The 57,671-nt window shown below is 47.8% G+C and carries 49 protein-coding genes, 9 tRNA genes, 1 rRNA gene and 1 other RNA gene (2 of these 60 cut by a window edge); 50 read left to right on the plus strand and 10 right to left on the minus strand.

Going from position 1 to position 57,671, the window contains the following annotated elements:
- From ACE3MZ_RS00540 to hisJ, 25 genes are all read left to right on the plus strand, one after another.
- Positions 1 to 1,721, plus strand: a 23S ribosomal RNA gene (locus ACE3MZ_RS00540) (it extends 1,211 nt beyond the left edge of the window).
- A gap of 67 nt (positions 1,722 to 1,788) precedes the next feature.
- Positions 1,789 to 1,880, plus strand: a tRNA-Ser gene (locus ACE3MZ_RS00545).
- 56 nt (positions 1,881 to 1,936) lie between these two features.
- Positions 1,937 to 2,013: transfer RNA gene (locus ACE3MZ_RS00550), tRNA-Met, on the plus strand.
- Positions 2,014 to 2,023: 10 nt separating this feature from the next.
- A tRNA-Val gene (locus ACE3MZ_RS00555) sits at positions 2,024 to 2,099 on the plus strand.
- A 6-nt stretch (positions 2,100 to 2,105) separates the two neighbouring features.
- Positions 2,106 to 2,181, plus strand: a tRNA-Thr gene (locus ACE3MZ_RS00560).
- An 11-nt stretch (positions 2,182 to 2,192) separates the two neighbouring features.
- A tRNA-Asp gene (locus ACE3MZ_RS00565) sits at positions 2,193 to 2,268 on the plus strand.
- Positions 2,269 to 2,324: 56 nt separating this feature from the next.
- A tRNA-Phe gene (locus tag ACE3MZ_RS00570) sits at positions 2,325 to 2,397 on the plus strand.
- 11 nt (positions 2,398 to 2,408) lie between these two features.
- Positions 2,409 to 2,493: transfer RNA gene (locus ACE3MZ_RS00575), tRNA-Tyr, on the plus strand.
- A gap of 12 nt (positions 2,494 to 2,505) precedes the next feature.
- Positions 2,506 to 2,578: transfer RNA gene (locus ACE3MZ_RS00580), tRNA-Lys, on the plus strand.
- Between the two features lie 513 nt (positions 2,579 to 3,091).
- A complete protein-coding gene (locus tag ACE3MZ_RS00585; RefSeq protein ID WP_411344630.1) occupies positions 3,092 to 4,273 on the plus strand; it encodes a PucR family transcriptional regulator in 1,182 nt (393 codons plus the stop codon).
- 368 nt (positions 4,274 to 4,641) lie between these two features.
- Positions 4,642 to 5,778: an ABC transporter ATP-binding protein gene (locus ACE3MZ_RS00590; RefSeq protein WP_411344631.1), complete on the plus strand. Its 1,137-nt coding sequence runs from the start codon at positions 4,642 to 4,644 to the stop codon at positions 5,776 to 5,778.
- A 607-nt stretch (positions 5,779 to 6,385) separates the two neighbouring features.
- Positions 6,386 to 7,324 carry an HPr(Ser) kinase/phosphatase gene (hprK, locus tag ACE3MZ_RS00595; protein ID WP_411344632.1) on the plus strand — a complete coding sequence of 313 codons (939 nt, stop codon included), beginning with the start codon at positions 6,386 to 6,388 and terminating at the stop codon, positions 7,322 to 7,324.
- 14 nt (positions 7,325 to 7,338) lie between these two features.
- Entirely contained in the window at positions 7,339 to 8,385 is a 1,047-nt protein-coding gene (lgt, locus tag ACE3MZ_RS00600; protein WP_411344633.1) for a prolipoprotein diacylglyceryl transferase, read from the plus strand.
- 6 nt (positions 8,386 to 8,391) lie between these two features.
- A complete protein-coding gene (ppaX, locus tag ACE3MZ_RS00605; protein WP_411344634.1) occupies positions 8,392 to 9,045 on the plus strand; it encodes a pyrophosphatase PpaX in 654 nt (217 codons plus the stop codon).
- Complete coding sequence (locus tag ACE3MZ_RS00610) at positions 9,042 to 9,575, plus strand: acyltransferase (protein ID WP_411344635.1); 534 nt, start codon at positions 9,042 to 9,044, stop codon at positions 9,573 to 9,575. The genes ppaX and ACE3MZ_RS00610 overlap by 4 nt, the downstream gene beginning before the upstream one ends.
- 211 nt (positions 9,576 to 9,786) lie before the next feature.
- A complete protein-coding gene (locus ACE3MZ_RS00615) occupies positions 9,787 to 10,998 on the plus strand; it encodes an acyltransferase (protein ID WP_411344636.1) in 1,212 nt (403 codons plus the stop codon).
- A gap of 487 nt (positions 10,999 to 11,485) precedes the next feature.
- Entirely contained in the window at positions 11,486 to 12,676 is a 1,191-nt protein-coding gene (locus ACE3MZ_RS00620; protein WP_411344637.1) for an ATP phosphoribosyltransferase regulatory subunit, read from the plus strand.
- Between the two features lie 42 nt (positions 12,677 to 12,718).
- A complete protein-coding gene (hisG, locus tag ACE3MZ_RS00625; RefSeq protein ID WP_411344638.1) occupies positions 12,719 to 13,357 on the plus strand; it encodes an ATP phosphoribosyltransferase in 639 nt (212 codons plus the stop codon).
- 70 nt (positions 13,358 to 13,427) lie between these two features.
- Positions 13,428 to 14,711: a histidinol dehydrogenase gene (gene hisD, locus ACE3MZ_RS00630; protein WP_411344639.1), complete on the plus strand. Its 1,284-nt coding sequence runs from the start codon at positions 13,428 to 13,430 to the stop codon at positions 14,709 to 14,711.
- A 165-nt stretch (positions 14,712 to 14,876) separates the two neighbouring features.
- Positions 14,877 to 15,482, plus strand: a complete 606-nt coding sequence (gene hisB / locus ACE3MZ_RS00635) for an imidazoleglycerol-phosphate dehydratase HisB (protein ID WP_411344640.1) — start codon at positions 14,877 to 14,879, stop codon at positions 15,480 to 15,482.
- 1 nt (position 15,483) lies between these two features.
- Positions 15,484 to 16,110 carry an imidazole glycerol phosphate synthase subunit HisH gene (gene hisH, locus ACE3MZ_RS00640; protein ID WP_411344641.1) on the plus strand — a complete coding sequence of 209 codons (627 nt, stop codon included), beginning with the start codon at positions 15,484 to 15,486 and terminating at the stop codon, positions 16,108 to 16,110.
- A 161-nt stretch (positions 16,111 to 16,271) separates the two neighbouring features.
- Positions 16,272 to 17,003, plus strand: coding sequence for a 1-(5-phosphoribosyl)-5-[(5-phosphoribosylamino)methylideneamino]imidazole-4-carboxamide isomerase (hisA, locus tag ACE3MZ_RS00645; protein ID WP_411344642.1), 732 nt, complete (start codon positions 16,272 to 16,274; stop codon positions 17,001 to 17,003).
- A gap of 27 nt (positions 17,004 to 17,030) precedes the next feature.
- Positions 17,031 to 17,789 (plus strand): imidazole glycerol phosphate synthase subunit HisF, encoded by a 759-nt coding sequence (gene hisF / locus ACE3MZ_RS00650; protein ID WP_411344643.1) that lies wholly within the window; start codon positions 17,031 to 17,033, stop codon positions 17,787 to 17,789.
- The gene (gene hisIE, locus ACE3MZ_RS00655) at positions 17,789 to 18,538 is read left to right on the plus strand and encodes a bifunctional phosphoribosyl-AMP cyclohydrolase/phosphoribosyl-ATP diphosphatase HisIE (RefSeq protein ID WP_411344644.1); all 750 of its coding nucleotides are present in this window, start codon (positions 17,789 to 17,791) and stop codon (positions 18,536 to 18,538) included. The genes hisF and hisIE overlap by 1 nt, the downstream gene beginning before the upstream one ends.
- Positions 18,539 to 18,584: 46 nt before the next feature.
- The gene (gene hisJ, locus ACE3MZ_RS00660; protein ID WP_411344645.1) at positions 18,585 to 19,409 is read left to right on the plus strand and encodes a histidinol-phosphatase HisJ; all 825 of its coding nucleotides are present in this window, start codon (positions 18,585 to 18,587) and stop codon (positions 19,407 to 19,409) included.
- A 177-nt stretch (positions 19,410 to 19,586) separates the two neighbouring features.
- Here the strand turns inward: hisJ and ACE3MZ_RS00665 are convergent, their stop codons facing one another.
- Positions 19,587 to 20,438 carry an aldo/keto reductase gene (locus ACE3MZ_RS00665; protein WP_411346653.1) on the minus strand — a complete coding sequence of 284 codons (852 nt, stop codon included), beginning with the start codon at positions 20,436 to 20,438 and terminating at the stop codon, positions 19,587 to 19,589.
- Positions 20,439 to 20,621: 183 nt separating this feature from the next.
- Here ACE3MZ_RS00665 and ACE3MZ_RS00670 point away from each other — a divergent pair, with 183 nt between their 5' ends.
- Entirely contained in the window at positions 20,622 to 21,035 is a 414-nt protein-coding gene (locus ACE3MZ_RS00670; protein WP_411344646.1) for a MerR family transcriptional regulator, read from the plus strand.
- Positions 21,036 to 21,266: 231 nt separating this feature from the next.
- On the opposite strand, the gene ACE3MZ_RS00675 is transcribed toward ACE3MZ_RS00670, so the two are convergent.
- From ACE3MZ_RS00675 to ACE3MZ_RS00685, 3 genes are all read right to left on the minus strand, one after another.
- Entirely contained in the window at positions 21,267 to 22,538 is a 1,272-nt protein-coding gene (locus tag ACE3MZ_RS00675; RefSeq protein WP_411344647.1) for an ABC transporter permease, read from the minus strand.
- On the minus strand, positions 22,522 to 23,832 hold the full coding sequence (locus ACE3MZ_RS00680) for an HlyD family secretion protein (protein ID WP_411344648.1): 1,311 nt from the start codon (positions 23,830 to 23,832) through the stop codon (positions 22,522 to 22,524). The genes ACE3MZ_RS00675 and ACE3MZ_RS00680 overlap by 17 nt, the downstream gene beginning before the upstream one ends.
- A 96-nt stretch (positions 23,833 to 23,928) precedes the next feature.
- Positions 23,929 to 24,441, minus strand: a complete 513-nt coding sequence (locus ACE3MZ_RS00685) for a MarR family winged helix-turn-helix transcriptional regulator (RefSeq protein ID WP_411344649.1) — start codon at positions 24,439 to 24,441, stop codon at positions 23,929 to 23,931.
- A 228-nt stretch (positions 24,442 to 24,669) separates the two neighbouring features.
- On the opposite strand from ACE3MZ_RS00685, the gene ACE3MZ_RS00690 reads away from it, so the two are divergent.
- The 8 genes from ACE3MZ_RS00690 to ACE3MZ_RS00725 all read left to right on the plus strand — a co-directional run bounded on the left by ACE3MZ_RS00690 (position 24,670) and on the right by ACE3MZ_RS00725 (position 32,802).
- Entirely contained in the window at positions 24,670 to 25,617 is a 948-nt protein-coding gene (locus ACE3MZ_RS00690) for a ribose-phosphate diphosphokinase (protein ID WP_411344650.1), read from the plus strand.
- Between the two features lie 157 nt (positions 25,618 to 25,774).
- A complete protein-coding gene (locus tag ACE3MZ_RS00695; RefSeq protein ID WP_411344651.1) occupies positions 25,775 to 27,259 on the plus strand; it encodes a tetratricopeptide repeat protein in 1,485 nt (494 codons plus the stop codon).
- A 70-nt stretch (positions 27,260 to 27,329) separates the two neighbouring features.
- A complete protein-coding gene (trxB, locus tag ACE3MZ_RS00700) occupies positions 27,330 to 28,283 on the plus strand; it encodes a thioredoxin-disulfide reductase (protein WP_411344652.1) in 954 nt (317 codons plus the stop codon).
- A 206-nt stretch (positions 28,284 to 28,489) separates the two neighbouring features.
- Positions 28,490 to 29,437, plus strand: coding sequence for an ROK family glucokinase (locus tag ACE3MZ_RS00705; RefSeq protein ID WP_411344653.1), 948 nt, complete (start codon positions 28,490 to 28,492; stop codon positions 29,435 to 29,437).
- A gap of 101 nt (positions 29,438 to 29,538) precedes the next feature.
- A complete protein-coding gene (gene rapZ / locus ACE3MZ_RS00710; protein ID WP_411344654.1) occupies positions 29,539 to 30,432 on the plus strand; it encodes an RNase adapter RapZ in 894 nt (297 codons plus the stop codon).
- A 12-nt stretch (positions 30,433 to 30,444) separates the two neighbouring features.
- The gene (locus ACE3MZ_RS00715; RefSeq protein ID WP_411344655.1) at positions 30,445 to 31,437 is read left to right on the plus strand and encodes a gluconeogenesis factor YvcK family protein; all 993 of its coding nucleotides are present in this window, start codon (positions 30,445 to 30,447) and stop codon (positions 31,435 to 31,437) included.
- Positions 31,438 to 31,442: 5 nt separating this feature from the next.
- On the plus strand, positions 31,443 to 32,381 hold the full coding sequence (gene whiA / locus ACE3MZ_RS00720; RefSeq protein ID WP_411344656.1) for a DNA-binding protein WhiA: 939 nt from the start codon (positions 31,443 to 31,445) through the stop codon (positions 32,379 to 32,381).
- 151 nt (positions 32,382 to 32,532) lie between these two features.
- On the plus strand, positions 32,533 to 32,802 hold the full coding sequence (locus ACE3MZ_RS00725) for an HPr family phosphocarrier protein (RefSeq protein ID WP_188778021.1): 270 nt from the start codon (positions 32,533 to 32,535) through the stop codon (positions 32,800 to 32,802).
- 103 nt (positions 32,803 to 32,905) lie between these two features.
- Here ACE3MZ_RS00725 and ACE3MZ_RS00730 read toward each other — a convergent pair whose 3' ends face one another.
- Complete coding sequence (locus ACE3MZ_RS00730; protein WP_411344657.1) at positions 32,906 to 33,433, minus strand: stalk domain-containing protein; 528 nt, start codon at positions 33,431 to 33,433, stop codon at positions 32,906 to 32,908.
- 292 nt (positions 33,434 to 33,725) lie between these two features.
- Between ACE3MZ_RS00730 and ACE3MZ_RS00735 the strand changes: the two genes are divergently transcribed.
- The 4 genes from ACE3MZ_RS00735 to ACE3MZ_RS00750 all read left to right on the plus strand — a co-directional run bounded on the left by ACE3MZ_RS00735 (position 33,726) and on the right by ACE3MZ_RS00750 (position 38,437).
- Entirely contained in the window at positions 33,726 to 34,481 is a 756-nt protein-coding gene (locus tag ACE3MZ_RS00735; RefSeq protein WP_411344658.1) for an SIMPL domain-containing protein, read from the plus strand.
- 407 nt (positions 34,482 to 34,888) lie between these two features.
- Positions 34,889 to 36,064 carry a PdaC/SigV domain-containing protein gene (locus tag ACE3MZ_RS00740; RefSeq protein ID WP_411344659.1) on the plus strand — a complete coding sequence of 392 codons (1,176 nt, stop codon included), beginning with the start codon at positions 34,889 to 34,891 and terminating at the stop codon, positions 36,062 to 36,064.
- 187 nt (positions 36,065 to 36,251) lie between these two features.
- On the plus strand, positions 36,252 to 36,392 hold the full coding sequence (locus ACE3MZ_RS00745) for a hypothetical protein (protein ID WP_411344660.1): 141 nt from the start codon (positions 36,252 to 36,254) through the stop codon (positions 36,390 to 36,392).
- Positions 36,393 to 36,655: 263 nt separating this feature from the next.
- Positions 36,656 to 38,437, plus strand: a complete 1,782-nt coding sequence (locus ACE3MZ_RS00750) for a beta-galactosidase (protein WP_411344661.1) — start codon at positions 36,656 to 36,658, stop codon at positions 38,435 to 38,437.
- Positions 38,438 to 38,600: 163 nt separating this feature from the next.
- Here ACE3MZ_RS00750 and clpP read toward each other — a convergent pair whose 3' ends face one another.
- Together clpP and ACE3MZ_RS00760 are read right to left on the minus strand one after the other, a co-directional pair.
- Positions 38,601 to 39,197, minus strand: a complete 597-nt coding sequence (gene clpP, locus ACE3MZ_RS00755; RefSeq protein WP_411344662.1) for an ATP-dependent Clp endopeptidase proteolytic subunit ClpP — start codon at positions 39,195 to 39,197, stop codon at positions 38,601 to 38,603.
- 382 nt (positions 39,198 to 39,579) lie between these two features.
- A tRNA-Arg gene (locus ACE3MZ_RS00760) sits at positions 39,580 to 39,654 on the minus strand.
- Between the two features lie 245 nt (positions 39,655 to 39,899).
- Here ACE3MZ_RS00760 and ACE3MZ_RS00765 point away from each other — a divergent pair.
- The 10 genes from ACE3MZ_RS00765 (at position 39,900) to ssrA (ending at position 53,079) form a co-directional block, all read left to right on the plus strand.
- On the plus strand, positions 39,900 to 40,928 hold the full coding sequence (locus ACE3MZ_RS00765; protein ID WP_411344663.1) for a sugar-binding transcriptional regulator: 1,029 nt from the start codon (positions 39,900 to 39,902) through the stop codon (positions 40,926 to 40,928).
- Between the two features lie 207 nt (positions 40,929 to 41,135).
- Complete coding sequence (gap, locus tag ACE3MZ_RS00770) at positions 41,136 to 42,140, plus strand: type I glyceraldehyde-3-phosphate dehydrogenase (RefSeq protein ID WP_411344664.1); 1,005 nt, start codon at positions 41,136 to 41,138, stop codon at positions 42,138 to 42,140.
- A 147-nt stretch (positions 42,141 to 42,287) separates the two neighbouring features.
- Positions 42,288 to 43,469 (plus strand): phosphoglycerate kinase, encoded by a 1,182-nt coding sequence (locus tag ACE3MZ_RS00775; RefSeq protein WP_411344665.1) that lies wholly within the window; start codon positions 42,288 to 42,290, stop codon positions 43,467 to 43,469.
- A 43-nt stretch (positions 43,470 to 43,512) separates the two neighbouring features.
- Positions 43,513 to 44,265, plus strand: a complete 753-nt coding sequence (gene tpiA, locus ACE3MZ_RS00780) for a triose-phosphate isomerase (RefSeq protein WP_411344666.1) — start codon at positions 43,513 to 43,515, stop codon at positions 44,263 to 44,265.
- The gene (gene gpmI, locus ACE3MZ_RS00785; protein WP_411344667.1) at positions 44,266 to 45,807 is read left to right on the plus strand and encodes a 2,3-bisphosphoglycerate-independent phosphoglycerate mutase; all 1,542 of its coding nucleotides are present in this window, start codon (positions 44,266 to 44,268) and stop codon (positions 45,805 to 45,807) included.
- Positions 45,808 to 45,979: 172 nt separating this feature from the next.
- Complete coding sequence (gene eno, locus ACE3MZ_RS00790) at positions 45,980 to 47,284, plus strand: phosphopyruvate hydratase (protein ID WP_411344668.1); 1,305 nt, start codon at positions 45,980 to 45,982, stop codon at positions 47,282 to 47,284.
- A gap of 511 nt (positions 47,285 to 47,795) precedes the next feature.
- Positions 47,796 to 48,026 (plus strand): preprotein translocase subunit SecG, encoded by a 231-nt coding sequence (secG, locus tag ACE3MZ_RS00795; RefSeq protein WP_367061615.1) that lies wholly within the window; start codon positions 47,796 to 47,798, stop codon positions 48,024 to 48,026.
- 915 nt (positions 48,027 to 48,941) lie between these two features.
- Entirely contained in the window at positions 48,942 to 51,692 is a 2,751-nt protein-coding gene (gene rnr, locus ACE3MZ_RS00800) for a ribonuclease R (RefSeq protein WP_411346654.1), read from the plus strand.
- Between the two features lie 132 nt (positions 51,693 to 51,824).
- The gene (gene smpB / locus ACE3MZ_RS00805) at positions 51,825 to 52,301 is read left to right on the plus strand and encodes an SsrA-binding protein SmpB (RefSeq protein WP_411344669.1); all 477 of its coding nucleotides are present in this window, start codon (positions 51,825 to 51,827) and stop codon (positions 52,299 to 52,301) included.
- Positions 52,302 to 52,713: 412 nt separating this feature from the next.
- Positions 52,714 to 53,079: a transfer-messenger RNA gene (gene ssrA, locus ACE3MZ_RS00810) on the plus strand.
- 116 nt (positions 53,080 to 53,195) lie between these two features.
- Here ssrA and ACE3MZ_RS00815 read toward each other — a convergent pair.
- Entirely contained in the window at positions 53,196 to 53,597 is a 402-nt protein-coding gene (locus tag ACE3MZ_RS00815) for a type II toxin-antitoxin system death-on-curing family toxin (RefSeq protein ID WP_411344670.1), read from the minus strand.
- On the minus strand, positions 53,594 to 53,857 hold the full coding sequence (locus ACE3MZ_RS00820; protein WP_411344671.1) for an AbrB family transcriptional regulator: 264 nt from the start codon (positions 53,855 to 53,857) through the stop codon (positions 53,594 to 53,596). Before ACE3MZ_RS00820 ends, ACE3MZ_RS00815 begins: the two co-directional genes overlap by 4 nt.
- Positions 53,858 to 54,092: 235 nt before the next feature.
- On the opposite strand from ACE3MZ_RS00820, the gene ACE3MZ_RS00825 reads away from it, so the two are divergent.
- A complete protein-coding gene (locus ACE3MZ_RS00825) occupies positions 54,093 to 55,253 on the plus strand; it encodes a cobalamin-independent methionine synthase II family protein (protein WP_411344672.1) in 1,161 nt (386 codons plus the stop codon).
- 519 nt (positions 55,254 to 55,772) lie between these two features.
- Positions 55,773 to 57,302: a restriction endonuclease gene (locus tag ACE3MZ_RS00830; protein WP_411344673.1), complete on the plus strand. Its 1,530-nt coding sequence runs from the start codon at positions 55,773 to 55,775 to the stop codon at positions 57,300 to 57,302.
- Positions 57,303 to 57,592: 290 nt separating this feature from the next.
- Here ACE3MZ_RS00830 and ACE3MZ_RS00835 read toward each other — a convergent pair whose 3' ends face one another.
- Positions 57,593 to 57,671: the final stretch of a helix-turn-helix transcriptional regulator gene (locus ACE3MZ_RS00835; protein ID WP_411344674.1), read on the minus strand. The gene runs 761 nt beyond the window's last position; 79 of the gene's 840 nt are visible here — the last part of the coding sequence; the start codon falls outside the window, past its right edge; its stop codon occupies positions 57,593 to 57,595.

Raw genomic sequence — 57,671 nt, forward strand, 5'->3', positions numbered from 1 at the left:
TTGATACATCTGTATCAGGGGTAGGGGAGCGTTGAATGAGGATTGAAGGTGTACCGCAAGGAGCGCTGGACATCATTCAAGTGAGAATGCCGGTATGAGTAACGAAAAGATCAGTGAGAATCTGATCCGCCGAAAACCTAAGGGTTCCTGAGGAAGGCTCGTCCTCTCAGGGTAAGTCGGGACCTAAGGCGAGGCCGAAAGGCGTAGTCGACGGACAACAGGTTGAAATTCCTGTACCACCGAAAGCCGCTATGAGCAACGGGGTGACGCAGGAGGGTAGTGACGCAGGCTGATGGATGCCTGTCTAAGCAGTGAGACTGGTGTGTAGGTAAATCCGCACACTCTAAGGTCAAGCTGTGATGGGGAGCGAAACTTACAGTAGCGAAGGTCATGATCTCACACTGCCAAGAAAAGCCTCTAGCCAGGAAGCAGGTGCCCGTACCGCAAACCGACACAGGTAGGTGAGAAGAGAATTCTAAGGCGCGCGGAAGAACTCTCGTTAAGGAACTCGGCAAAATGACCCCGTAACTTCGGGAGAAGGGGTGCCCCGGTAGTGTGAATAGCACGAGGGGGCCGCAGTGAAAAGGCCCAAGCGACTGTTTAGCAAAAACACAGGTCTGTGCGAAGCCGCAAGGCGAAGTATACGGGCTGACGCCTGCCCGGTGCTGGAAGGTTAAGGGGAGTGGTTAGTCTTCGGGCGAAGCTATGAACCGAAGCCCCAGTAAACGGCGGCCGTAACTATAACGGTCCTAAGGTAGCGAAATTCCTTGTCAGGTAAATTCTGACCCGCACGAATGGCGTAACGATTTGGGCGCTGTCTCAACGAGAGATCCGGTGAAATTTTAATACCTGTGAAGATGCAGGTTACCCGCGACAAGACGGAAAGACCCCATGGAGCTTTACTGCAGCTTGATATTGAACTGGGGTGCGATTTGTACAGGATAGGTGGGAGCCTTGGAAGAGGGAGCGCAAGCTTCCTTGGAGGCGCCGTTGGGATACCACCCTGATCGCATCTGAGTTCTAACCTAGTACCGTGATCCGGTACGGGGACCGTGTCAGGTGGGCAGTTTGACTGGGGCGGTCGCCTCCTAAAATGTAACGGAGGCGCCCTAAGGTTCCCTCAGAATGGTTGGAAATCATTCGAAGAGTGCAAAGGCAAAAGGGAGCTTGACTGCGAGACCTACAAGTCGAGCAGGGACGAAAGTCGGGCTTAGTGATCCGGTGGTACCGCATGGAAGGGCCATCGCTCAACGGATAAAAGCTACCCTGGGGATAACAGGCTTATCTCCCCCAAGAGTCCACATCGACGGGGAGGTTTGGCACCTCGATGTCGGCTCATCGCATCCTCCTGGGGCTGAAGTAGGTCCCAAGGGTTGGGCTGTTCGCCCATTAAAGCGGTACGCGAGCTGGGTTCAGAACGTCGTGAGACAGTTCGGTCCCTATCTGTCGTGGGCGTAGGAAATTTGAGAGGAGCTGTCCTTAGTACGAGAGGACCGGGATGGACGCACCGCTGGTGTACCAGTTGTTCCGCCAGGAGCATCGCTGGGTAGCTACGTGCGGACGGGATAAGCGCTGAAAGCATCTAAGCGTGAAGCCCCCCTCAAGATGAGATTTCCCAAGTTTAGTAAGACCCCTTGAAGACGACGAGGTTGATAGGTTGGGGGTGGAAGTGCAGCAATGCATGGAGCTGACCAATACTAATCGGTCGAGGGCTTATCCAAGATTCTAGACACGCGATGAGATCGTTTCGGATTCAGTTTTCAGGTGATTAACTTTGAAAATTTTCTTGGAGAGATACCCAAGTGGCTATAAGGGGACCCTCTGCTAAGGGGTTAGACTGCGTAAGCGGTGCGAGGGTTCGAATCCCTCTCTCTCCGCCACTAGAATTTTGAGTTTATTCAGAATTTTAGGGCAAATATTTGTTCTTTAATATCGTGGCGGTGTAGCTCAGCTGGCTAGAGCGTACGGTTCATACCCGTGAGGTCGGGGGTTCGATCCCCTCCGCCGCTACCATACATATCTTGGAGACTTAGCTCAGCTGGGAGAGCATCTGCCTTACAAGCAGAGGGTCGGGGGTTCGATCCCCTCAGTCTCCACCATAATGTGCCGGTGTAGCTCAGTTGGTAGAGCAACTGACTTGTAATCAGTAGGTCGGGGGTTCAAATCCTCTCGCCGGCACCATTTTTTTCTCTGGAACCGTGGTGTAGGGGTTAACATGCCTGCCTGTCACGCAGGAGATCGCGGGTTCAAATCCCGTCGGTTCCGCCATTTTTGATTTAGTATGACGAAATGGCTATACAGTATATTAACTTAATATACAGTATGGCTCGGTAGCTCAGTCGGTAGAGCAGAGGACTGAAAATCCTCGTGTCGGCGGTTCGATTCCGTCCCGAGCCATCTTTTATTGTGGAGGCTTAGCGAAGTGGCCAAACGCAGCAGACTGTAAATCTGTTCTCTCCGAGTTCGGTGGTTCGAATCCATCAGCCTCCACCAGTTTTTTTATAAGAGCCATTAGCTCAGTTGGTAGAGCACCTGACTTTTAATCAGGGTGTCGAAGGTTCGAGTCCTTCATGGCTCATCTAAAAGAAAGCATCTTACCTTGTTGGTAGGATGCTTTTTTGTTTTTATATTATTTTTTATGTTATAGGTTTGTGTTATAAATATCAGATAATAAGATAAGTTGTTCTATGCGTATCGCAACAAGATGATATGTAGCCAGAGAATTCAGAGAATTATTTTATCCAATGGTAAAGGTGATTGTTAGAATGGAACTTTGGTTTCTGTATTTTTACCTATTATAATGTAGAAAACTATTAATTTTGATATGAAATGAATTCTGAAATGATTCTGATGAGTTGTGATTGCTGTTTACATGATCTGCATATGAGAAGATGAGGATGAGATAAAGCAACAAGTTACAATGATAGAATCACAGAATGCTAGAATCAAGGATAGAACTACAGATGAAACTACAAGTGGAATTACAAATAGAATTACAGATAGAACTATAAATTATTTGAGATTATTGAAATAAGATGCCTAAAAATATAAAGCGAGTGGTGGAATTTGCGGATAGAAGGGAATTTACGTTATGGATGTAAATGAACTACGGCAACGGATTGAGCAGATTACTGGGTTGCGTATTGGAGAGCACCGTTTCAATGAAAGAGAGTGGGATAAGAGAGAGCGTTCTTTTGTAGGGATTGATATGGAACAAACTGAGTTACCATTGATGATTCCAGTGTTGCGTCAGGCTGGTGAAGTAGTTGTATGGGAAGTAGTAACAGATCATCATAGTGCTGTAGCAGATGATGCGGGTTCAGAAGGTAATGTAGTAAGTACAGATACTGCCAACATGAATGCTTCGGACGAAATGAAGCGTATTTACCAGCTGCTTGAGCTTTTGTTGCCTTCGGTCATGGGGTTGCAGCCGATGGAGTTATCTCCTGTTGTGCAGGGAAAGGATCAACAGGCGCGTGAATTGGGACAGTGGTTGGTGAGGCAGCTTAGTTTGCGTAATTCGTCGATGGAGATTCCAGATGAATATGTGATCAAGGAACGGCTGAATTCTGTTATGGTTCCTTTTCTGTTGCTTGCCGAGAGTTTGCAGATAGGCACGTTGAATGGTAAGCAATTGGAGAAGCTGGTATCCAGTTATTTTGATCGGGATATGCTATTGATTCCATTGCAAGATAATGAATGGTTGGTGCTGGCGAAGCATGAATTGATAGAGGATGAAGAAGATGGACGTGATATTGGAGACGAAAATGAGGATACAGAGGAAGATTTGCTGACTGCATTTGCGCTTGGATTGTATGAGTTGGTAGCGAGCGAATGGGTTGGAAGTTTTCATATTAGCGTGACGTTGCCACTAAATCCGCTTCATGGATTGGCGCAGACGGTGGCACAGCTTCGAGAGGCTATTCATCTCGGAAGATTGTTTCAGGTAACTGAGCATATTCATTTGCCATGGGAGTTACGGTTGGAGAGTCTGCTGTATCGTATTCCAGAAGAAGAACGGCAGCGGTTTGTGGAATCAGCAGATCACCATTCACATTTGTTTGGTGATGAGGAGACAGTAACGACACTAGAGACATTTTTCAAAATGGATTGCAATGTGAGTGAGACTGCCAAGCAATTGTATATTCATCGGAATACGTTATTGTATCGACTGGACAAGATCAAACAGGATACGCAGCTAGATGTACGGCGTTTTGAAGATGCGGTATTGATGCGGTTGACACTGCTATTGTATAAAGTGACAAAAAGCTGAAATGTTTTTTGTAGGTTTTGTCGATAGAGCTGGCGAGCAGATTAGGGTAAGATAGAAGCAGATAAAGTAACCGGTTTCAAAATAACGTTCAATAAATCATTTTGTGGGAACCTTCTTGTTAATTTGTTACAGACAGACGTGGTCATAATAAACTATGATCTGAATGTATGGAGACAACGTAGAAGGCAAACGTGATAGTTGATTCCACAAAATTAGTAAACCGGGATATCTTTGCTGCTTTTATCTTCATTTGATAGTCGCTCCCATTTGTTGTCGACTTCCTTATACATAATAGACAATAAAGCTGTGAGCGGAATGAATAACAGTACTGTAAAAAGACCACATTATATTTTGGGAGGTTTTTTATTATGGCAGGTGTACGCTTAGAGCATATTTTCAAAAAGTATCCGGGTTCCGATAAAGCAACAGTAGTTGATGTCAATCTGGACATTAAAGATAAAGAGTTTTTGGTGCTAGTTGGTCCTTCCGGTTGTGGTAAATCGACAACACTTCGTATGATCGCAGGTTTGGAAGAAATCTCCGAAGGCAAACTGTACATTGGCGATCGCGTCGTGAACGATGTAGCTCCAAAAGATCGCGATATCGCGATGGTGTTCCAATCTTACGCTTTGTACCCACATATGGATGTATACTCCAATATGGCGTTTGGTCTGAAACTGCGTAAGGTGAAAAAAGACGAAATCGAAAAACGCGTGCGTGAAGCTGCGAAAATTCTGGATATTGAGCATTTGCTGGATCGTAAGCCAAAAGCGCTGTCCGGTGGTCAACGTCAGCGTGTCGCGCTCGGTCGTGCGATCGTCCGTGATCCACAAGTCTTCCTGATGGATGAGCCGCTGTCCAACTTGGATGCGAAACTGCGTGGTCAGATGCGTGCGGAAATCACAAAACTGGCAAAACGTCTGCAAACGACTGTTATCTACGTAACGCATGATCAGATCGAAGCAATGACGATGGGTGATCGTATCGTTGTTATGAAAGATGGTATCATTCAACAGGCTGCTTCTCCGGAAGAACTGTACAACCATCCTCGTAACATGTTCGTAGCGGGCTTTATCGGTTCCCCGACTATGAACTTTATCCGTGGTACACTGTCTGAGAAAAATGGTGGTACCGTATTCTCCGCTGCTGGTCTGGAACTGAATCTTCCGGGCGGTAAAGCACAAGTACTGAAAGATCAAGGGTATACAGGCAAAGAAGTAATTCTGGGTGTTCGTCCAGAAGATATTCACGAAGAGCCAGTATTCCTGGAAGCTTCGCCGAACAGTGTATTCACTGCAAAAGTGGACGTTTCCGAGAACCTGGGTCACGAAACGTTGCTGTACCTGAGCGGCATTAGCTCTGACACCGTTATTGCTCGTGTTGATGGTCGTTCCACTACACGCGATAATGCTACAGTAACTATGGCAATCGATATGAACAAAGTACACATCTTCGATCCAGCTTCTGAAGATAACCTGTTCTATAGTGAGCCTGCAACTGTATAATATGTGCGATTTGCCGAATGGGTGAATCCTCACTATAGTAAGTAAAAAAAGACTGCCGAACCGATCAGGTTCTGGCAGTCTTTTTGGTATGGAGTAAGGTGAGCTGGTATGGAGTAAGGTGAGCTGGTATGGAGTAAGGTGAGCTGGTATGGAGTAAGGTGAGCTGGTATGGAGTAAGGTGAGCTGGTATGGAGTAAGGTGAGCTGGTATGGAGTAAGGTGAGCTGGTATGGAGTAAGGTGAGCTGGTATGGAGTAAGGTGAGCTGGTATGGAGTAAGGTGAGCTGGTATGGAGTAAGGTGAGCTGGTATGGAGTAAGGTGAGCTGGTATGGAGTAAGGTGAGCTGGTATGGAGTAAGGTGAGCTGGTATGGAGTAAGCGGTGTGCGGTTGCTTACTGCATTAGTGACATATGTGGATTTATGATTAGTATGGGTCATTCTATTGCTATAATGAACAATATGATGTCATTCAGCGTCCGAAATCCGGCACTCTGATTGATTTCGTTGCCATTTTCCATTACCATGGGTACATTGGCATCAATATGTACAACAATACAAATACACTCCTAACAAGACAAGTGACCTACTCAGGGAAAGGAAGAACAGAATGGCCAAACATGTAAAGGTTTCGGAATTAGTGCAGATGTTCCAGCTTGAGGTTGTATCCGGGGGACTTGGCTTAAAACGAAACATTACCGTAGATGATCTGAACCGTCCCGGTCTGGAGATGGCGGGTTATTTTGAGTATTATCCAACTGAGCGTGTACAAATCCTTGGACGCACAGAACTGGCTTTCTTCAAAATGCTGACGCATGAGGAAAAAGCAGAACGTATGAGCAAGCTATGTAACGAAGAGACTCCTTGTATCGTGGTAACACGAGGACTTGAGATTCCAGAGGAACTGGTGGAAGCAAGTGAAGCGCATGGACTTCCTGTTCTGCGCAGCAATCTTGCCACGACGATTCTCTCCAGTCGCATTACCAACTTCCTGGAGAAAAAACTGGCACCGACTGCAACGATTCATGGCGTACTCGTGGACATTTATGGCGTCGGTATGTTGATTACAGGCAGCAGCGGTATCGGTAAAAGTGAAACTGCACTGGAACTGGTGAAGCGTGGACATCGTCTGATTGCGGATGATGCGGTAGAGATTCGCCAAACGTCCGATAATCAGCTGCACGGTACAGCTCCAGAATTGATCCGCCACCTGCTGGAAATCCGTGGTGTCGGTATTATCAACGTGATGACGCTGTTCGGGGCAGGCGCGATCCGCAACAATAAACGGATTACGCTCGTTGTTCGTCTGGAAGCTTGGCAGCAGGACAAACAATATGACCGCATCGGTCTGGATGAAGAGACGACTAAAATCATCGATACGGATGTGCCTCTGGTGACGATCCCTGTACGTCCGGGACGAAATCTGGCGGTTATTATTGAAGTAGCGGCGATGAATTTCCGTCTGAAGCGGATGGGTTACAATGCAGCTCTCCAATTCACGCATAAGCTGACCGAGACGATTGCTGAAGATCTCGACGAACTGGATTAAGGAGAGGTTACGTTATGGGGACATTGTTGATTAATCCGATTGCTTTTTCGATTGGATCGCTGGAAGTGCACTGGTATGGTCTGATTCTGGGCTTTGGTGCGCTGATGGGTCTGCTATTCGCGATTCGTGAAGGCAAACGGTTCGGGATTCCGCAGGAGTTTTTCATGGACTTGCTGCTGTTTGGAGTGCCATCTGCGATTATCGCTGCGCGCATCTATTATGTGGCTTTTCGCTGGCCGGATTACAAAAATAATTTTGTAGACGTTTTTAAAATTTGGAATGGCGGTATTGCGATCTATGGCGCGCTGATTGGTGCGATCATCTGTGCGGTCATCTATACGCGCTACAAAGGCTACAATTTCTGGCGGATTGCGGATATTTGTGCACCTTCGTTATTGATTGGACAGCTGATTGGTCGCTGGGGGAACTTTGTCAATCAGGAAGCATACGGTGGTCCAGTCGATGAGTCATTCCTGCGTAGTAATCTTCATTTGCCAGATTTTATTGTGAATCAGATGAATGTAAACGGCATATACCATCATCCGACATTCCTGTATGAGTCGGTATGGAACATTGTTGGTGTGTTGCTGTTATGTACGCTGCGTCGTCGTCCTTTTGTACGCGCGGGTGAGATCTTTATGTCTTATTTTATCTGGTACGGTATTGGTCGTTTCTTTATCGAGGCATTGCGTACGGATAGTCTGACATTTGACGGTCCGGCATGGCTCGTATCGTTTGTTAACGGATTGTGGTCACCGATGACGCTGTTTGGATTCCAGCAAGGTGCGATTGAGCCGGGATATGGCAATATTCGTATTTCCCAGCTATTATCGCTGGTGCTGATTATCGTGGCGATTCTGCTGATTATCATTCGTCGTCGTACGGGGATGTCGAGCGCGCGCTATAGCGATCCGATTATCTCGACCAAGCATGGTCATGAATTTGCATCGGATACGGATGCAGCACGTGCGGGTACAGCGGCTGCACCAACCGCAGGCGAACCGCATAAGCCGCTACCTGCGGATGAGCAGGAAAGGGCTCATTCCGAGCGGAAGGAGTAATAAAATATGATTGATACGGTATTGTTTGATCTGGATGGAACGATTGTGGATACAAATGAATTGATTATCTCTTCTTTTATGAATGTGATGAATCAGCCGGACGTATTGCCGCTGACGCGTGAGCAGATTATTCCGCATATGGGCTTAACGCTGGAGCAACAGCTGCGTACGTTTTCCGGTCAGGATGATGTGACTTCGCTAGTGACCGCTTATCGGGAATATAGCTCGATTCATCATGATGCGATGGTCGCGCCATTTCCTGAAGTGAATATCGTACTATCCCGCTTGCAGGCGGAAGGTCTGAAGCTGGGTGTAGTAACGACGAAGATTCGGGCAACGACGGAAAAGGTATTAAAGCTATTCGAGCTGGATCAGTATATGCAGGTCATTATTACGCTGGACGATGTGGAGCATCCGAAGCCACATGCACAGCCGATTGAGCGGGCGCTGGAAGCGCTTGGCTCCTCGCCGGAAACGACGTTGATGGTGGGCGATAGCCCTGCCGATCTAAAATCAGCAGAAGCAGCAGGAGTGCGTTCAGCCGGTGTTGCTTGGTCGCTCAAAGGCGAAGAAGAGCTGTCCAAATATAAACCGACGTATATTTTGCAACAAATGAGTGATCTGTATGAACTGGTGCTGGGCGATACGGTAGATCGATGAGAAAGCTGGAGCATTATCCGGTGGACGGCAAGCGCAATGCGCTGCGCCAGATTTATCGTACGGTCAGCCCGTTTAAGGGAGTACGGAATTTTGTGTTTATCCAGCTCTCCCGGTATTGTCCGGTGCTGGAAATGAAAAACTGGATCTATCGCCATCTGCTCCGTATGGAAGTCGGCAGGGATACCGCTTTTGGACTGATGGTGATGGTGGATGTGTTTTTTCCGGAACGTATCAAGATTGGACGCAATTCGGTGATTGGGTACAATACGACCATTCTGGCGCATGAGTATCTGATCAAGGAATATCGTCTTGGCGATGTAGTGATCGGGGACGAAGTGATGATTGGCGCGAATTGTACGATTTTGCCGGGTGTTACGATTGGGGATGGTGCGATTGTGGCAGCAGGATCGGTCGTACATAAAGATGTGGCGGCAGGCTCTTTTGTCGGGGGAAACCCGCTGCGGGTGCTGTCCGGTCATTCACCAGTTGCTGATGTGTCCCATGATCCGGATTCTTCCATTCATTCCTAAAACGACATAGACAAATCAACAGAACATAGACAGAAGTGAAATAAGCAGCATGATGACAGCAGAGGATGGATCTGATCCTGTGCTGTCTCTGCATGCTGTACTGCATTGACGTGGTACACTGTGCATCAACTCTCTACAGGAACGACAAGCCTGGGAACATAGAGGTATTGATCTGGCTGTACCATTCTATATGTAAGGGGATGCTTTAACATTGAATCAACTCAAGAAGGAGCGGCTGCCTCAGCTCGATTTTTTTCGGGCGCTGGCGATCATTGGCGTACTGCATGTACATTCTACATCCAATGCGACGATTGAGGCTGTAAATACTTCCATTTATTATGTGTTTAATTTTCTGAATTTGATGTTTAAATACGGGACACCGTCCTTTATTTTTCTGAGCAGTTTTGTACTGTTTTACAACTATTATGATCGTCCGCTGAATAGTAAGCTGATTACAGGCTTTTATAAAAAGCGGATGCTGTACATTTTGTTGCCGTATATTCTGATCTCGGCATTGTATTTCATTTATAAGCTGTATACGCGTGAGCGGTTTGACGAACCAGTCGGGACGTTGATTATGGATTATGTGGATGCGATTTTCCACGGTTCCGCTTGGACGCATCTGTATTTTGTATTTATTAGCGTACAGTTCTACATTCTGTTCCCGCTGATGCTCTGGTTGCTGAAAAGTCAGCGCTGGATGGCTCGCTGGGCACTCGTGATCGGGCTAGCCGTGCAATGGGGCTGGGTGCTCTGGAACAAGTACGATCTTCACTATGCAAGTAAGGGCAGTATTGCCTTCTCATATTTTGCCTACTATATGATGGGGGCGTTTGTAGCGATTTATTTCCAACCATTCCGTAAATGGGTGATGACCAGTTGGAAAGATATGAATGGCGGGTTAAGATTAGTTACAGCGGTTCTGTGGATCAGCTGGCTCGTGACTGGATTGATCTATGTACAAATCTGGTATGATGCACGTTTGACGAATGAGTGGCTGGATTCGCTCTGGTACGAGTTCTTCTGGAATGTGTATACGATGCTGTCATCGCTCGTATTGTTCCAGTCAGCATTTATCCTCAACCGGATCGCACCCAAAGGAATACTGGCAGTGTTACGCCGCTTGGGTGAAGTGTCATTTGCTGTGTATCTGGTGCATCCGTTTATTCTTGCCTTTTATCGGGAGACGCAGGATTGGTTCTCGATGGGCACACTTACGTATTTTGCATGGATCTATGCCGGGCTGATTATTGCGCTGGTTGTGTCTACATTGTTTGTACAGTTTCTGTTCCGGCGCTTCTCCTATTCATGGGTACTACTGGGTAGCATTCCGTATTCACTATCTGGACGTCATCGGGAAAAGAAAGCGCAGCGTGATAAAGTACGTCAGGATACCGATGCGGTACGTCGAACGAATCCGTAAGTTTGAATGATCCATTGATGAGAGTTAGCGTAAGGATTGATAAGAAGCAGCGCCAGATCATGCCTGTAGCTGACTTGTAAATGAACGATTTACGGTTCATTATCGTTTAGTGATGATACAATAGCCCCTGATTTCCATATGAATGGAAGTTGGGGGTTTTTGCTATGCACATGTATAGGTGGATGATTGTCAAACAGGATTACAGATGCAAAAGAGCGAAAGTAGTGAGGGTAATAAAAGCAATAAAATGAATGAACAATAGTTGCTAGGTTCAGATAAGTACATCCTGTATTTTCCGGGAAATATCAGCCGTTGAATCATTATCATATTGGGGTAATAGAGAGAAGCTATCTTACTTGCTGACGTGGCTGTCCCTGTAATTGACGAGGTAGAACAGGTATGGTAATATATCAAATATCCTTTACTTTATTAGCAAAGTAACACTTTAATGTGTTAAAATATATAATTTTAATTAGAGGTGACTGTTTTGTCGAAACCGAAAGGATTTGAAAAGCCGATTGGCGTGCGGGATTATCTGCCGCATGTTGTATCCAAGCTTCGCTATATCGAGCAAAATGTGCTGGATTGCATGTCTCGTTGGGGATACCGGCAAATCATCACGCCAACGCTTGAATATTACGATACGGTAGGTGTAGCAAGTTCCACCTCCGACAGCAAACTATTCAAAATGCTGAATAACCGCGGTACAACGATGGTACTGCGTTCCGATATGACCACACCGATTGCGCGCGTGATGAGTTCGCTGTTGCAGCAGGAAGAAGTGCCGGTGCGTCTTGCGTATCATGCGAATGTATTTCGCTCCATTGAAGAAGAAGCAGGACGAGAAGCGGAATTTTTCCAAACGGGAGCTGAGCTGGTTGGTGTAGATTCGCCAGAAGGAGATGCGGAAGTGATCGCGTTGGCAATCTCGTCATTACAGGCGGCAGGGGTGCAGAATTTTCAAATATCACTCGGTCATGTTGGGTTTCTGAGTGGGATTCTGGAAGAAGCACTGCCGGGACAAAAGGACAAGCAGGAGGCGCTCAAGGAACATCTGCTGAATCGTGATTTTGTCGGTTTCCGTGAGCAACTGAGTGCATTCCAGCTATCACAGGCGCAAAGTGCTGAATTGGAAGGACTGCTGCGATTGCGTGGAGCGCAGGATATTTGTGAACAGGCGCTGGAGATCAGCAGTAACCCGCAGGCAGCCGATGCGATTCGTCATCTGTGCAAAGTGTGGGAAGTGCTGGAAGCGTACGATATGTCTGAATATGTAATGATCGATCTAACGATGATCGGTAACTTTTCCTATTATACGGGCATGGTATTCGAAGGCTATGCAGCCGAATTGGGATCACCGGTATGCAGTGGCGGTCGATATGATAATCTGCTGTCCCAGTTCGGACGTCCACTGGCAGCAACCGGATTCGCACTGAAAACGAATCGGATTCTGGATGGTGTACAACTGCCAGTACCAGCCGCACCGCAACCGGTATTGATCGTATACGATGAATTAAGCCGTCATCATGCTTTTGCAAAGGCTAGTGAACTACGCCGACAGGGTACGATTGTGGTGACACGTCATGAAGAAGCAGAAGTAGTGGAAAATGAACAGGAGCCAATCGACGGATACAGTCAGGTGCTGCGATTTGCACATGGCAAGCCCGTTCTGACCTGATACCGTTCCAAGTCAAAATGATAACAGGGAGATGCAGACCTGATGAGCCAGATATTAAAAGTAGCCATGCCCAAAGGGCGTATCTATAAAAAAGCCGCCGAGATGTTCCGTGAAGCGGGTATTCCCGTTCCGATTGATGTGGACGACTCGCGCAAGCTGATCGTGGAACTACCGGAAGCAGGGATGGAGTTTATCCTTGCTAAACCGGTCGATGTACCGATCTATGTCGAGCACGGTGTCGCCGATATTGGCATCGTTGGCAAAGACGTGCTGATGGAAGAAAATCGCGACGTATACGAGCTGCTTGATCTGGGCATCGCTCGTTGCCGTATGTCCGTGATCGCATTACCGGATTGGGAGCCGGGCATTCGCCAACGGGTTGCTACCAAATATCCGAATGTGGCATCCCAGTATTTTCGTGAACGTGGACAACAGGTGGAAGTGATCAAGCTGAACGGTTCGATTGAACTGGCGCCGATGATCGGGCTGGCAGATCGAATCGTCGATATGGTCGAGACCGGACAGACATTGCGCGAGAATGGGCTAGTAGAAATGGAAGAATTGTTCGGTATCACCAGCCGTCTGATCGCCAACCGGGTCAGCTATCGGATGAAAAATGAAGAGATTCAACAGTTATGCGATCATTTACAAAAGGTGATTGTACAGCCGTCAGCAACATAAGGAACGATATAGAGAAACGCCAATAAATATCTGTTAGTCAACAGAGGCAGGAGTAAAGGAGAGAGCGGTATTGAAAATAGTATCTGCACGTGATTTTGATCTGCGGCGCGAGGTGGAATACGGCTCGCCGGAGCAAAATGCCACAGTAAAACAAATCGTTACTGACATTAAGCAGCAGGGCGATGCGGCGTTGCTGGATTATACAAGTCGGTTTGACCGCACGGAATTAACAGCCGACCGGCTACGAGTGACGCCAGATGAATTGCAGGCAGCGTATGCGCTAGTAGAGCCTTCGTTTATTCAAGCGATTACGCAGGCGGCGGATAATATTCGCCAATTTCATCAAAAGCAAAAGCGCAATTCGTGGATGGATCTACAGCCGGATGGCAGTCTGCTTGGTCAGATAATTCGCCCGCTGAAGCGTGTCGGCGTATACGTACCCGGCGGCAAGGCGGCATATCCGTCCTCTGTGCTAATGAATGTAATCCCGGCGCAGGTAGCTGGTGTGCCAGAGATTGTGATGGTGACACCGCCTGCAACGGGCGGAACAGAAGGCATTGATCCCTACATTCTGGTGACAGCAGCCGAAGCGGGTGTAACGGAAATCTACCGTGTGGGCGGTGCGCAGGCGATTGCTGCACTTGCTTACGGAACGGAAAGCATTCAGCCGGTTGATAAAATCTGCGGTCCCGGCAATATCTATGTCGCACTGGCAAAACGTGAAGTGTACGGCATTGTCGATATCGACAGCATCGCAGGTCCAAGCGAAATCGTCGTACTAGCGGATGAGCAGTCCAATCCAGCGTATATCGCTGCCGATCTGCTATCTCAGGCAGAGCATGACGAGATGGCATCTGCCATTCTGGTAACGCCATCTCAGCGGATTGCAGATGAAGTAGCTGCTGAAGTACAGCGTCAGCTGGAAACTTTGCCACGTCGTGAGATTGCGGCAGCATCGGTGAACAATTACGGTGCGATTATCGTTACCACAGATCTGAACGAGGGCATCAGTGTCGTCAACCGATTGGCGCCGGAGCATCTGGAGATTATGGTCGATCAGCCGATGAATATTGTTGGACTGATCGAAAATGCCGGTGCGATCTTCCTCGGCAACTACAGCTCGGAGCCGGTAGGTGACTATTTTGCCGGACCGAATCATATTATTCCGACAAACGGCACGGCACGCTTCTCGTCGCCAGTCGATGTGGATGATTTTATCAAAAAATCGAGCATGATTTCCTATAGCAAGGAAGCGCTGCTGGCAAACGGCAATATTATTATGGAGCTAGCGCGTCACGAAGGTCTGGAAGGTCACGCACGAGCAATTCAGATTCGTTTGGAACAAGAAGGATAAGCCGCGGCACCTTGTGTAGGTATAAGGTAAACCATGTATCCGATAACCGGTCAGAACAACGGCATCTTCTATGCTGGTGAATGAAGCTTCTTGCCAGTAGTCAGACTGCATACGGAACAGATATAAAATCAATCGTGAATTTAAACATGCTGGGGGAGTAGCCATATGTCAACGGAAAACCAGAATATACGCCGCGCGGAGGTTAGCCGCAAAACGAATGAAACGAATATTGAGCTTGCTTTTCAGGTGGATGGCACCGGGCAGGCGGAGATTGAGACGGATGTGCCGTTTCTGAATCATATGCTGGATTTGTTCACCAAGCACGGTCATTTTGATCTGACGCTCAAGGCGCAGGGAGACATCGAGATCGACGATCACCATACGGTCGAAGATATCGGTATCTGTCTCGGTCAAACGCTGCGTGAGGCGCTTGGAGACAAACGTGGTATCAAGCGCTATGCAAATGTATTTATCCCGATGGATGAAGCGCTGGCGCAGGTTGTAATTGATGTGAGCAACCGTCCGCATTTTGAATATCGTGCGGACTATCCTTCTGCGCAGGTAGGTAGTTTTCAGGTGGAGCTGGTACATGAGTTTCTGTGGAAGCTGGCGCTGGAAGCGCGCATTACGCTGCATGTTATCGTGCATTACGGTAAAAATACGCACCATATGATCGAAGCGGTGTTCAAAGCGCTTGGTCGTGCCATTGATGAAGCGACATCCATCGATCCGCGTGTGACAGGAGTGCCTTCGACGAAGGGAGTGCTGTAAGATGGCAATTGCAATTGTAGATTATGGTATCGGCAATCTTCATAGCGTCAGCAAGGCGATTGAGCGTCTTGGCTATGATTACATCATTACCGGTGATCGGGAAGAGATTCTGGCGGCGGATGGTGTGATTTTGCCGGGCGTGGGTGCGTTTGGCGATGCGATGAATCATATTCGCGAAGGCGGCATGGATCATGTCGTGCAGGAGGTTGCTGCTAGCGGCAAGCCGCTGCTGGGCATCTGTCTGGGCATGCAGCTATTGTTCAGCGAGAGTGAGGAGTATGGTATCCATCGCGGGCTGGACATTTTGCCGGGTAGAGTCGTACGCTTTGTGGAAGGACAGTATAAAGTGCCGCATATGGGCTGGAATCAGCTGGAGTACAAGCAGCCGGATCATGCGCTGGTGCGCGATCTGTATGCGGGTCATGCGTATTTTGTCCATTCGTATCATGTGCTGCCGGAGCATCCAGAAGACCTGATTGCCGTAACGGAGTACGGTCATCCAGTGACGGCGATTGTCGGTCGTGACAATGTGTATGGCATGCAGTTCCACCCAGAAAAGAGCGGTGAGCTAGGCAAGCTGCTGCTGCGTAATTTCTTGGCGCTGTGTGTGGGCGAACGCGTTCAATAATGTTGCAATTTGGAACAGAGTAAAAGCGAAGCAGGTATGATCGCTTCATGACAATACCTGCGACGATATTGTTGCAGATGTGCAACATGATAGAGTATGGCGAGAAAGCAAATCGAAGCGCATCGCACGCTTCATCATGCATCTACTAAGGAGGAAATGCTTTGTCTTCTTTTACTATTTATCCGGCAATTGATATTCGTGGCGGTCGCTGTGTGCGATTGATCCAGGGTGATTATAATCAGGAAACGGTATACAATGACGATCCGACGGCGGTAGCAGCCGGTTTTGCAGAGCAGGGCGCATCATTCGTGCATTTGGTTGATCTGGATGGTGCCAAAGCAGGGCATCCGGTCAATCACGAACTGATCGGTCGTATTGCCAGCCAATTGCAGGTGCCAGTACAGATCGGTGGCGGTCTGCGTACATTTGCCGATGTAGAGCAATTGCTGAGTCTGGGCGTTCATCGTGTCATTATCGGGACAGCGGCGATTGAAGATCGTGAATTTACCGAATCGGTGCTAGGCACGTATGGTGATCGTGTTGCGATCGGTATTGATGCACGCGACGGATATGTGGCGACACGCGGCTGGCTCGAAACATCGCAAGTCAAAGCAGAGGTGCTGGCAACCGAGCTGGCAGCCAAAGGTGCAGAGACGTTTATTTTCACCGATATCTCCCGTGATGGTATGATGCAAGGACCGAACATCGAAGCGATTGCGGCGATTGCGAAGGCTTCTGGTAAACAAGTGATTGCATCTGGCGGTGTAACGGTGCTGGACGATCTGGTCAAGCTGGCGGAGCGCCGTGAGGAAGGTATTAGCGGAGCGATTGTCGGCAAGGCGATCTATACAGGCAAAATTGATTTGCAGCAGGCGCTGCGTACAATCGGCTAAATAACCAACCGGAGAGGGGGAAACCACATGCTGGCGAAGCGGATTATTCCGTGTCTGGATGTGAAAGAAGGACGGGTCGTCAAAGGCGTGAATTTTGTCAATTTGCGTGATGCGGGCGATCCGGTAGAGCTAGCGGCGCTGTATGACCGCGAAGGCGCGGATGAACTAGTATTTCTGGATATCTCGGCATCGGTAGAAGGACGCGAAACGATGGTGGATGTGGTGCGCCGGACAGCGGAGGAAATCTCGATTCCGTTTACAGTGGGCGGCGGCATCTCCTCGGTCGAAGATATGAAAAAAATTCTGCGCGCAGGTGCGGACAAAATCGGCATCAATACCGCGGCTGTTCTGAATCCGCAGCTGATCAACGACGGCTCGCAGCGCTTTGGCGCGCAATGCATCGTCGTCGCTGTGGATGCACGCTTCAATGAAGATTGGGGCGACTGGGAAGTGTACACGCACGGTGGGCGCAAACCGACCGGCATCAAGGCGCTTGATTGGGTCAAAGAAGCTCAGCAGCGCGGTGCGGGCGAGATTCTGCTGACGAGTATGGATGCGGACGGCACCAAAGATGGCTTCGATCTGCCGCTTACGCGTGCAGTGTGCGAAGCGGTTAGCATTCCAGTGATTGCTTCTGGTGGCGCAGGCTTGCCGGAGCATTTTCAGGAAGTGTTCGAGCAAGCGAATGCGGATGCGGGATTGGCAGCAACCATTTTCCATTACAAGGAGATTTCGATTCCAGCATTGAAAACGGAATTGAAAGCCGAAGGAGTGGAGATTCGCTAATGAACGACTCCAACAGTTATAATCAATTTCAAAACGAAATCTTGCAGCAATCCCATTCCTGGGACGAACTGAATGCCAATATTCGCTGGGATCGCGACGGACTGGTGCCTGCCATCGTGCAGGATGCCGATAGTCATATGGTGCTGATGATGGCGTATATGAATAGCGAATCGCTGCGGCGTTCGCTGGATTCTGGCGATACGTGGTTCTGGAGCCGCTCGCGCCAGGAGTATTGGCACAAGGGCGGTACATCCGGCAATACGCAGCGTATCACGTCGCTCTATTACGATTGCGATGGTGATACACTGCTGGTCAAAGTGCGTGCCAATGGACCGGCTTGTCATACAGGGCGGATTAGCTGCTTTTATAATGAGGTGAATGAAGTGGACAACAAACCAGTATTTGAACATTCCAATGAACAACCACAAACAACAAACGGAGTATCCGCTGACCGTTTTGCCATTCTTGGTGAATTGGAGCAGATGATCGCCGACCGTGATCGTGAACGCCCAGAAGGTGCGTATACGACGTATCTATTTGAAAAAGGGATCGACAAAATCTTGAAAAAAGTCGGCGAGGAAACAGCGGAAACGATCATCGCTGCCAAAAACAGCGATAACGACGAGCTGCGCTATGAAGTGAGCGATCTGATCTACCATCTGCTCGTTCTGTTGCAAGAGCGTAAGCTGCCGCTGAACGATGTACTGGCTGAGCTGGATCGTCGTCATGAGCGTCCGCGCAAAGACTGAGCGTAGGGAGCAGTACGATACGTGATGTACGGAAGGAGCATGGATCATGCTGATTGATTACCATACGCACAATGTTCGCTGCGGTCATGCCGTGGGCGAGCTGGAGGAATATGTGCAGCGCGGAATAGAGATCGGGCTATCCCATCTGGGCTTGTCCGATCATCTGCCGCTTATTCATGTGAATCCGGCTACCTATTATCCAGAAATGGCAATGCCGATGGATGAGCTGCCGCGATATGTGGAAGAATGTTTGCGGCTCAAGGATAAGTATCGTCAGGACATCCAGATTCGGGTCGGACTAGAAGCCGATTATATCGAAGGATATGAAGAGACGATTCGGAGTATTCTGGAGCGCTATCCGTTTGACTATGTAATCGGTTCGGTTCATTTTCTCGGAGAATGGGATATTTCCGATTATCGGCAGACGCACAATTGGGAAGGTCGCGATGTGCTGGATGTGTACCGTCAGTATTACGATGCAGTGCAAAAGGCAGCAGCGACCGGATTGTACGATATTACCGGTCATCTGGATGTGATCAAGCGCTTCGGTCAAGTACCGCCAGTAGAGCAGGAGGCGGAACGCTGGGCGCTGGAAGATGCGGCACTGCGTGCGGTGAAGCAGGCGGATATGGCGATGGAGCTGAATTCGTCTGGTTTATTCAAAGTATGCGCCGAGATCTTCCCATCCCGGCGAATCGTAGAGCAGGCGATTGCACTGGGCATTCCGCTCACGCTCGGCTCGGATGCACATGATCCGCTCAAGCTGAGTGATGGACTGGATCAGGCACGCGCGCAATTGCAGGAGCTAGGTGTCGAGCAGGTTGCTGTATTTGAGAATCGGCAACGTTCGCTTGTACCGCTGAACGACTGAGTGACATTTATCTGCTTGAAGCAGGCGGTACAATGAGCAAGATAACATGGTCGATGGATATTGATAGATATCGAAATTTGTGATGCTGTATCAGTAAAATAAAGGACAAGCGCAGGCATATGCCATGGCGCTTGTCCTTTTTGCGATGTATGAGATTCATTTGGTACGCATATACCGTTACAGTTCGACCTTCCAGTTGCCCATCATCTTGGCAACTTCTGGGTCCTGATGATTCAGGAATAAGCTTGCTCCCATATCCAACGCGGCAATTTGTTGCAGATCATCGGTACTCAATTCAAAATCGAAGATATCGATATTTGCGATAATCCGCTCTTTGCTGACTGATTTAGGAATTACAACGATATGACGCTGTACCAACCAGCGCAGTACTACTTGCGCGATAGACTTATTGTACTTGTGACCGATAGCTGCCAGCACTTCATTGCTAAATAAATCATTTCTACCTTCGGCAAATGGTCCCCATGATTGATGCTGGACGCCCTGTGCTTGCATGAACACCAGATTGTCATCCTGCTGATAAAATGGATGCGTTTCGACCTGATTCACAGCGGGAGCCACCTGATTATGAACGATCAGATCCATTAACCGTTCTGGAGAGAAATTGCTAACGCCGATCGATTTGATCTTGCCAGCATGATACAGCTCCTCCATCGCACGCCATGCGCCATAATAATCACCAAACGGCTGATGGATTAGATACAGATCAATATAGTCCAGTTGCAGCTTGTTCAGCGACTTGGCAAAAGCAAGCTTGGCACGCTCATAATCCGCATCCTGCACCCATAACTTGGTCGTAATAAACAATTCCTCACGCGGAATGCCGCTGCGCCGAATCGCTCGTCCTACCGCTTCTTCATTCATATAACCGGCAGCCGTATCGATCAGGCGATAGCCCGCCATCAGCGCATCGTATACCGCATTCTCGCATTGCTCTGCATCTGGAATCTGATATACACCAAAACCGATAATCGGCATCTGCACACCGTTATTCAACGTTACTGTTTGCATCATGTATTCCTCCTGAGATTATAGAATGGGATTGGCAAATGGTGACATTGGCATGCCTGCACAGAAAGTACAATTCAGGGATGTTGTTTGCAGCGCATTTGCTTTACACTAAGCCTAGCGCCTTCGTGTTACACGAAGTCAAGACATTTTGCGAGAAAAAATGTTGAAGGAGGATGATGGAGGATGTATACGGTCAAAGAAGCTGCACTAATGACGGGGCTGACACAGCATGCTGTACGTTTTTATACTGATAAAGAATTGGTGCCTAGCGTCCAGCGGGATGCCAACAATATCCGTCTGTTTGACGAGGATTCGATTAACTGGCTGTATGGTATCAAATGTCTCAAGCAATCCGGTATGCCGATTGAAATGATCAAAGTGTATGTCGATCTCTGTCTGGAAGGCGATTCCACAATTGCGCAGCGCTACGAGATGATGATGAAGTACAAGGAAGCCGCACTGGTTCAACTGGAAGAAGCCAAACAACGCGTCGCCCATCTGGAGCAAAAAGCGATCCAATATCAAGCCATTCTGGAGCAACGGATGCCAGATATGACCAACCCCGGCAATTGGCGCACCATCCGGCAGGATGCCTGAATCTGCATAACATAGCTATACCAAGTCCAGCGCTCAAATTGGACTGTACAACAAAAAAGAACAATACTATGGCCGCGGTCATTGTCCGCAGACGCATAGATTGTTCTTTTTTACTTCTATCGTATGAACAAACGATTCAGTTACATTAGTTGCAAAGGTACATAGTTCATTGTGCATCCTATCGCGCATTCCCTAATACACCTAATATAGCCGCGCACGCTCAAGTCAGCATTAGCTAGGATTCGGCGTGGTTGTACCGGAATTGGCACCAGTCGCCGGAGCGGTCTTGGTGATTTTGATGCCATCGACCGTTTCAGTTGTGATGACCGTTTCGGTAGAATCTACGGCATCGGTATGCAGTCCGCCTTCTTTTTCCGCTTTGCGAATCTTACGCATTTCGTTCAGCATCAGCAGGAAAATGATCAGCAGGAAGCTGGTAATCAGAATCAGGAATCCGCCAATCTCCTGTCCAAAATATTTCAGATCGCCGCCACGGAAACCAAGTCCGCGCAGGAATTTGAAATGCCAGGATAGTGGCAATACATGACTGACATTTTGCAAAATCGGAGGCAGCAGCGCGACAGGAATCTGTGCGCCGCTCAAAATAAACGACGGCAGCAGGATCATCGTGATCCGCCCAGCTGCTCGTGCCGGATTGGAAGCACTCCAACCGACTAGCATACATAGTAAGGACAGCGCAATGGTGTACATTAAGAACGGAATCCACAGTTCATACACATTCACTTCAAACCGTAGCCCGCCGATTTGTTTGAGACAGCCCATAACGAGATACATCGAAATGGTTGCAATGACAGAGTACGGAACAACGCGTAGTACTAGACTGAGTGGGCGACGGAGAGCATCCGCCAGCACACCTTGTTCGCGCATCCGAGGAACGATGCCAAGTGTCGCACCACCCAAGATGGACAGGAACACCGTATTCAGAAAACCGATAACGGAACTCATCAGCGTATTGTTGGTCGGGTTGTACAGCAAGCGCGTTTGCAGACTGAGTCCTGTTGTAAAGTTAGCAGCCTGCGCCGAGCTAACACCGAGCGCAACCAGTTTACCAGCGGCGACACTAGAATTTTCTGCATTGATCACTTCAGTTACCCCGTTACGCAGATACGTAGTGGCTGTTGCTAGCGCGGTATCGACATACAAACCAATATTGACTTGACCACCTTGGGCATGTGATTTTTCTATCCCGGCGGGCAAGTAAATGACGCCAAAATAGTCTTCATTATACAGGAAGCTGTTCGGCTCCATGTAATTGTACGTAATGTACTTGATATTAATATACTGATCGGCATCCAGCTTCTCGATGAGCTGCTGGCTGTAATCGCTATGATCCATATCGACAACGGCGACCGGTGCTTCATTCAGTTGGTTGTTTTTAAATACATAGCCGAACGCCGAGGAGATGATCAGCGGCGCGATCAGCATGATCCAGATGAATTTGCCGTTCAGGATTAGTTTGATTTCATCAATTAGTGCTTTCATCGGTCGGAACCTCCACCGTCATTCCCGGCAGCAGGTCAGATGTACGCTTCACATCCACACGCACGATAAATGAAGTCGTATCCGCCTGTCCTTTTTCGCGGCTCATCCGTAGAGCAGCGTATTGCGGCGCGGAAGTGATATAACGAACGGTACCCTGTACGTCTTTGCCAAGAGAGATTACATTGGTGCTGACTTTGGCACCGGCTTGGAAGTTCTTGATGTTCTCTTCGCCAACGTACAGATCGTAGTACATTTTGCCAGTTTCGATTACGACTACTGGTGTACCGGCAGATACGTTCTCGCCTGCTTTAGGTACAACGCGAGTGACTTTGCCGTCAGCGGAAGCGGTCAGTACGCGACGACCTTTTTGTACATTCAGATTATCCAGATTGATTTGCAGAGCGTCTTGTTGCTTTTTTAGCAGGTCGATATTGTATTTGCCGTTGGAGATATCTTCCTGACCTTGCTCGATTTGTTTCAGTCCTTGTTGTGCTTGATCGACTTGGACTTGAGCTGCACTGCGGTCTTCAGAAGTAGCACCGTTTTGCAGCTTTTCGAGTGCTGTTTCTTGCGCTCGCACCTGATTCCCGGCAACCTCGACTTGCTTCTGAGCGCTAACCAGTTGATCCTGTGTGCTTTGCAGTTGCTTTTGAGCGGTATCCAGCGCGTTTTGCGCAGTATCGAGACTTGCTTGGGTTGCCAGACCGTTGTCAAATAGCGACTTGGTACGATCATAGCTAGTTTGGGCATAATCAACCGCTTGTTGCGCAGTAGCGACGCCCGTCTGAGCAGCATCGACACCATTATTAGCAACTTCGACCGATTTTTTGGCGGAGTCGACGGCGATCTCCTGACTTTGAATATCTTCGGGGCGTGCGCCTGTCAGCACTTTTTGCTGTGCGACTTTGGCAGCTTCGATACTCAGCTGAGCATTGGCTTTCTGTTCAGCCAGTTTGTGCGATTGGCTAGTCAGTTCGCTTTGTGCCTGAGCGATCTGTACATCGATCTGGGACATTTGTTCTTTGACGTTTTTGATTTGCAGGTTGATGTCCTGTGTATCCAGCGTCATCAGTACCTGTCCTTTTTTGACCTGATCTTCTTCTTTGACCTTAACGGACGTGATCTTACCGGCTTGTCCTTCAAAGGAGCTGTTAACGGTATCAATCGTCAATACGCCTTCCTTTTTGAGGGCAGCCATCGAAACGGCGTCCTTACCGTGCATCATCAGTAGTGTGCCGCCTACGCCAAGCGCGACAATGAGTACGACGATGGGAATGAGTTTTACAATTTTCACTGGGGTTTGCTCTCCTGTCTGTATAAAATCTAAGGTAAAATTTGAAACGTTAGTCACCAAATAGTTCGGTGCCGTACAATTAGACCGAAAAAAAGCCTATTCTGGCTTGGTTTCCTCAATGCCTGTGCGAATTTTGTGCAGTAGACCTTTGAGCAATACACGTTCTTCAGTCGTGAGTTTCGTCATAATGCCGGATACTAGATCGGCGTAAGCGGGCATAATCTTCATCAGCAATGCTTCGCCCTGTTCCGTCAGATGGATCGTCGTCATGCGGCGATCTTCATGAGCACCACGGCGAATCAGTCCATCCTTTTCCAAACCGTTAATCAATCCGGTCATTGTAGAGCGGGTGACACCGGCGGATTTTGCCATTTCGGACGGCAACAACGGATGTTTGCGCAGCAGCAGAGAAGCAAGAATGCGCACCTTGCCCTGAGACAATCCATTTTCAGTCAGTAAAGAAGCCGACTGGTTATACAGATCATGCGATGTACGGATCAGCAAAAAGGATGTCAGCAGACAATCCATATCCATATTAGGAAACAATGGCGCCAGCTCCTGCAAGCGATCCATCTTATAATCCATATCCGATAATTCTATTTTCGGCATGTGACTCACCTTTCTTTAGTTCTTCATGAAGAGTATTGTACGGCGCCTAACTACTTTTCGTCAAGAAAAAGATATGAAACTTTCAACACATCTTTTGTAAATGGTACATTTTATATGATGTATAGCATGTATGTTCCATATCAATTTTCAGTCAGAATTGTCTTTGATATACGAACGTGGCGCGATACAATAGGATAAAAGCAAGTTGTCCCATTCACAGGAGGATATATGAAAGAAAAGATGCGAATTTTCTCGGGTTCTTCAAGCCCGGAGCTGGCAGCTACCATTGCCGAACGTCTCGGACTGTCGCTGGGCAAGATCAAGCTGTCCCAGTTTAAAAGTGGCGAAACGTATGTACACTATGAAGAAACGATTCGGAATATGGACGTATTCCTCGTCCAATCTCTCTCTCATCCTATCAATGAGCTGTTCGTTGAGCTGCTCGTTATGATCGACGCTGCCAAGCGGGCATCCGCGCGTACGATCAATATTATTGTTCCGTATTATGGTTATGCCCGTCAGGAGCGTAAATCTGCACCACGCGAACCTATTTCTGCCAAAATGGTTGCTGACGTGCTGACTACAGTTGGTGCTGACCGGGTAATTACGATTGATCTCCATGCTTCAGCAATTCAAGGCTTCTTCAATATACCGGTTGATCATCTGACTGCACTGGATCTGATCAGCGATTATTTGCGTAATCAGTCGATCACAGATGCTGTAGTCGTATCACCGGATGCTGGTCGTGCGTATACTGCGGAAAAGTTGGCGAACCGTCTGGATGTCCCTTTTGCAATGATGATCAAAAAACGTCCTGCGCATAACGAGTCTGTCATCACCCATGTGATCGGCGATGTCGAAGGCAGAACACCGATCATTATCGAAGATTTAATTGATACGGGAACTACGATTGTCAACGTCATTGAGAGTTTAAAGGAACGTGGGGCGAATGACGCAATCGTTTGCGCAACGCATGGTCTGTTCTCAGGTGAGGCGCTGAAGCGATTGGATCATCCAGCGATTCGCGAACTAGTGGTGACAGATTCGATTCAATTGCCGCCCGGTCATCTTGACCGATTGACAGTATTATCGGTTGCGCCAATGCTGGCTCATGCGGTTCGTATTATTATGGAAGGCGGTTCGATCGCCACCATGTTCAGCGATGCTGGTATCTGATACGGCAGATGATCGTTTCGTATCCGTCGTTTACAAACATTTCCTTTGTCATTCTGTCTTTAGCGTGCGAAGAGGATATGGTATACTAACCGGTACTGATTATATTTTGATGAAGTCATGTGCAAGTGTGAAGCAATAAAGGAGGTGCCTTGATTCGGTGAATGAACATACGCGAAATGTGGAAGAGGCGGAACGGAACGTAATTAAGCTCAGACTGGATGCCAATTTCTTCTTTGAGCGGGCTGTGCGCTCATTGGACCGTTATCGTTATGACAAGGCATTGAAATATTTTCAAAAAGCTGTGGAATATGAACCTGAGAATCCGGTGAATCATTGCAATATGGCAGGGATTTTGTCGGAAATGGGGAATTATGCAGCTTCCAATCAAGTGCTGGAACAGATTCTGAATGAAGTCGACCCGATGATGGTCGAGTGTCATTTTTATATGGCGAATAATTATGCCAATATGGAGCAATTTGCCGAAGCGGAGCAGCAGCTGCTGATCTATAGGAGTGAAGATCGCGGCGGTCCTTTTGCCAGTGAAGCGGAGGAATTGATGGAGCTGATTCATCATGAATTGGCGCGCAGTGGACAGCAGCAGCAAGTAGCTGTGCAGGAGCAGCAAGTACAGTCTGACCCGGATGAACTGCATGACGAAGCGCGAGATTTGTTAGCAACGGGACAGCTGGAGCAGGCATGCGATGTACTGCGGCAGGTGTTAGCGCAGCAGCCGGAACATGATGCCGCTCGTAACAATCTTGCGGTGACATTGCAGCACCTCGGACAATTGTCGCAGGCAGCAGAGCAGATTGAGTATATTTTGGAACGTGATTCTTCCAATCTGCATGCGCTCTGCAATCGGGCAAGTCTGATGCAGCAGCTGGGAGAGTATGATCAGCTGCAAGCGCAGATTGTAACGCTGCGTCAATTGCGTCCGATGCATCAGGAGTATCTGATGAAGCTGGCAATTACGATGGCGATGCTGGGTGAGCATGATATGGCGTATCGGCATTTTCGCCGATTACTGCATCAACAGCCGCTGCGACAGCATCAGGAGCTGTACCATTATATGGCGGCAGCTGCGTGTTATGTAGGTAAATATGAGCAGGCTGAGCAAATCTGGCGCAATATGCTACGGTTTGCGCCGGAAGCGGACATACCTGCCTTTTACCTGGATCATCTGGATGCGTTAAAGGAAGGGCGATTGGAGCCTTCATATCGGTATACATTGCCAACAGAGCTGCAGCTGCCCGTCGACAAGCTGATTGACGATCTGGAGTCTGTTCGCGCGTCGCTGCCGATGTGGGATGAACGCTGGCAGCATGTTATGGACGAGTTCCGCCTTTTATCGTCACGCGCTCATGACAGTCAGGTCGATCATGACGTAGAGGCGTTATGGCTGGAATTCCTCAAACGTTCCTATCCCGAACTGCCTCGTCTGCATCATCCCGAAAGCTGGGCAGCCGCACTAGATTATCTCGTTGCGCGTATTCATCGCCAGCCGTTAACCTATGCAGAAGTGGCACAGCGTTATGGCAGTACAATTTCGCTGACTAGCCGCTATGCCAGAAAGATCAGTCGTCTCTGTCAGGTACAACAGAAAATTCATTCCCTACATACCGATTCTACTGAGAAAGTATAAATTGGTAAAAAGAGGGACAATACGTTTAACATATATAATGAGCAAACATTTTCAAGGAGGTTTTCGTTACATGTATAAATCAATTATTATCGGAACAGGTCCTGCCGGTCTGACTGCGGCTATTTATTTGGCTCGCGCTAATATGGAGCCATTGATCATTGAAGGGCTGCAACCCGGCGGTCAATTAACGACTACTACCGAAATAGAAAACTTCCCCGGTTTCACCGATGGTATTATGGGACCGGAATTAATGGATAATATGCGCAAGCAGGCAGAACGCTTTGGCGCCAAGTTCAAATCCAGCTGGGTGGAAAAGGTTGATCTGTCCAAGCGTCCGTTCAAAGTAACGGTTGAAGGTCTGGGCGAACTGGAAACTGAATCCGTAATTATTTCCACTGGTGCATCTGCCAGATACCTCGGCATCCCGGGTGAGCAAGACAATATCGGTCGCGGCGTCAGCACATGTGCAACGTGTGACGGATTCTTTTTCCGTAACAAAAAGCTGATTGTGATCGGCGGCGGCGACTCTGCGATGGAGGAAGCTAGCTTCCTGACTCGTTTTGCAACCGATGTGACGGTGGTCAATCGTCGTGACGAGCTGCGCGCATCCAAAATTATGCAAGATCGTGCACGCGAGAATCCGAAGATCAACTGGGCACTTAACCGTAAGCCGCTGGAAGTAGTAGCTGGCGACAAAGGTCTGCAAGGACTCAAAGTGCTGAATAACGAGACAGGGCAAGAAGAACTGGTGGAAGCGGATGGTATATTCGTAGCCATCGGTCACACCCCGAATACCGATTTCTTGGGCGGACAGATTAACACTGATGCTCACGGGTATATCGTGGTTACACCGGGCACAACTGAAACGAATATCCCGGGCGTATTTGCTTGTGGCGACGTACAGGATACGCGCTACCGTCAGGCGATCACCGCAGCAGGAAGTGGCTGTATGGCAGCGATGGACTGCGAGAAGTTCTTGGAAGGAACAATGGTGCACGACTGGAGCGAAGCGCTGGATAAATAAGCATTACACCGTAGGAAGGGGAGCCGTCTAAGGCTCCCTTTTTGCTGGGCTTCTTCAAGACAACAGACCCGCGGGTTTCGCTTGACCTGATGGGGGCATTCGCTTATAGTTGGATACGAACGTTTACATTTGGAAGTAAGCATAAGATACGGACAACATAGACACAGATAAACTTAAATTTTGAGTAGAAAAGGTGGCTCGGTCAAATGTCTGAGAATATTTACGTCGGCGTCGATCTTGGCGGCACTGCCATCAAGGTAGGCATTTGCAATCAGGAAGGAGAACTGCTTCACACCTACGAAGGTCCAACCGAAAAGGAAAAGGGCCCGGAGACGGTTATCGACAACATCGTCAAATACGTACGTTATATCGTCGAGCAATCTCCTTATGAATGGGAACATGTCGTTGGTGTAGGAGCAGGCGTAGCCGGTTTTACCGATCTGCGCTCCGGAGTGATCCTGCTGGCGCCGAATATCGGATTCCGCGATGTACCGATCCGGGCCATCCTTGAAGACCGTTTAGGCAAAAATATCCGTATTGATAACGATGCCAATGTAGCAGCATTGGGCGAAGCTTGGAGCGGTGCAGGCAAAGGTGTGATGGACTGCGTATGTTATACGCTTGGCACTGGTGTTGGCGGCGGCATTATTATTAACGGCAAAATTTATCAGGGCTTCTCTGGTCTGGCTGGCGAGATCGGTCATATCTCGGTTGTCCCTGATCTGGAAGCGATTCAATGCGGTTGTGGTAAAACCGGCTGTCTGGAAACCGTTTCTTCAGCAACAGGTATTATTCGGATGGCGGTAGAAGCGGTAGAACGCGGCGATCATACCAGCCTGTCGAGTATCGAGAAGATTACGGCGAAGGATATCTTCGATGCAGCGAAAGAAGGCGACGAAGTGAGTATTCGCATCGTCAACCGCGCTGCTTATTATCTAGGCAAATCGATGGCAGCGATTGCGGCGACACTCAATCCGGAACGCTTTATCATCGGTGGTGGCGTATCCAAGGCTGGCGATATTCTGTTCAATCGGATTCGTGAAGTATTCGCTGAACTGACACCGGAACCACTGCAAAAAGGCGTGGAGATCATTCCTGCCAAACTGGGCAATGATGCTGGTATTGTCGGAGCGGCGGGCTTACTGCTACGCTAACCGGCTTTAAGGAAGCTTGTTCTATGCCGATATAGATGATGATCCATACGTGAATGTAAATAGGACGATATGATGCAATGATACAGAGAGGGGACACAAGCATGAGCGTTAGCGAAAATTCAACTCAGGCCACCATGGTCATTATTACGGGAATGTCCGGCGCAGGCAAAACGATTGCCGTGCAGAGTCTGGAGGATCTTGGTTTCTTCTGCGTGGATAACCTGCCTCCTGTACTGATTCCCAAGTTTGCGGAGCTGATCGAACAGTCCAATGGTAAAATTGGCAAAGTCGCATTGGTGATTGACCTGCGCGGTCGCGAATTTTTCGCTGCCCTCTCCGAGTCGTTGAGCTATCTCAAAAACCATGAAACGATTCATACCGAGATTCTGTTCCTTGATGCGGTGGATGCTGTACTCGTTCAGCGTTATAAGGAAAGCCGTCGTCGTCATCCACTGGCACCGGACGGCATGCCGCTGGACGGTATCCGTTTGGAACGCAAAATGTTGGAAGAATTGAAGACATCCGCGACACAAACGATTGATACGAGTAACAGCAAGCCAATCAAATTAAAAGAAACGATCATTTCACGCTTTTCCCATCTGGAGACGAATCGATTGTCGATTAATATCACCTCGTTTGGCTTCAAATATGGGATTCCAATTGACGCGGATCTGATCTTTGACGTACGTTTTTTGCCGAATCCGCATTATATCGACAGTTTGCGTCCACATACTGGTCAGGATAGCGATGTATACGAATATGTGATGAAATGGCCGGAAACGCAGACGTTTCTGACCAAACTGCTCGATATGCTGCATTTTCTGATTCCTCAATACCGGAATGAAGGCAAAAGTCAGGTCATTATCGGCATCGGCTGTACCGGCGGCAAGCATCGCTCGGTCGCCTTGTCGGAATATCTGGGCCGCATGCTGGGAACGAGTGAGACCGAAACCGTCCGTGTCAGTCATCGAGATGCTGATCGTGATCGGCATTAAGGAGTGAAACCTATGTCCATTTCACAGCCGGGTTTGCCGGTGCTGCGCCCACGCATCGTCGTGATGGGTGGCGGCACCGGATTGTCCGTTATGCTACGCGGCTTGAAAGAAAAACCGCTGGATATTACCGCCATCGTGACGGTTGCCGATGATGGAGGAAGTTCCGGTATTTTGCGGGATGAGTTGAAAATGCCACCTCCCGGCGATATCCGCAACGTGCTGACTGCATTGGCAGACGTTGAGCCATTGCTGTCTGATATGCTCAAGTACCGTTTTCAAAAAGGCGAAGGTCTTGCCGGTCACAGTCTGGGCAACCTGATTCTGGCGGCGATGACCGATATTTCCGGTGACTTTGTTACCGCTGTGCGTGAATTGAGCCGCGTATTTGCCGTTCGTGGCGAAGTGCTGCCAGCTGCTGAGCAGGCAGTGGTGCTGCATGCCGAGATGGAAGACGGCGAGATCGTCACCGGTGAATCCAAAATCCCGGAAGCGGGCAAACGGATCAAACGCATTTTCCTTGAACCGGATCACGTGGAGCCGTTGCCAGAAGCCGTCAGAGCGATTCAACGCGCCGACGCGATTCTGATCGGTCCCGGCAGTCTGTATACGAGCCTGCTGCCGAATCTGCTTGTGCCGAAGCTGGCGGATGCGGTTCTCACCTCCAACGCGCTGCGTCTGTTCATCTGTAATGTGATGACACAGCCCGGTGAGACGGACGGCTACTCGGTAAGCGATCATCTGAATGCCATTTACGAACATGTCGGTCACCGATTGTTCGACTATGTACTCGTCAACAACGAACCGATTCCACGTAAAGTACAGAGAAAATATGCAGAAAAGGGCGCCAAGCCCGTTTTATTGGATCAGCAGGTAGTGGAAGACCTTGGCTACAAAGTGGTAGCGGATAAAATGGTCATGTACGGCACCTATCTTCGCCATGACGCGGAGATGCTGAGCCATCATATTTATGAACAAGTGAAAAAACACATTTTAGCGAAAGGGTGAGTCCATTGTCATTTGCGGCACAAACCAAAAAGGAATTAACGATGGTTGAAGCTGATGACTGCTGTGAATATGCAGAGTTGTCCGCGTTGATCCGGATGAACGGTTCCGTGCAGGTATCCAACAAGAAGATCATATTGGATATTTCCACGGAAAATGCCGCAATTGCAAGAAGGATTTATTCCCTGATCAAAAAGCATTTTGCGGTCCATACCGAACTGCTTGTACGCAAAAAGATGCGGCTAAAAAAGAATAACGTCTATATCGTGCGGATTCCCGCTGGTGTACAGGAGATTCTAAGTCGGCTGAAGATCGTTTCTGAGGGCTTTATGTTTACGCCCGGCATTAACAAAGAGATGGTTAGAAAAAATTGCTGCAAACGCGCATACTTGCGTGGTGCCTTTATGGCAGGCGGTTCGGTGAACAACCCCGAAGGCTCCTCCTATCATCTGGAGATTGCCTCCATGTATGAAGAGCAATGCCAGGCGCTCGTTGATCTGGCGAATGAATTTCAATTAAATGCACGCTGCATTGAACGTAAAAAAGGCTTTATTTTGTACATTAAGGAAGGCGAGAAGATTATCGAATTCCTTAGCATTATCGGTGCGCATCAGGCGCTGTTCAAATTTGAGGATGTGCGAATCATGCGTGATATGCGCAATTCGGTCAATCGGATCGTCAATTGTGAAACCGCCAATCTCAACAAAACGATCGGTGCTGCTGTACGCCAGATTGATAATATCCGTCTGCTTCAGCGTCATCTCGGTCTGGAACAGCTACCGGACAAGCTACGCGAAGTCGCCGAAATCCGGCTGGCACATCCTGATATGAACCTGAAGGAAGTAGGCGAAATGCTCAAGGGCGGCGTGAGCAAGTCCGGCGTCAACCACCGTCTGCGCAAGATTGACGAGCTAGCCGATAAAGTACGCGGCGAACATCTCGCTTAAAATATCTATTATGCGTAAGGATGCTTTATTTTTTTCTGCTAAAGCGCGTGTTATAATAATGTAGTATGATGAATAAGTGTCAATATACGAGGCATCAGTGTAGTAAACTTATAAATCGCAATGAATACGTATTGTAGGGGGTAATAATCACATGATCAAACACCCGGTAGTGGTTCGTCTGAAAACGGGATTGCACGCAAGACCTGCGGCACTGTTTGTACAGGAAGCAAATAAATATTCTTCCGAGATTTTCGTGGAGAAGGATGACAAAAAAGTAAATGCTAAGAGTATCATGGGTATCATGAGTCTGGCGATCAGTTCCGGTACTGAAGTATACATCAGCGCTGAAGGTGCGGACGCAGAATCAGCTGTAAACGCTTTAGTTGGTCTGGTTAGCAAAGAAGAACTGGAAAACCAATAAAAAGCCCCTCATGATGTCATGAAGGGCGAAGCCGTCACCGATTAAGGTGGCGGTTTTTTGGTATATTCATTTCGTTAATGATCAGCTTATGGCATGTCTACTTCTATTCGAGAAAGATTCCTTTTTTGGCGAAATTCAGTGTCAGCTGGGAAGCGTTCCATGAACTCTGATATCCAAATCCATCACGCAATACCGAAAATGGTACATACATACGGCCTTTGATAATTTGTGCGCTTGGTCCGTTCCATTGATGATTGTTCAGACGAACCGTGATGCCGGACGCCCCGGTAATCATATCGATCTGATCATCATTTTGGAGTAGGGTATATGTTTTGACGGCAGCTTCGTAACGTAGCGTAACACCGATGGAGTCACGTAACAGTACGATCGGAATCATCGTATTTCCATTCACAAGCAAACCGTTTTGTGGAAGGCGGGTGCCGTTCCATTCCAGTTTGACCTCACGCGGTGCTGCCGGTGTGGATGTTATTGGCGGTGCAGTTGTAGTCGATGATGCCGCTGGCGCAGATGTAGATGCGGCATTCGCTGGTTGTACATTGCAGATTGTACATAACAACAGAATACCTGCCATAAGCAAAATGGAGTTTTGTAGATACTTCGTATTCAACATGGTGACGCTCCCCTCTTTCTGGTATCCCTGACATTCCGTCGTTTATCCGAATCACGGCTTTTGACAACAGCACGGGATGATGTGAAATGGTAAAAATGATGGTGTTTGTCGCGACCAACCGGCAAAATAAATGCTTTCTTCTATCATGACCCCCCTGCGAATCGGTTTCAACCCCCGGACATTCAGCCATCAGGCTCTTCTCTTTTATATACCCCAAATGAGGGGCAAGTGTTGCAACATTCCGCAAATGCCCGGCGTTTACTTAAGTACAAACGCGAAAGGGTGAGTGACAATGAAAAGAAAACAATCTCTGGCTTCTATATTGCTGGCAGGTGCATTATTGACAGGTGTGGCGTTAAGCGTAGCGTTGCCAACGACTTCCGTATATGCAGCGGAAACGACTCAGACAGCAAGTGCAACAGGCGTAATCAATGTGAGCGGAAACGGCAAAATCACAGTAAAACCGGATATCGCTTATGTATCGATCGGCGTAGAGATAACGGCTGCAACTGCTGCGAAGGCACAGGCTGAAACTGCTCAGAAAATGAGCAAGCTGAATACGCTGTTGAAAAGTCAGTGGTCGATCCCGCAGGCGGATATTCAGACCGTTCAGTTCTATGTACAGCCTAACTACAATTATAACGACAAAGACGGACAAAAGGTTACAGGCTATACCGCATATCATACGCTGCAAGTCAGCTATCGCGATCTGGATAAGCTCGGTCAACTGCTGGATGACGCATCCAAAGCGGGTGCTAACAATCTTGGTTCCGTAAGCTTTGGTATTGAGAATCCACAAACGTATCAAGATCAAGTGATGTCCAAAGCCGTAGCAGATGCAGCTTCCAAAGCAAGTGCGATCGCCAAAGCTGCCAACCGTACATTGGGCGAACTTTTATCCATTAGCGAACAAGGTACAAGCACGCCACCAGTTGTACTTGAAAAAGCAATGGCTGCCAAAAGCGAAAGTGATAGCGCCAGTACATCGATTGAACCGGGAACCGTAGAATTGGATGCTACCCTGAACCTGCAATATGCGATGAAATAAGCAGCAGCATCTCGCTATGAATGCCGCGCGTTGACGGCATATTTCAAATTTGTAAGAACTTATTTGACCGCTGCGATACGAGTACATTGTATCCGCCTATGATATAACGCATGAACCGGCAAAAAAGTTTGGATATAGCAAAAGGTATGGATGTATACGGAATGGATGTCCACATCGTTTCAGTATACGCCCTGTTTACCAAACCGGGCATATTCCAAAAATGGAAACTTTCTGTTGGCAGAGTAGAAGACTGGCGGCAGGAAGTTTCTTTACATTTTCCTCACTTTTAGCATGGATGACGTGACTATGTTGTCATTCGGTTTTAAGCAGTTTGTAAATTACACCGCATGTAACGGGTATATACTGATACATGTTGTCATGGACTTACAAAACAGGGAGAGATACTTATGGACAAATGCTACAAGGGCAATACGATGCATCTGCAAAAACTGGCAGCTGTTGTACTGGCGAGCAGTCTGGCTGCTGTGGGAACGGTAGCTGTTATGCCGGGAAACGCTTCGGTCGCTCAGGCGGCAACAACGGCAACAAGCACTTCCAAATCCGCCATTCATGTACAGGTGGAAGGCAAAGCCGTCAGCACGCAGGGACTGCTGAGCAAAACTGGCAAAACATTGGTGCCATTAAAAGATGCCGCCAAAGCATTCGGTGCATCCGTTACATATGATGCCAAAACACATCAGGTAACTGTGAAAAAAGGCAAAGCCTCTGCCACATACGAAGTGTATAGTGGAACAGGTGATGATGGCGTCTTCGTCAGCTTCAATGGCGGAACGATTGGTGACAGCTACGATGGTCAAGTGATCAAAGGCGTATCGTATGTCGAGATCAAAGCACTGTCTGAGCCGTTTGGTTATCGTGCATTGTGGAACAATTCCACCCACACCGTTAATCTGACACAAGCAGGCATCAACAATGTTACCGTTACACCGACAACATTGAATGCCAAAGCAGGCAATGACTATACAAACATCAATATTGTATATCCAGTCGTCTCTGGTCTGGATAATACCGCTGCACAAACAGCAATCAACAAAGCGCTCAAAGCTCATTTTGACGAATTCCTAGCTGCTGTACAAAAACAAGCCAAAGAGTTCGGAGCACCAACAAACAAAGACATGAGCTACGAGATTGATGGTGGCTACAAAGTGACCTACAACCAGAACGGCGTGATCAGCTTCCTGCTGACCGATTACCAGTTCCTTGGTGGTGCGCACGGTGATGACATTCTCACAGGTATGACGTTCTCGCTCAAAGACGGCAAGCCAGTCAAACTGGATGATCTGCTCAAATCCAACACCAGCTACCGTCAAGATCTGAAAAAGCTGCTTCAAGCCGATATTCGCAAGCATGCTGACGATATGGGTGTTTCGCTGGATCAGTTCAATGATCTGAGCAAAAGCTCTAGCAAATATCTCGACAATTATTACCTGACCGATAGTGGCTTCAACGTATTTTTCCAAAAATACGATATTGCACCGGGTGCTGCGGGCAATCCCGAATTTGAATTCACGTTCAGCCAGCTGTTGAAATCTGGCAGCAATCCGCTGAGTTCATATAAATAACTGCATCACATGATTTCCATTGTCCGTCGTTCGTATTCTTTTTCATAACCTTTCGTGCATCTGCCTGCACGATCATAACATCCTGACTTAGCCTGTCACGCATCTTCGCTAGAAGTGCAGACAGGCTCTTTTTTTGGCTTGCGGTTATCGAATGACGTACAACTAGAAAGGTATTGTCAGCTTTCTATTGAGTAATGATCAATTTCTGGGCAATGAACAGGGCGATATTTTGATGGTAAGTATGACTTTTTCACTGCGCGACGGCAATTGGATTCAACTGGACGATATGCTGCCATCCGGCACCAATCCGTTGGCAGCATATAAATAAGCCCGCTTCATCGTATACGATCCGCCTTTTGTATGTGATCTCATCCAACCATCGTGCTATCTGCCTGCTTCATCGGAATACCTATATCCGACCTGTGACGCATTTTCACAATCCAAGTACGTAGAGGTTGTTTTTTTCCTTTGCATATTGTCGGATGATGGTACAATATATGCAGCCAAACGGGTACATAATCTTGCTGCACTTCTTGTCATATACACGGGTACTCCGCCTGTTTGATTCTTAACATAAAGGAGATTGTAGGCATGACACCATTTGATGTACGCAACGGATCATTTGTATGGCAGGAAAGGCCGGTGACGATCATTTCTGGAGCAATGCATTATTTTCGGATCGTACCGGAGTACTGGGAAGATCGGCTGCTTCGTTTGAAGGCAGCAGGTTTTAATTGTGTCGAAACGTATATTCCGTGGAATCTGCATGAGCCAGCACCGGGACAGTATGATTTTACTGGTATGGCAGATGTGGAAGCGTATATAGAGATTGCTGCACGACTGGAACTGTGGGTGATTGTGCGTCCAAGTCCGTACATCTGTGCAGAGTGGGAATTTGGCGGCTTGCCGTCGTGGCTGCTCGCTGATCCGGCAATGCGGGTACGGTGCAGTTATCCGGGCTATTTACAAGCAGTGGATCGGTATTATGATGAATTGATTCCGCGACTCTTACCGTATCTGTGCACCAAGGGAGGTCCTGTGCTGGCCGTTCAGGTGGAAAATGAATATGGCAGTTATGGTAATGATACTGCCTATCTGGAACATATTCGCGATGCGCTGATTGGGCGCGGAGTAGATGTTCTATTATTCACATCGGATGGACCGGAGCACGAATTACTCACTGCGAGTCATGTGGACGGTGCGCTGATGACCGTTAATTTTGGTTCCCAGCCAGAGCAGGCATTTCACAAATTGCGTCAGCATCAACCCGGACAGCCAGTGATGTGCATGGAATACTGGAACGGGTGGTTTGACCACTGGGGAGAAGAGCATCATGTACGGGATGCAGGCAATGTAGGTGACGAATTGCTTCGTATGCTGCAAGATGGGGCATCCGTTAACTTTTATATGTTTCATGGGGGAACCAATTTTGGCTTTTACAATGGGGCGAATCATATTCAGACGTATGAGCCGACCATTACGAGCTATGACTATAATGCTTTGCTAAGTGAATCCGGGCAGTTTACGGAAAAATATCATATTGTACGTGACGTGCTGCATACGTATCGCGGGCTGACTCCGCCACCGTTACCAGAACCGATCAAGTCCTATGGATACGGTGAGTTGGAGCTGACCGAGAGTGTAGGATTGTTCAGTGTGCTGGATATACTTTGCCCTGATCCGGTGTACTCGCCGTATCCATTGACGATGGAGGAGCTGGGACAGAGCTACGGATTTGTACTGTATACGACCACGGTGTCTGGTCCACTGCCCAATACGGAGCTGCATATTCAACATGTGCGCGATCGAGCACAGGTGTATATTGATGGACGATATGCCGGAGTCATTGATCGCTCTGATCCAGATGCACAGTCATTACAACTGGATATTGATGCGCAAGGAGCCAGATTGAGCATTCTGGTGGAAAATATGGGGCGCATTAACTACGGTCCCCATCTGCTGGATCGCAAAGGTATTACCGAAGGCGTGCGGCTGGGCAATCAGTTTCTGCATGAATGGGTGATCTATTCGCTGGATGGAAAATTACCAGAGGGAGCGGAATATACTTCGATATCCTCACCCAATACACTAGGTGTCATGCTGGAAGCGGAGGGCGAGAAGCCAGCCTTTTACCGGACGACGTTTGAAGTGTCGCAGCGCCGGGATACATTTGTTGATATGAAAGGCTGGCAAAAAGGCATCGTCTACATCAATGGATTCAATCTGGGACGATACTGGAATAAGGGACCGCAGCGAACGCTGTATATTCCCGCACCGCTATTAGTAGAAGGCACCAATGAGTTGATCATATTGGAGCTGCACGGCTCACATCGTCATCGTGTGATGTTAACCGACGAACCGCTATTAGGTTAACCTGATGTATGAACAGGACGATGTTAAGGTAGAGCAGGATAGAGCGAGTTAGGAATGGTATAGACTATAACCAACAACGATAAGCTCATGAGACTGTACGAAATACGAAAAAAGCTGCAATGGCATGATGCCGTTGCAGCTTTTTGTATGTCCATTTAGCGTATTACACGCCTTGTGGAGGAGTTTTCTCAATGACTTTATCGATCAGACCATATTCAGCAGCATCCGCAGCAGTCATGAAATAGTCACGGTCAGTATCGCGTTCGATACGTTCCAGTGGTTGACCAGTACGATCCGCCAGAATTTGGTTCAGCTTATCGCGCATTTTCAGAATGCGACGCGCACGGATCTCGATGTCCGTTGCTTGACCTTGAGCACCACCGAGTGGTTGGTGAATCATAACCTCGCTGTTTGGCAACGCGAAACGTTTGCCTTTTGCACCTGCATTCAGCAGGAATGCGCCCATACTTGCAGCCATGCCGACACAGATGGTGGACACGTCCGCTTTGATGAATTGCATTGTATCATAAATTGCCATGCCCGCCGTAATCGAACCGCCTGGGCTATTAATGTACAGATGAATATCTTTTTCTGGGTCTTCGGCTTCCAGGAACAGCATTTGTGCAATAATCGCGTTTGCCACCACATCATTCACTTCAGAACCGAGGAAAATGATACGGTCTTTCAACAAACGGGAATAGATATCATAGGCGCGTTCACCGCGGCTGCTCTGTTCAACGACCATTGGGATATAACTCACTAGAAACCCTCCTTAAAATTACGATCATCGTAAATGTTATGAATATAGTGGAATCATAGTCCAAACAATATAAATAATCAATTGTTCTTACCACATTATAGGTCAGTTCAAACTTAAAGTCAAAGAAAGTCAAACTATTGACTGCAAAACTGCCTAATTTGCTGGAAAATGGGTTAATGAAGAAAAGGGCAGCGTTGCAATGTGCTCCTTTTTCCATGGAATGACTGCCGTCAATCGCATAGCAGTGCTGTTTTACTAGAAGAATATACAAAAATAACCAGCATCAGCTGGTTAGCAATTCTTTCTATCATCATAATACAGGGTTAACAATTGTTTGTTATAACAGGATAGGAACGAAATATGTATAGTGCTTGAAAAAGAATGGCGCGCCCGCCAAGAATCGAACTTGGATCTCAGGCTTCGGAGGCCTACGTCATATCCATTGGACCACGGGCGCAAATAAAACAACAGCAAGAATGATTATAGAATAAATAGGTTTAAAAAGCAAGCAATCACCCTGTGAAAACTGTAACGTAAACCTGCCATAAATAGTTGTGCAGTAGACTTGATTCCGAGTCGGAAATTGGTTAATATAGTAGTGGGACTTAAAAAGTTACGCCGGGACATTTTGAGTCCATATACCCAGCCTGGTTGAAATGAACCAGATTACACTGAGCGAGATAAGTTGCAGGAGTGGAAAGCATGCGAAAATTACTTGAAATACAGAAGCAGCTTCTGCCCGATCTCACCGACGTACTCAAAAAGCGATATGCCATTTTGCATCAGGTCATGCTGACGGGATTGGTCGGACGAAGAGCACTTGCATCGTCTCTGGGCATGACGGAGCGCGTACTGCGCGCCGAAACTGATCTGCTCAAGTCCCAGGGATTACTGGATATTGAGAGTACCGGAATGAAAGTCAGTGAAGCAGGCAGACAACTGCTTGACGAACTGGAACCGATTATGGAAGAATTGCTTGGACTGTCTGCACTGGAGGAACGCATTCGCGATGCCTACGGTTTGCAGCAGGTTGTCATTGTGCCCGGAGATTGCGACGCATCTGCAAGTACGAAGCAGCATCTCGGGCGTGCAGGCGCAAAAGCACTGCTCAGTGTGATGCGAGAAGACGATATTGTAGCAGTTACCGGCGGTTTTACACTGGCTGAAGTTGCTGAGCAACTCAGTCCAACCTTGCCAGCACCGCTCAAACAAGCTTGGTTCGTTCCGGCAAGAGGCGGACTTGGCGAAAATATGGAATACCAGGCGAACTCCATCGTATCGACGATGGCGAAGCGGGTTGGCGCGCAGTACCGGCTATTGCATGTGCCCGATCTGCTACGCAGGGACGCCTATGAATTACTGTACGAGGATGAGAATGTACGTGAGATCGTCGAGTTTATCCGGCGCGCGCGCATTATTATTCACGGTATTGGCGATGCTATGGAAATGGTACGCCGCCGCCGACTGGATCCGCAGCTTGTACAGGAAATTCGCAAAGCAGGCGCCGTCGCCGAATCGTTCGGTCACTATTTTAATGAGCAAGGCGAAACGGTCCACCATATGCTGACCCTTGGGTTGCAGCTGGAGGATATCGCCAATGCCGAAGTCGTGATCGGCATCGCTGGCGGCAAGAGCAAGGCACAGTCTATCCATTCTGTACTGAAATTTGGGCAGGAAGATATTCTGGTCATCGACGAAGCTGCTGCTAGGGAGATCGTTAAGGAACTGTAGTTTTTTCTATCTATTGTAGTAAACGAAGTCAGCACCTTTATCCGGCAGCAGCAGGGAACTATTTCCCAACTTCACTTACAACGTACTAGGCGTTTGCAGTGTCAAACGTAATCACATTTCATGATCATCACTGTCTCGACAGATTCATGCGAATCTTGTCTTGATTGCATAAATTTCATTAAACTTATTTCTGGGAGGAATTCACTCATGGTTAAAGTTGGTATTAACGGTTTTGGACGTATCGGACGTCTGGCATTCCGTCGTATTCAAGACGTAGCAGGTATCGAAGTTGTAGCAATCAACGATCTGACAGACGCAAAAATGCTGGCACATCTTTTGAAATATGATACTACTCAAGGTAAATTCAACGGCGAAGTTGAAGTACATGATGGTTTCTTCAAAGTAAACGGTAAAGAAGTGAAAGTTCTGGCTAACCGTAACCCTGAAGAACTGCCATGGGGCGACCTGGGCGTAGATATCGTTCTGGAATGTACTGGTTTCTTCACAACCAAAGAAAGTGCTGAGCTTCACCTGAAAGCTGGCGCAAAACGTGTTGTTATCTCCGCTCCAGCAACTGGCGACATGAAAACAATCGTTTACAACGTAAACCACGAAATTCTGGATGGTACAGAAACAGTTATCTCCGGCGCATCTTGCACAACAAACTGCCTGGCACCTATGGCAAAAACTCTGCAAGACAAATTCGGCGTTGTTGAAGGTCTGATGACTACAATCCACGCTTACACTGGCGACCAAAACACACTGGATGCTCCACATGCAAAAGGTGACTTCCGTCGTGCTCGTGCAGCGGCTGAGAACATCATCCCTAACACAACTGGTGCTGCAAAAGCAATCGGTCTGGTTATCCCTGAACTGAAAGGTAAACTGGATGGCGGCGCACAACGTGTTCCTGTAGCAACTGGTTCCCTGACTGAGCTGGTAACAGTTCTGGAGAAAAATGTAACTGTTGAAGAAATCAACGCAGCAATGAAAGAAGCTTCCGATCCAGAAACTTACGGTTACACTGAAGACGAAATCGTATCTTCTGACATCAAAGGTATGACTTTCGGTTCCCTGTTCGATGCAACGCAAACTCGCGTTCTGACAGTTGGCGACAAACAGCTGGTTAAAACGGTAGCTTGGTACGACAACGAAATGTCCTACACAGCTCAATTGGTTCGTACGCTTGAGTTCTTCGCGAACAAAGGCTAATACTGGCCATACGCTGAAATAAATATTAATTCCATAAAGCGGAAACAGATCCTATTTGTTTCCGCTTTTTCTAAGTTACGTGCTGTACATACGTGCAGCCGGTTCCGATTTGGTAAAGCTTAAAATTACGGGCATGGAGGTAAGACAATGAACAAAAAAAGTGTGCGTGATGTAGAAGTAGCTGGCAAAGTGGTATTCGTACGTGTGGATTTCAACGTACCGATGGAAGATGGCAAAATCACGGATGACAAACGTATCCGCGAAACGCTGCCGACCATTAACTACCTGATCGAAAAAGGCGCAAAAGTTCTGCTTGCAAGCCATCTGGGTCGTCCAAAAGGTGAAGTAGTGGAGTCCATGAGACTGACTGCACCAGCGGAACGTCTGTCCCAACTGCTGGGCAAACCGGTAGCCAAAGCAGACGAATCGACTGGCGATGCAGTAAAAGCTCAAATCGCTGAACTGAAAGACGGCGATGTACTTGTATTGGAAAACGTTCGTTTCCATGCAGGCGAAGAGAAAAATGATCCAGAACTGGCAAAAGAATTTGCTGAGCTGGCTGATCTGTTCGTGAACGATGCATTTGGCGCGGCTCACCGTGCGCATGCTTCGACAGAAGGTATCGCTCATCACCTGCCAGCAGTAGCTGGTCTGCTGATGGAGAAAGAATTGGATGTACTGGGTAAAGCCCTGAACAATCCAGAGCGCCCTTTCACAGCAATCGTTGGTGGTTCCAAAGTAAAAGACAAAATCGATGTAATCGACAACCTGCTGAACCTGGCAGACAACGTAATCATCGGTGGCGGTCTGTCCTACACATTCATGAAAGCGCAAGGTCACGAAGTAGGTCAATCCCTGCTGGACGAGAGCAAACTGGATGTAGCACTGGGCTTTATTGAAAAAGCAAAACAACTCGGCAAAAACTTCTACCTGCCAGTAGATATCGTAATCTCTGACGATTTCAGCGCGGATGCAAACACGCAAATCGTTGAAGTTGGCGACATCCCGGCAGACTGGGAAGGCATCGACATCGGTCCAAAAACACGTGAGATCTACGCTGACGTGATCAAAAACTCCAAACTGGTTGTTTGGAACGGACCAATGGGCGTATTCGAAATCGAACCGTTCTCCCATGGTACTCGTGCAGTAGCAGAAGCTTGCGCAACAACAGACGCTTACACCGTAATCGGTGGCGGTGACTCCGCAGCAGCAGCTGAGAAGTTCCACCTGGCTGACAAAATGGATCACATCTCTACAGGCGGCGGCGCTTCCCTGGAGTTCATGGAAGGTAAAGCACTTCCTGGCGTTGTGGCACTTAACGATAAATAAGTTTACAATATAGGCAGTATGGAATAGAAGGAGTGATACAGCAGTGAGAACACCAATCATTGCCGGCAACTGGAAAATGTTCAAAACCGTTCCGGAAGCTAAAGCATTCATCGAAGATATCAAAGGCAAAGCAGAAGTGGAAGGCGTAGAGAGCGTAATCTGTGCACCATTCACCAACCTGCCAGCTCTGGTAGAAGCGGTAAAAGGAACTTCTATCAAAATCGGCGCGCAAAACCTTCATTTTGAAGACAATGGCGCATTCACTGGCGAGATCAGCGGCGTTATGCTGAAAGACCTCGGCGTAGATTATGTAATCATCGGTCACTCCGAGCGTCGTCAATATTTTGGCGAAACCGACGAGATCGTAAACAAAAAAGTACTTGCTGCATTCCGTCATGACCTGACGCCAATCGTCTGCGTAGGCGAGAAGCTGGAAGAGCGCGAAAGCGATCAAACCAAGGATGTATGTAAAGTACAAACCGAAGGCGCATTTGCTGGTCTGAGCGAAGAGCAGGCGAAAGCAACTGTTATCGCTTATGAGCCAATCTGGGCAATCGGAACAGGCAAATCTTCCACTTCTGCTGATGCGAATGAAGTGATTTCTTATATTCGTAACGTTGTGAAAGACCTGTACAACGAAGAAGTGGCAAACGCAGTTCGTATTCAATACGGCGGTAGCGTGAAGCCTGAGAACGTGAAGGAGTACATGGGACAAAGTGACATCGACGGAGCACTCGTCGGCGGCGCAAGTCTTCAGCCTGAGTCTTACATTCAGCTGGTTGAGGGGGCGAAGTAAATGTCAGTTCCAAAACCGGTAGCATTAATTATCATGGACGGTTTCGGTCTGCGTCCGGAAGTCGAAGGCAACGGTGTTGCTCAGGCGAAAAAACCGAACTATGACCGTTACCTGCAACAATACCCTCATACAACTCTGACAGCTTGCGGCGAAGCCGTAGGTTTGCCAGAAGGTCAAATGGGGAACTCGGAAGTCGGTCACCTGAACATCGGCGCAGGTCGCGTCGTATACCAGGATTTGACTCGCATTTCCAAATCGATTCGTGACGGCGAGTACTTCCACAACGAAGCACTCGTCGGCGCAGTCGAAAATGCCAAAACAAACGGCAAAAAGCTGCACCTGTTTACGCTGCTGTCTGACGGCGGTGTACACAGTCATATCGACCACCTGTTTGCAACGCTGGAACTGGCGAAAAAACATGACTTTCATGATGTGCTGATCCACGTATTCCTGGACGGTCGCGACGTAGCACCGGACAGCGGTAAAGGCTTCATGGAGCAATTGGTTGAGAAAATCAGCAGCATCGGTATCGGCAAAATCGCTACCGTACAAGGACGCTACTACGCCATGGACCGCGACAAACGCTGGGATCGTGTCGAAAAAGCATTCCGTGCTATCGCTTACGGCGAAGGTCCTCAATTCAAGGACCCGCTGAGCGTGGTAACTTCTTCCTACAAAGAAGAAGTGTACGATGAGTTTGTCATTCCGGCTGTGATTGTGGATGCTGACGGTCAACCGACCGGTACGGTAAGCAGTGGAGATTCCGTAATCTTCCTGAACTTCCGTCCCGACCGTGCGATTCAGCTGTCCCAAGCATTTACACAGCATGATTTTGACGGTTTCGAGCGCGGCGATTATCCGCAGGCGCTGTACTATGTATGTCTCACCACATACAGTGCAACGGTTGTCGGTCATATTGCTTTCGGACCGAAAAGTCTGGACAATACGCTGGGCGAAGTACTCGTTCAAAACGGCAAAAAGCAACTGCGTATTGCCGAAACTGAGAAATACCCGCACGTTACCTTCTTCTTCAGTGGCGGTCGTGATGTAGAACTGGAAGGCGAGACTCGTATTCTGATCAACTCGCCAAAAGTCGCTACCTACGATCTGCAACCAGAGATGAGCGCGCGCGAAGTAGCAGATGCATGCATCGCCGAGATCGAAGCGGAGCGTCAGGATGCGATCATCCTGAACTTTGCGAACCCGGATATGGTTGGTCACTCTGGTAAGCTAGAGCCGACGATCAAAGCCGTGGAAACGACGGACGAGTGTGTTGGTCGTGTTGTAGAAGCGATCCTTGCCAAAGGCGGCGTAGCGCTGATTACTGCTGACCATGGTAACGCTGAAACAGAGATCGACGAAGAGGGACGTCCGCAAACGTCGCACACGACGAACCCGGTTCCGTTTATCGTAACCGACGAGAACGTTGTGCTGCGCGAAGGCGGCATTCTGGGTGATATTGCACCAACTATCCTCGATCTGCTGCAAATTGCTAAACCGGACGAAATGACAGGTACATCCATCATTTCCAGCCGTAAGTAAGTTCTTATTTATTGTGATGAACGGAGGCTGCGACCGGCAGACGCATTAACATGCTCGTCATGTTCCGCTGAAATCGCCTGTTCTGTTGCAGTCATGCGTTCCTATATACAAGGTGCGCAGGTATACCTGATGTCACCCTGATCAAACTTATCTCAAAGGAGACTTTTAAATCATGACGATTATTACTAACGTGTATGCCCGTGAAGTCCTCGACTCCCGCGGTAACCCGACTGTTGAAGTAGAAGTATATCTGGAATCCGGCGTTGTAGCTAGCGCGATCGTACCTTCCGGTGCATCCACTGGTGCTCACGAAGCTGTTGAGCTGCGTGACGGCGACAAATCCCGTTACCTAGGTAAAGGCGTTCTGAAAGCTGTAGCGAACGTAAACGAAATCATCGCTCCAGAAGTAATCGGTATGGACGCTGTTGACCAACTGAGCATCGACCGCAAAATGATCGAGCTGGACGGTACACCAAACAAAGGGAAACTGGGCGCTAACGCGATCCTGGCTGTTTCCATGGCTGTAGCTCGCGCTGCTGCTGAAGCTCTGGATCTGCCACTGTACGCTTACCTGGGCGGATTCAACGCAAAACAACTGCCAGTACCAATGATGAACATCATCAACGGTGGTGAGCACGCTGATAACAACGTGGACGTTCAAGAGTTCATGGTTATCCCTGCTGGCGCTCCATCGTTCAAAGAAGCTCTGCGTACAGGTGCGGAAATCTTCCACAACCTGAAATCCGTACTGAGCAGCAAAGGTCTGAACACAGCTGTAGGCGACGAGGGCGGTTTCGCTCCTAACTTCGCTTCCAACGAAGAAGCACTGAGCTCCATCATCGAAGCGATCGAAAAAGCTGGTTACAAACCAGGCGTTGACGTATTCCTCGGTATGGACGTTGCTTCCACTGAGTTCTACAAAGATGGTAAATACGTACTGGAAGGCGAAGGCAAATCCTTCACTTCTGCTGAGTTCGTAGACCTACTGTCTTCTTGGGTCGACAAATACCCAATCATCAGCATCGAAGATGGTTGCTCTGAAGATGACTGGGAAGGTTGGAAACTGCTGACCGACAAACTGGGCAGCAAAGTACAACTGGTTGGTGACGATCTGTTCGTAACGAACACTGAGCGTCTGGGTCGCGGTATCGAAGAAGGTATCGGTAACTCCATCCTGATCAAAGTAAACCAAATCGGTACGCTGACTGAAACATTTGACGCGATCGAAATGGCGAAACGCGCTGGTTACACAGCTGTGATCTCCCACCGTTCCGGTGAGTCCGAAGACAGCACAATCGCTGACATCGCGGTTGCTACCAACGCTGGTCAAATCAAAACAGGTGCACCTTCCCGTACCGACCGTATTGCAAAATACAACCAACTGCTTCGCATCGAAGACCGTCTGGGCGAACTGGCTCAATACCACGGCCTGAAATCCTTCTACAACTTGACTGAGCACCGTGGTCTGACGAAGTAATTTCGAATTCTTCGCAAGCATGATCAGATGTACAATCACATGAAGATATGGATCGCAGGTAAGACGAACGATAACCTAGCATCGGTTATCGACGAAATGTCATATCGCGATTCCGTCAGATTGCGATTGTCATCCAACTTATAGATATCATCTGACCTTCGCCCGGAGCGCTGAATCCGGTCGCGAAGATCAGATACAGCTGCACAGCATATCCTTATGCTGCTAGCCATCCGTTTGGGGAATGGGCGTCGCGGCTGACCGTGAACACATCGACAACAACGGCCTGAGCCGCTACTTAGCCGTTACAGCCACCATGTTCACTGGACAGCAGCCATCCGTTTCGACGGATGGCTGTTTTTTTATTTTCCTATCGGCGTAGTCAGGAAATCGTTGCTATCTACTTGCCGAATATGATAAACTATAAATGCTGTTTCTATAGAGTGATATGGTTAGATAACCTGTACATATACATTTATAGAGGCTCGGCGAATCCTTCAAGGAGGTGGAAATTATGCAATTGACTTTGCAGATCCTGCTTACTATTATCTCGGTTGCTCTGATTATCGTGGTACTGCTGCAAAAAGGTAAAAGTGCTGGTCTTTCCGGTGCCATCTCCGGCGGCGCCGAGCATCTTTTCGGTAAAACCAAAGCACGCGGCATGGACCTCGTCCTGCAACGCACCACAGCCGGCCTAGGAGCCGCATTCTTCATCCTCGCCATCCTAGTAGCTGTATTCAGATAATAAGCGCCAAAAACAAAAACAGCCCTTCCCCCGCTATCCATAGCGCCGAAGGGCTGTTTTTTGTTTCCCATACAATGACTTCCCATTCTTTCCTACTCGATATATGTTATGCATAATCTTACACCCTTTTTAATGAACAATAAGGTCATTCACAGTCACTCAAGGTCTCTCAGAGTCTCTTACCTTGAAGCCTCTCAAAATCTCTTAGATCTCTCAAATCTTTTGATATCTCTTACATATCATTTCCTGCTACAGACAAAAGCGCGTAGCGCAAGGAAGTAGTTTTCACTCCCACTACGCACGGTCTTTACGCAGGATGCAATCCGCACGTAACGCAGGGAAGGAAATAAGGGAAAAGGACGACTTTGGAGAGGCGAGAATCTACAAGTATCTCCTATTCCATAGATTCTCACCTCTCCACCGGAGTCCGTTCCCTTATTCCTTCCTGGAGTGCATGTTGCATCCAAATAAATGTCCCAATTCCCCGCAAAAAAACTATTTCCCCCCCAGTCTGTTCATATAGAATTCACATAACCCCCGTATAATCAGAACTGTTCCCGAGCTTGTCCATTATTCCCATGTAAGTTGAAGCAAGACCGAAGTCCATGATGTGCAAGACCATTTAGCGGCATATTCGTTCCCCTTAACCAAGGAGAGGGTAACGAGCATGCCGCCCTTTTTTTTGCCGGAATACAGGCTGGGGATTAATTTAGTGTATACTAGGGTATGTGTATACTAAATGAAACATGATCGAAGTGGCTTTCTGAAAACGCAGATGTCCGTGCAGATCATGGACCGGTCTGCGTTTTACTCATCCATCACCGACACAGACCAGCGTATAGAGCACATAAAACCCGCAATACATATGAGCCGGATGGGCGTGATCGCTGCTGAAGGTGGGCCGAGGTGAATTCAATGATTACAGAAGAACAACTATTAAACTTTATGCGGGACACCACTTATAATCCAATGACGTATCAGGAGTTGGAAGAACATTTTCAGATTGAAGATGCTTCGGATTTCAAAGAACTCGTCAAGCTATTGAACCGGTTGGAAGAAACCGGCGATGTAGTTGTGAATAGCGCCAATCGATATGGCGTGCCAGAACGTATGGATCTGGTCAAAGGACGCGTGCAAGCACATGCCAAGGGCTTTGCTTTTCTGATCCCGGAAGATCGCGAGCATGGCGATGTGTATATTCATGCCAATGATCTGAACACGGCGATGAACGGCGATACCGTACTTGTCAAAGTCACTTCCCGTAACGCTTCCGGTGGACGGATGGAAGGCGTAATTGTACGTGTACTGGTTCGGAAAAATACCCGCATCGTCGGTGTATTCCAAGGACAGGATACGTATGGTTTTGTGCTGCCGGATGATAAGCGTATCAACCGCGATATTTTCATCCCGAAAGAGCATTTTGGCGGTGCCGTCGACGGCGAGAAAGTCGTTGCCGAGATCGTTAACTATCCAGAAGGACGGGCAGCGGCTGAAGGTCGTGTGATCGAGGTGCTTGGACATAAGGATGATCCCGGTGTGGACATCATCTCCATTATCCGCAAGCATCAACTGCCAGAGAGCTTCCCGGACGAAGTGATGGACGAGGCGCAGGGAGCGCCGGACGAGATTACTGAAGAAGAGATCGTCCAGCAAGGACGCCGCGATCTGCGTGGTAAGAATATCGTTACCATCGATGGCGAAGATGCGAAGGACTTGGATGACGCCGTAAACGTCGAGCGTCTGGAGAACGGCAATTACCGTCTGGGCGTGCATATCGCCGATGTCGGTTATTATGTGCGTGAAGGCTCCCAGCTGGACAATGAAGCGTACAACCGCGGTTGTAGCGTGTATTTGGTTGACCGCGTGATCCCGATGCTGCCACACCGTTTGTCAAACGGAATCTGTAGCTTGAATCCGCAGGTAGATCGTCTGACATTGAGCTGCGAAATGGAGTTCGATGCCAATATGAAGGTCGTCAAGCATGACGTCTTCACTAGTGTGATCAAAACGAAAGAACGCATGACGTACAAAAACGTACGCCGCATTCTCGAAGACGAAGAACCAGAACTGCTGGAGCGTTATGCACCACTCATCGACGACTTCAAGCTGATGCGCGAGCTGGCGATGAAGCTGCGCGACAACCGGATCCGCCGTGGAGCGGTCGATTTTGACTTTGAAGAATCCAAAATTCTGCTGGACGAAAAAGGCAAACCGGTCGATATCGTCAAACGCGAGCGTTCTATCGCCGAGCAGATTATCGAGGAGTTCATGTTGGCGGCAAACGAAACGGTCGCTGAGCATTTCCATTGGCTGAAAGTACCGTTCCTGTACCGGATTCACGAAAACCCGGATCAGGAAAAGCTGCAAAACTTCCTCGGCTTTGTACAAAACTTTGGCTATGCTGTCAAAGGTACTGGCAATCTGATCCACCCACGCGCACTTCAGCAGCTGCTGGACGAAGTGAAGGGTGAAAAGGAAGAGACCGTCATTAGCACCATGATGCTGCGGTCGATGAAACAGGCAAAATACTCTGCCGACAGCTCCGGTCACTTCGGGCTGGCTGCGGAATACTACAGCCATTTCACTTCGCCAATTCGCCGGTATCCCGATCTGGTGATCCACCGCGTCATTCGCGAAGTGATTGAGAACGGTGGCAATGGGCTGACGCCAGATCGCCAGACGTATCTGGAAACCCGTATGCCGGACATTGCCCAGCAATCGTCCGAGCGTGAGCGTGTTGCTGTAGATGCTGAACGCGACACCGACCAGCTGAAAAAAGCCGAGTATATGCTCGACAAAGTCGGCGAAGAATTCGAAGGACTAATCAGCAGCGTAACTGGCTTTGGTATGTTTATCGAGCTGGACAACACCGTTGAGGGCTTGATCCGTCTTGGGATGTTGACCGATGACTATTACCATTTTGACGACAAGCAGATGATTCTGCTCGGCGAGCGCACATCTCGAGTGTTCCGTATCGGTGACACCGTGACGATTCGCGTTGCTAATGTCAATATGGACGATCATACGATTGACTTTGAACTGACCGACATGCCGAAAAGCGGTCGTCGCTTCGACCGTGGAGGACGCGGTGAAAGTGAGCGGCGCGGTGGACGTGGTAACCGAGCTGGTGGCAATGGCGCCGGCAACGGCACAGCTGGCGGCGAACGCAAAGGACGCGGTGGCAGAGGCAAAAACAAAAACGCCAAAAAAGCCGAAGTATTCGGCAAAGCTGCGAAAAAAGCCAAGTCCAAAGCAGGCGGTAATGGCAATACCAATAGCCCAGCAGCAGGTGGTAGCAATACCAACCCGGCAAAAGGCAATAATAATACTGCCAACCCATCCACCGCTGCAAACGGCGATAATACTGGCTCCGGTAAGAATAAGCGAAAAAAGGACAAAGGTGTCACTCTTTCCACTCCGGCAAGAAGCGAATCTGGCTCCCGTTCCTCTGGATCAGGACGCAGCTTCGCATTTGGTTCTGGCAAAGGCGGCTACAACAGCCCTGAACCGGAGAAGAAGAACAGAGGCAAACGTCGTAAGAAATCCGGCGAAGGTTCCGTAGCACCGGCAACAACCAACGATGCACCTGCATCTGTACATGCATCCGGCGATGCCAAGCCGAAACGTAGACGCAAGCCAAAGAAAAAGAATACAGAGAACGAATAATATAAAGCATATGGGCTGCGGGTTGAGATCGGTTGGAATCCAGTAGCAGAGATGCAACAGTTTCCGACTGATTATTCATCCTCGCAGCCGCCCCTATGATATGGGGTAGCAATGACGGAAGGAGCAATCCACATGGCGACCAAAAAGAGTGAAAACAAAGTACTCGCCCAGAACAAAAAAGCATCCCACGATTATTTCATCGAGGAAACCTATGAAGCAGGTATGGTACTGACCGGAACGGAGATCAAATCGTTGCGTCGCGCACGCGCAAACATCAACGACGCCTTTTCCACGATCCGTAACGGCGAAGTATTCCTGCACAATATGCATATCAGCCCGTTCGAGGAAGGCAACCGCAGCAACCCGGCAGACCCGACCCGTACACGCAAGCTGTTGCTACACAAGCTGCAGATCAGCAAGCTGATCGGCGCATCTAAGCGCGACGGCTATACGATTGTGCCGTTGAAAATCTATATCCGTAACGGTTATGCGAAGCTGCTGATCGGTCTCGGTAAAGGTAAGAAGCAGCATGACAAACGTGCCACAGCGGCAAAACGGGATGCACAGCGCGATATTCAACGTGCATTGCGGGATAATCAGAAGCGTTGATTGGTAGATATGTCGATTGAAGCTTGCATCTGAGGTTTATAACAAGAGAAAACGATAGTGTGAGTGTTGTTAAGGTGATCACATTTTGGGGTAATGGAACATATCGGTGACTGGTAGCTGTCTCTCTTTTATAACCTGCTGATTGAATGAGCAGAACGATAGAAGTTACAATGCTGGCTCATCCATAGTGCATTAGCTGGTATCTACCGGCATCTGCACAGCTATCCATTTGCATCAAAACATGGTATAATCAACATCTGTGAGGAAACGAATAACGGTCGGCGCTTGCCGATGTGGTTAGGACATTTCCCGATGTAGCCCTTTCTATGGAGGGAAAGGCTGCATATACAGAACACTTCGGAAGACGAGACTCATGCGCTCGTCCCGTATTGATCCAGACCCTTTTGATTAAGGGGGCGTTCTTGGATTCGACGGGGGTAGGTCGGGCATGAGTAGCGGGTAGTGGGGACGCGTCCGCTTTATCAACGCTAAAGCCTATTAAACGGCAAACAACAAACTAACTACGCTTTCGCAGCCTAAGAAACTGTGAAACGTGCTCTCGCCTCGCATCGCCCATGTGCCAGGATGAGGGCCCAACTCTTAGTGGGCTACGCTGTCACATCTCCGCCTGAGGTGTGCTGAATAAGATAATCAGGCTGACCCAACGTAGAGCCGGTTACAGGGCGCTACTCGGGTGACATCAAATCTGTAACTACACCCGTAGAAGCTTATGTTGCGTTATCTTCGGACAGGGGTTCGACTCCCCTCGCCTCCATTTTTGTACACACTTTATGAATAGAATAAAGTAGTATACAGCAAAAGACACTGCCCAATGTGGACAGTGTCTTTTTTGTTGAAATGAAAGTCTTTATAATAAAATCTCATGCATTGCAATCAAGTCATTAAAATACAATGCCTCTCAATAGTTTCAGCTGACTGCTGAAAATCAAAATGATGATTCACCATATCCACAGTAAAATCCTCTGCTTCTTTTGCGCTCATTTTAAAACTCAAACCATTATAACGAAGAAATACAACCATTGCTGTAAATGCTGTCCGTTTATTAGCATTATGAAACGGATGATTTTGTCCAAGCGATTCAAACAACTCGGCTGCCTTCTCAAAAATACTAGGATACGCATCCTCGCCAAATACGGAAGATTGAAGTCGGTGAACGGCGGAGTGTAGCAATCCGGGTTCTTTTACTCCTACTTGTTCTCCCGGACTGTATCGTTGAATCATAGCTACATTGATTGCGATGACTTCTTGAACAGACAGATGGCGAATGGGTGTCATCGATCTTTCAGTCCACGCAAGGTTTGATCATATTCTGTCATAACATCTGTTAACGTATCCATGAAGTCTGGACTGATTCCTTCTGGCAGTGAGATCTTCTTAGCTTTTTTGATCAGGATCTCTCCTGTCACCGGATTAGCATCGATCGTTACTGCATCGCCTTGTCCTAAACCGACTTTCTTTAAAGCGTCAGTCATGCTAATGCCGAGACTATTGCCAAATTTGGTTACTTTTCGCTCGATTTCATTTGTTTTGCCCATTCTAGTACCTCCTAATGAAAGTTTGACTGTTATAACAATTATACGTAACGAGAAGATGAATTTAAACAAGTATACCTTTTATTAGAAAAATAAATCATACGTATATTCTATTCACTCTCGCCATAGCCCCTGCCTATAACCAGCCATGCCTTTTGCGCTTATATGAACCACTCCGCCCCATGATAAAATGGAACCATTACATCCAAGTCCGAATCCAATCAAGGGGGATTACTACATGAGTGATAAATTTCAAATCGTAGGCAGCTTGCTTCGTCCGAAGGAGTTGCTGGAATATAAGACGCAAATCGAGCATCGAGATGATATTAGCTATCCGTTTTATCAAGAATTCGACGGGTATCAGCAATGTGAAGCGAAGGCGATCCAGTCTGTCGTGGAGAAGGAAATTGAGAACGATCTCTCCATCATCACAGATGGTGAATATTCCAAATCGATGTGGCATTTGGATTTTGTCTGGGGGTTTGACGGTGTGGAGCGGTACATTGCGGATCATGGATACTTTTTCCGCGATACGGATGGTACGTCCAAATACGAGACACGCAAAGACATCGGGCTGCGTATTACTGGCAAGTTGAGCGGAAAAAATCATCATTTTATCGAATCCTTCAAGCAGCTCAAGTCCCATGCGGGAGAACGTGAAACGAAGCTGTGCGTGCCTTCGCCGTCGCATATTTTTGGCGAACTGTCTTGGTCGGACAATATCGGTGGCACGGATGCGGTGTACCAGAATCCACAGGAGTTGAAGGCAGGCTTGATTCAGGCGTATAAAGAGTTTGTTGCGGATTTTGCGGCTGCGGGCGGTGAGATTCTGCAATTCGACGATTGCTTGTGGGAACTGTTTGCAGATGACAATCCGAATTCTCCGTATACGGGTGAGAACATCAATCAGGAGGAAGTACAGGCTCTGGCGACTGAATTTATCGACATCAACAATACGGTCATTGACTACGGACACAGTCTCGGTCTGAAAATGTGGACGCATAACTGTCGTGGCAACTACGATTCTCGCAATATGGGTGGCGGTTCGTATGTGAAGATCGCCAATCTGTTCCTGAAGCAGCTGAAATATGATCGTTTCTTCCTTGAGTGGGATGACGAGCGTGCGGGTTCGCTGGAAGCGCTGGCTGTGTTCAAAGACAAGCCGGATACGGAGATTGTGCTGGGTCTGCTGTCGTCCAAAACGAATACGCTGGATGACGAAGCGCGTGTACTGCGACTGCTGGATGAGGCGTCCAATATTATCGATAAAGATCGTTTGTTGCTATCTCACCAATGTGGCTTTGCTTCCTGTGATGGCGGGAATGAACTGAGTGAAGATGAGCAGTGGGCGAAGATTAACCAAGGGCAGCGGATTGCGAAGCAGTATTGGAGTAAGTAATCTGGGCTAATCGATTATCTGAAAATAGGTGTGCATAGTTGGTGAAGCATACTCATTTACAGGAGAATCAGTATTTTCATATGTGCGATATGAAGCGGGCGCCGAATGGTGTCCGTTTTATTTTATTTTGAAACAGAGTTTGGGAACGGTTGACAGAGTAATAGAAAGAGTATCTGCACAGCTTATATTACAATATAGCGATGGAGCAGGCGAAAGGGATTGATTATGCACCGAAGGAGCATGATTTGGATACCTCAATATTTTGCGACATATGTAATTGGATAATGAGTAAGATGATCACAAGGGACTACATATCACAAATGAACTAATTAATTCTTTTAGAGTATAAAAGATATTTATTTACCTTTAATTGGATGTATAATTAATAGGAATATCATTCTAACGTCGGCAGAAAAGAAATGGACGAGAGATAAAACTAGCTTGGAAGGGGTTATTATTTTGGCGAGAAAAAGTAGTTATATGGCTAATATGGCAAGAGAAGCGGCAAGGTAAGCTCGATTGAATGAAGCGGAGAGAAAACGTCAGGAACGCGAGCGAATCAGAGTAATGAAAGAGCAACAAAGACAGCAGATGCAATTTGAAAAAGAAGAGAAATTGCGTTATGTCGAGAGTAGAATACAGGAAACTGAAGATTTAAATAGCGAAACAAAACAACAAATACATCAATTAAATACTATTCTGGAGCAAGGTTTGCGTGTAAGTCATGTTGTGTCGTTTGCATCGTTAAAGAGTACAGAGCAATTCAAGGAGTTTGTTGCACCTCATGAGATTGCTGTGCCTATGCGTAGACCGGAGATTGAACAGTATACCAGTCAGGTAAAATCTCAAAATGTATTGCAAAAGTTAATCCCTATGTTAGAGAAAAAGTATCAGAAAGCAATGCTTGAAGCCAAAGAGCAATTTGAACATGATTTGGTACGTTATGAGCGTTCAGAAAGAGAACGATTGTCCAAATTAAATGATCTAAAAGTAAGCTATGAGCAAGAAAAAGCTGCTTTTGAACTGACAATCAAAACCAATAATCTTGAAGTCGATCAATTTGGAAAACGATATCGTCATGGCGAAACAGAGGCAGTCATTGCTTACAACAATATTGTATTGGAACGTTCCCAGTATCCAATGGAATTTCCTCAACAATTCCGTTTGGCGTATCTTCCAGACTCGAAAGAATTAGTGATAGATTATGAGATTCCAAACAAAGAGATTGTTCCAACCGTGTCGGAGTACAAGTACGTCAAGACTAGAGACGAGATTACCGAAAAGCCTAGAAAAGATCAGGAGATTAAAAATTTGTATGCTGATGTGGTGGCAAGTGTTGCCCTGCGCACGATTCATGAAGTTTTTGACGCAGATCAGGCGAATATTATCGAGGTTATCGTATTCAGCGCTTATGTTCATTCGGTCGATCCAGCGACAGGCAAAGATATTGCACCCTATCTGATTTCAACTCGTGTCATCAAAGAGAAGTTTAAAGAGCTTGACCTGAGTCGAGTAGAAAAATCGGTGTGTTTACGGAATTTGGGAGCACAGGTCTCGCCTCGACCTTCTGAATTGCAAGCCGTAAAACCAGTGTTAGAGTTTAATATGGTGGATAAGCGTTTTGTTGATCATGAAAGTTTGCTTGATTCGCTGCAAAGTCTGCCCAATCTAATGGATTTGAATCCGTATGAATTTGAAAAATTAGTTACGGATTTATTTGCGAGAATGGGCTTAGATACCAAATTAATACGTTCATCCAAAGACGGTGGAGTGGACTGTGTTGCTTTTGATACTAGAGCCATTCTCGGTGGTAAAATTGTTATACAAGCTAAACGATACAAAAATACGGTAGGGGTCTCCGCTGTCAGAGACTTATACGGCACGATGATGAATGAGGGTGCAAACAAAGGAATCTTGGTCACTACGAAAAGCTATGGACCGGATGCGTACGAATTTGCCAAAGATAAGCCGATTGAGCTGATTGATGGCGGAGGATTGCTATATCTGTTGGAGCAGAATGGCATTCAGGCTCGAATTATTTTTGAATAGTGTAATGATGTGTACGTATAAATTGGTGAGTCCGAAAAGTGTTCTATACTAAATATATATCATTTCGGGCAGGGGGACGACTAACTTCGGCTCCATGTCCATCTGGAAAAATCATATGTAGCATTAGAATAAGAAGAGACCGCCTAATCAGCGGTCTTCTTCATTTCTTATTGATCATCATATTCATAAAGCAGTAGACACTAAGTTAGATGAATCTCGATTTTTAAATTGTACAAATCACCATATTTCCATCAGTAAACGGACATGCCTAATTCCTCTTTACGTCTAGCCTACACTCCAGCCTTGAGCATAGCTTGCAAGCGAGTAGCAGTATCCAGCGATGCGGTGTAGATCATCATTTTCATCATC

Origin of the sequence: Paenibacillus sp. WLX1005 (assembly GCF_046603685.1) — a bacterium.
In the GTDB taxonomy this organism is placed as follows: Bacteria; Bacillota; Bacilli; order Paenibacillales; family Paenibacillaceae; genus Saccharibacillus.

Excerpts from the sequence above, each read along its gene's own strand:
- ACE3MZ_RS00610 (WP_411344635.1), top strand. The coding sequence starts at position 9,042 with ATGAGAAAGCTGGAGCATTATCCGGTGGACGGCAAGCGCAATGCGCTG.
- rnr (WP_411346654.1), top strand. The coding sequence starts at position 48,942 with ATGATTACAGAAGAACAACTATTAAACTTTATGCGGGACACCACTTAT.
- gpmI (WP_411344667.1), top strand. The coding sequence starts at position 44,266 with ATGTCAGTTCCAAAACCGGTAGCATTAATTATCATGGACGGTTTCGGT.
- hisJ (WP_411344645.1), top strand. The coding sequence starts at position 18,585 with ATGCTGATTGATTACCATACGCACAATGTTCGCTGCGGTCATGCCGTG.
- ACE3MZ_RS00775 (WP_411344665.1), top strand. The coding sequence starts at position 42,288 with ATGAACAAAAAAAGTGTGCGTGATGTAGAAGTAGCTGGCAAAGTGGTA.
- ACE3MZ_RS00750 (WP_411344661.1), top strand. The coding sequence starts at position 36,656 with ATGACACCATTTGATGTACGCAACGGATCATTTGTATGGCAGGAAAGG.
- ACE3MZ_RS00820 (WP_411344671.1), bottom strand. The coding sequence starts at position 53,857 with ATGGGCAAAACAAATGAAATCGAGCGAAAAGTAACCAAATTTGGCAAT.
- ACE3MZ_RS00725 (WP_188778021.1), top strand. The coding sequence starts at position 32,533 with ATGATCAAACACCCGGTAGTGGTTCGTCTGAAAACGGGATTGCACGCA.
- hisIE (WP_411344644.1), top strand. The coding sequence starts at position 17,789 with ATGAACGACTCCAACAGTTATAATCAATTTCAAAACGAAATCTTGCAG.
- ACE3MZ_RS00765 (WP_411344663.1), top strand. The coding sequence starts at position 39,900 with ATGCGAAAATTACTTGAAATACAGAAGCAGCTTCTGCCCGATCTCACC.
- ACE3MZ_RS00740 (WP_411344659.1), top strand. The coding sequence starts at position 34,889 with ATGGACAAATGCTACAAGGGCAATACGATGCATCTGCAAAAACTGGCA.
- hisG (WP_411344638.1), top strand. The coding sequence starts at position 12,719 with ATGAGCCAGATATTAAAAGTAGCCATGCCCAAAGGGCGTATCTATAAA.
- ACE3MZ_RS00670 (WP_411344646.1), top strand. The coding sequence starts at position 20,622 with ATGTATACGGTCAAAGAAGCTGCACTAATGACGGGGCTGACACAGCAT.
- ACE3MZ_RS00705 (WP_411344653.1), top strand. The coding sequence starts at position 28,490 with ATGTCTGAGAATATTTACGTCGGCGTCGATCTTGGCGGCACTGCCATC.
- hisB (WP_411344640.1), top strand. The coding sequence starts at position 14,877 with ATGTCAACGGAAAACCAGAATATACGCCGCGCGGAGGTTAGCCGCAAA.
- hprK (WP_411344632.1), top strand. The coding sequence starts at position 6,386 with ATGGCCAAACATGTAAAGGTTTCGGAATTAGTGCAGATGTTCCAGCTT.
- smpB (WP_411344669.1), top strand. The coding sequence starts at position 51,825 with ATGGCGACCAAAAAGAGTGAAAACAAAGTACTCGCCCAGAACAAAAAA.
- ACE3MZ_RS00825 (WP_411344672.1), top strand. The coding sequence starts at position 54,093 with ATGAGTGATAAATTTCAAATCGTAGGCAGCTTGCTTCGTCCGAAGGAG.
- ACE3MZ_RS00675 (WP_411344647.1), bottom strand. The coding sequence starts at position 22,538 with ATGAAAGCACTAATTGATGAAATCAAACTAATCCTGAACGGCAAATTC.
- gap (WP_411344664.1), top strand. The coding sequence starts at position 41,136 with ATGGTTAAAGTTGGTATTAACGGTTTTGGACGTATCGGACGTCTGGCA.
- ACE3MZ_RS00815 (WP_411344670.1), bottom strand. The coding sequence starts at position 53,597 with ATGACACCCATTCGCCATCTGTCTGTTCAAGAAGTCATCGCAATCAAT.
- ACE3MZ_RS00665 (WP_411346653.1), bottom strand. The coding sequence starts at position 20,438 with ATGCAAACAGTAACGTTGAATAACGGTGTGCAGATGCCGATTATCGGT.
- ACE3MZ_RS00735 (WP_411344658.1), top strand. The coding sequence starts at position 33,726 with ATGAAAAGAAAACAATCTCTGGCTTCTATATTGCTGGCAGGTGCATTA.
- rapZ (WP_411344654.1), top strand. The coding sequence starts at position 29,539 with ATGAGCGTTAGCGAAAATTCAACTCAGGCCACCATGGTCATTATTACG.
- ACE3MZ_RS00685 (WP_411344649.1), bottom strand. The coding sequence starts at position 24,441 with ATGCCGAAAATAGAATTATCGGATATGGATTATAAGATGGATCGCTTG.
- hisF (WP_411344643.1), top strand. The coding sequence starts at position 17,031 with ATGCTGGCGAAGCGGATTATTCCGTGTCTGGATGTGAAAGAAGGACGG.
- ACE3MZ_RS00730 (WP_411344657.1), bottom strand. The coding sequence starts at position 33,433 with ATGTTGAATACGAAGTATCTACAAAACTCCATTTTGCTTATGGCAGGT.
- lgt (WP_411344633.1), top strand. The coding sequence starts at position 7,339 with ATGGGGACATTGTTGATTAATCCGATTGCTTTTTCGATTGGATCGCTG.
- ACE3MZ_RS00690 (WP_411344650.1), top strand. The coding sequence starts at position 24,670 with ATGAAAGAAAAGATGCGAATTTTCTCGGGTTCTTCAAGCCCGGAGCTG.
- hisH (WP_411344641.1), top strand. The coding sequence starts at position 15,484 with ATGGCAATTGCAATTGTAGATTATGGTATCGGCAATCTTCATAGCGTC.
- eno (WP_411344668.1), top strand. The coding sequence starts at position 45,980 with ATGACGATTATTACTAACGTGTATGCCCGTGAAGTCCTCGACTCCCGC.
- trxB (WP_411344652.1), top strand. The coding sequence starts at position 27,330 with ATGTATAAATCAATTATTATCGGAACAGGTCCTGCCGGTCTGACTGCG.
- ACE3MZ_RS00590 (WP_411344631.1), top strand. The coding sequence starts at position 4,642 with ATGGCAGGTGTACGCTTAGAGCATATTTTCAAAAAGTATCCGGGTTCC.
- ppaX (WP_411344634.1), top strand. The coding sequence starts at position 8,392 with ATGATTGATACGGTATTGTTTGATCTGGATGGAACGATTGTGGATACA.
- ACE3MZ_RS00715 (WP_411344655.1), top strand. The coding sequence starts at position 30,445 with ATGTCCATTTCACAGCCGGGTTTGCCGGTGCTGCGCCCACGCATCGTC.
- ACE3MZ_RS00585 (WP_411344630.1), top strand. The coding sequence starts at position 3,092 with ATGGATGTAAATGAACTACGGCAACGGATTGAGCAGATTACTGGGTTG.
- secG (WP_367061615.1), top strand. The coding sequence starts at position 47,796 with ATGCAATTGACTTTGCAGATCCTGCTTACTATTATCTCGGTTGCTCTG.